Source organism: Povalibacter sp. (assembly GCF_036520495.1).
Taxonomy (GTDB): domain Bacteria; phylum Pseudomonadota; class Gammaproteobacteria; order Steroidobacterales; family Steroidobacteraceae; genus Steroidobacter.
The window spans coordinates 57,672-115,342 of sequence record NZ_DATDJO010000067.1; the positions used below are offsets into that span (position 1 = coordinate 57,672).

Here is a 57,671-nt window from a genome sequence, read left to right on the forward strand (position 1 = left end):
GCTGGCCGGTGGGCCAGCGTGAACGCTGGCAGATGCTGTCGCTGGCAGGCACGGGCTCCATGGCGGTGGAATTCGATGCCCGTCGCCGCGATGGCCGGCATTTTTCAGCGGCCGGTGTGCTGTCGGGTTTCGAGATTGCCGGTCGCAATCACAGCCTGCTGGTCGTGCAGGACGTGAGCGAGCGCAAGTTGCTGGAGCGCGCCATGCTGGAGGCGGTGAATCGGGAGCAGTACCGCATCGGCAACGATCTGCACGATGGTCTGGGTCAGGAATTGACGGGTATCGCGCTGATGTTGCGCGGCCTCGCGGGCCGGCTGGCGACGGAGTACCGGCCGTTGCACCCGGAGATCGAAGGCATCACGCGCCTGGTGAACAACGCCATCGAGAGCACGCGGGCGCTGGCCCGAGGCCTCTCACCGGTCAACCTGGAGCGTGGCGGCTTGCAGGACGCGCTGGAGGGACTCGCGATGCATGCGAGCGAACTTTATGGCGTGCCTGTCGTCTTTACTCAGCGTCTGGGCGGTAACAGGACGCTGAATGTGGAGCTCGCCAATCACCTGTACCGCATCGCCCAGGAAGCGGTGCGCAATGCGGTGCGCCATGGGCAGGCGCGGTCAATACGACTGCATCTGGCATTGGCGCGCGCTAAGGTAAAACTGTCGATTACCGACGACGGGATCGGCATGCCGGCGGACGCGATGGATGCCTCGGGAATGGGGCTGAAGATCATGTGCTATCGCGCGCGCATTCTCGGCGGCGATGTGAGCTTCGAGGCATCGGAGCCGAGCGGCACGCGGGTCGTATGCGAATGCCCGGTCGAAGTCGCCAGTGTCCGCGTCCGTAAAATTCACGGTGCGCGTGTGCGGGACTGAACGATCAGAACTTCGTTAGATTTTGAGTCATCGGATTGTCGTGGTCGCGAAGCAGCTTGCCTGCCGCGCCTTTTGAAGGAGTGATTGCAATGAGTCTCGGGCCTACCCTGTTGAAGAGTGTCCACAAGCCGTTGACCAGCGCGCCAAAGGATCGCAAGCGCCGTGTCCTGATCGTGGACGATCATCCCATCGTGCGCCAGGGACTGCGACGCCTGATCGAGGCCGAGTCGGATCTCGAGGTCTGCGGCGAAAGCGAAACCGCGCGCGAAGCGAAATCGCTGATCCGCGAGCTCGAGCCGGATGCCGTCATCGTCGACGTCTCGCTGAAGCAGGGCGACGGCCTGGAACTCGTCAAGGACGCACGCGCTCACTATCCGTCGCTGCCGCTGCTCGTGCTGTCGATGCATGACGAGGCGATCTATGCGGAACGCATGCTCTCGGCCGGCGCCAATGGCTACATCATGAAGCAGGCTGCGTCGGATCAGTTCCTCGTGGCGCTGCGCCGCGTGCTCGAAGGCGGCATCTACGTCTCCGAAGCGGTCGGCAACAGCATGATCGAGAAGTTCGCCTCGGGTGGCGCCTATATCTCGGCGAATCCCATCGACAGCCTGACGAATCGCGAGCTGCAGGTCCTGCACATGATCGGCAAGGGCCTGTCGACCCGCCAGACTGCCGAGGCGTTGAACCTGAGCGTAAAAACGGTCGAATCGCATCGCCAGCGCATCAAGCGCAAGTTGTCTCTGCGGACCTCGGCCCAGCTTATGCAATACGCCGTGAACTGGTACGCAGGCAGGGAGCCCAGTCCGAAGGCATGATCGACTAAGAATCAGATTTCAGGGATTGCGGTGGATTTCCTGCCAACACTGTCCGAGTTGAATGTCGCAGGGGCCCTCGCAACCGCACTGTTGGTTGCTGCGCCTGCCGCCTGGGCGATCTGGTTCCTGCGGCGTCGGGTGCAGCATCTACGGCAGGATCTGGTCAGAACGGCCACCGCGCAGCGCCGCGACAACGCGATCGTCGAAGCCTCGGGCGAGGGCGTGCTGGAAATCGACAGCGCGGACCGGGTCCGCTACGCCAATCCAGCCGCGGCCCGCATGCTCGGGTACGAAGGCAGCGACGACCTGCTCGGGCTGAATTTCCGCACCCTGATCAGCGATTCGGACGAACGCGGCAGCCGCGTCGTCCGTCGCGGTGCCACCACCGACATCATGACCGGCGTCGGCGCGGTGCTGAAGCGCAAGGACGGCAAGCGTCGCCCGGTCGAATACCGTGTCGTGCCAATCACGCCCAATCGCGGGCCTGGTGGCATGGTGCTGGCCTTCCGCGATGTCAGCGAGCGCGTGCGACTCGATGCATTGCTGAGCGACATGCAGGCCACAGCCCTGGTCGGGGGCTGGGAGATGGACGTCGCCAGCAAGCGCATCTTCTGGACCGACGCGGTCTATGCGATCCACGATCTCGTCGCCGGCACGCCGCTCAATGAAGAGCTGGCCCAGTCGTTCTTCGCCGAACCCTACCGCAGCGAACTGCGCCGCACCCTGGAACACTCGGTGGCGACCGGGCACACGGCGACCCTGCAGCTTCCCATCACCAGCGCGCGCGGCCGCTCCATCTGGGTTCGTCTGATCATCAAGGCCGATCGTCGCGGCGGTGAAACGGTGCGACTGCACGGTGTCATCCAGGACGTTACCGATCGTGTGATCGCCGAACGCCAGGTGATCGAAACCCGCGATTTCTACGAACTGACGCTGAATGCCATTCCCACGCTGGTGATCTACGTCGATCGCAATCAGGTGGTGACCTACGTGAACAAGGCTGTCGAGGAGTTCGTCGGCCTGCCGCGTGCGGAATGCGTCGGACGCGCATTGAGCGCGCTGTATGCACCAGATGAGTTTTCCGTCATTTCCGGCCACGTCGAGGCAGCACTGCGCGGGGTTGCCGGCACGCTCAAGCAAAGCACCACTCGGGACGGCCGGACGCGCGACTGGCAGAATCATTTCGTGCCGGAATTCGAACAGCGTGCCGATGGATCGAACGGCGCGGTGCGCGGATTCTTCGCCATCGGCTATGACCTGACCGAGATCAAGCGCCTCGAAGCGCGCCTGCTGCAGGCGCAGAAGATGGAGGCCATCGGCCAGCTCACCGGCGGTATCGCGCATGACTTCAACAACCTGCTGGGCGTCGTCATCGGCAACCTGCAGTTGCTGGAGCGCGGGGTCGACGACGATCCGAATCTCGCGCGCAAAGTTCACACGGCGATGCGCGCAGCGATGCGTGGAGCCGATCTGACCCGTCGATTGCTGGCGCTGGCCCGTCGCCAGATGCTCGATCCCAACGTGGTCGACCTGAATCGGCAGCTCACGGGCCTTGCCGATCTCATGCAGCGCACCCTGGGTGAATCGATCGAAGTGCGCATGGTGCAGTCGCACGATCTGTGGCACACGCGCGTCGACGCGGGCCAGTTCGAGAATGCGATTCTCAATCTCGCCATCAATGCGCGCGATGCCATGATCGGCGGCGGCCGCCTCACGGTGCGCACGCAGAATGTGCTGCTCGATGCCGATTTCACGCGTGCGCATCCACAGATCGAACCCGGCGAATTCGTGTCGGTCAGCGTGACGGACAATGGCGTCGGCATCGAACCTGAGGTGCTGACCCGGGTCTTCGAGCCCTTCTTCACAACCAAGGAGTCGGGCAAGGGCAGCGGCCTGGGCCTGGCGATGGTGCACGGCTTCGCCGAACAGGCGGGCGGCGTGGCCACCATCAGCAGCGAGATCGGCAGGGGCACGACCGTGCAGATCCTGCTCCCGCGCTGCCGTGAAGAGAATTCCCTGCGTGAAGACACCATCGTCACGCGCTTCGCGCCGCTGGGCAACGAAACCATCCTGGTCGTCGAGGACGATGCGGATCTGCGCGAGACGGTCGTGACCACACTTACGCAGCTTGGCTATAACGCACTGCCTGCGCAGAATGCGGAGCGTGCACTGCAGATTCTCGGTGGTTCGGAGCACATCGACCTGCTGTTCACCGACATCATGATGCCCGGCGGTACGCTGGGCCCGGAGCTGGCGCGCCGCGCGCGCGAGCTGCGGCCTGGTCTCGAAGTACTATTCACAACCGGCTACGCGGACAGCGCGGTGTTGAGCGGCGGTGTCGCCGCAGCCGATGTCCTGCACAAGCCCTATAGAAACGAAGAACTGGCCTTGCGCGTGCGCCATGTGCTGGACCGGGAGGCGCGTGTTGCCTGAGTTAGCAAACAGACTGCTCGTCATCGACGATCAGCCCGACCTGTGTGAATTCATTTCCGAGGCGGCCGCCGCGATGGGTTTCGAAGCCATGGCCGTCACGGAGCCCGAGGCGTTCCGTCGCGCCGTGCAGGAATTCCAGCCGTCCGTCGTCGTGCTCGATCTGCAGATGCCCGGCGCCGATGGCATCGAACTGCTGCGATACCTGGGCGAGCGCGGCAGCAAGGCGCATGTGCTCGTCGCAAGCGGCATGGATCAGCGCGTGCTGGCCACGGCGCAGCAGCTGGGTCGGGCACAGGGGCTGACGATGCTCGGCGCGTTGCAGAAGCCGATCATGCTCGCCGATCTCGAGGCGACCCTGCGGCGTTGCCTGCAAGCGGAGACGCCCGTCACGATAGCAGCGCTGACGGCAGCGCTGGATCAGCGCCAGATCACGGTTCACTACCAGCCCAAGGCGACGCGTGTGGCGCCGGGTCGCTGGATCATCGAGGGCGTCGAGGCGCTGGCCCGCTGGGAGCATCCCACCCTCGGATTCATTTCGCCGGCGCGCTTCATTCCGATGGCCGAGCGCAATGGACTGATCCGCCGACTCACGGAGCAGGTGCTGGAAATATCGCTCGCGCAGAGTCGTGCGTGGGATGACATCGGGCTGCAGTTGTCGGTGGCGGTGAATCTGTCGCCGCAGCTGCTCAACGATCTCGCCTTTCCGGATCACGTGGCGAACATGGCGGCGCGGATCGGCGCCGAGGCGCGCCGGGTCATCTTCGAGGTCACCGAGAGCGCGGCGATGTTCGATCCCGGCACCACGATGGACGTGCTGACGCGCATGCGCGTGAAGAATTTCGGCCTGTCGATCGATGATTTCGGCACCGGCTATTCGTCGCTGAAACAGCTCTACCTCATGCCGTTCAGCGAACTGAAGATCGACACCTCGTTCGTGCGCGACATCTTTGCGCACGAAGACGCCCGCACGATGGTCGAGACCATGATCCTGCTGGCGCACAAGCTGCGCCTGACCGCCTGCGCCGAGGGCGTGGAAACGCCCGAGATCCTGCAGTTCCTCGACTCCGTCGCCTGTGACCGCGCGCAAGGGTATTTCATCGGTCGCCCGATGCCCGGCGCTGACCTGCAGGAGCGGACACGGGTGTGGAACGAAAGCCAGAGCAAAGCCTGAAGAAGGGGCAGCTGGGCTCTGGGCTGCTGGCCAGAGTCGGAGCCTCACCCCTTGTCAAAGATTCCAGCCCTACTTCCTTCGGCCGGACCTTGGGAATTCAGTTGAACCCGCCGCAAAAAACCAGTAGGCGCGGTGTGTACTCGGGTTCTGGCCAGCAGCCCAGAGCCCAGCGCCCAGCAGCCCTCCTTTAAACGTCTTCCCCGTCCCCCGCATCCAATCTCCCGAACGCGATGAATTCCATCGCATCGAGGCAGGGGCGATGAGTGCCAACGGGCGCCCGACGGGTCAATATCTCGCTTGTGAACGCTGATCGCTCCACGGTTTCCGATGCGGCGCTGGTCGAGGCTGCGCGCCGCGGCGACATGCGCGCCTTCGAGCGCCTGTACCGCCTGCATTCCGGCCGGGTGCTGGGATTGTGCCTGCGCATGTCGCGTCGTCAGGACGTGGCGGAGGATTGCGTGCAGCAGACCTTCATTCGTGCCTGGCGCAATCTCGCTGCCTTCGAGGGGCGCAGCGCGTTCGGCACATGGCTGCACCGGATCGCGGTGAACGAGGTGCTGAGCTACGCCCGCAATCACGGCACGCGCACGGAAGTCAGCGATGCCGATGTCGAGGTGGAGGAAATCGCCGCGACAGGCCACGGCGGCAGTGGCGAAGTCGATGCCGGCGAAGTGATGGATGTCGAACGCGCGCTCACCGGACTGCCGGAAGGCGCGCGCCACGTGGTGGTCTTGCAGGCCGTGTACGGTTATAGCCATGAAGAAGTTGCAGACATGCTCGGAATCGCCGTCGGTACCTGCAAGGCGCAGCTGCACCGCGGTCGCCGGCTGCTGCGCGAACGACTGGGTATGCAGGAGCTGGAGTCATGAACGGTCCGCGTGATCCTCTGGATGCCGCGCTCGAGGCGCTGCCGCGCGATGCTCAACCGACTCGCGATCTGTGGACCGGCATTCACGCCGAAATTTCCGGTCAGCCGTCCGTCCACGCGGGATCGTCCGGTGGGACTTCTCCCCCGGGACTTCCGTTTGGCCGCGTTGGTCACCGTTGGTCATCGCCTGCGACAGCGACGTGGATGCGACTCGCGGCTGGATTCGTGCTGATCGTCGCCTCGTCTTTGACGACGTACGTCATCACGCGGCAAGCCGCACAGGAGAACGTGCTGCAGGCACAGCGTGCCGTCGAGATACACCAGCCCGTCGTGCCGGTGATGCCGGCGAATTTCGGCGGGCAGCAAGAACTGAACGCGGAGTATCTGAGCGCGCGCGCGTCGCTCGACGCGGAATTCCAGCGCCAGCTCGCGATGTTGCCGCCGGTGACCCGCGCGAAACTCGAGCGCAATCTCGCGGATCTGCGCCGCGCCGCCAGCGAAATTTCCGCGACGCTTGCCGAGCATCCGAGCCACCCGCTGCTGCAGGAATTGCTGCTGTCGACCTACCAAAGCGAACTGGCGCTGCTGGGCAGTGTCACCAACATGAACGTACCGACCAAGACGACATCCCCGCACGAGACGCGCCTATGAACACATCAACGAGAAGAACCGCGCGCCTGCCGATCGTCATGGCGCTGCTGGGGCTCGCCACGATCGCGCAAGCCGATCCGGTCGAGCGCACAGTGCCTGCGGACGCGCGCGGCGAAGTCGAGATCGTGAATGTGGCGGGCGATGTGCAGGTCCGCGGTTGGGATCGCGCGGAAGTGCAGGTGCATGCCGACTTGGGCGATGGCGTCGAGAAGCTGGATGTCCAGAGCAGCAGGGGACGCACGTCGATCAATGTCATCGCCCGCAACGGTCGCAACAGCAGCTCGGGCTCGGACCTGATCGTCGAAGTGCCGCGCGACAGCACCCTGATCGTCAAGACCGTGAGCGCCGATCAGACGATTGCCGCCGTACGTGGTGCGCAGCGTCTGCAGGCGGTCTCCGGTTCCATCAATACCCAGGTCTGGGGTCAGGAGGTCGCGATCAAGACGATCAGCGGCGAAGTCACGGTCGCCGGTCAGAAGGTGGCAGGTCGGACCGCCGTGAACACGGTCAGCGGCGACGTGAACCTTTCCGATATTGCCGGCGAGCTGACGCTGGAAACGGTGACGGGCGATATGGGCGTGCGAATGCCGACGTTGAGCCGCGCGCGCATCCAGACCACCAATGGCGAACTGCGCCTGCGTGCCGCGCTGACGGCGGACGCCACGCTGGATGCCGAAGCCATCAACGGCGATCTGTCGTTCCTGCTGCAGGCGCCCGTCAACGCCGAGTTCGATGTGGAGACCTTCAATGGTGAAATCGACAACTGCTTCGGGCCGAAGCCGGTTCGCACCCGCGAATTCGCGCCAGGCAATGCGTTGCGTTTCAAGGAAGGCAACGGCGGCGCCCGCGTCCGCGTGAAGACGCTCAACGGCGGCGTGGAGATCTGCAGATAGAGCATCCGGAGTCTCCCCGTGGAGATCTGAGCCTCGCTCGTCGCCATCTCCCGGAGCCGGCAATTGGCCTTTGCTGTCCATGCCAGCTACGATCTGGTCGCATGTCAGAGCCAACAAAGACAACAATTGAGGCTGCGACGTCCGCGGCCATCTGGCGCATTCTGCTCGTGGATGATGAGCCCACGCAGCGGCTGATCGTCGCACGCCTGCTGAAGCGGGCCGGTTACGAAGTCGAAACGGCTGGCAATGGTGTCGAAGCCGTGGCCAAGCTGGAGTCGGGTGATTTCCAGCTCATGATCACGGATTGGGAGATGCCCGAGATGGACGGCATCGCGCTGTGCCGCGCGCTGCGCAAGTCCGAGACTCGAAGTTATACCTACACGATCCTGCTCACGGCGCGCGATTCCATCGAGAACGTGGTGGCCGGACTGCAGGCCGGTGCGGATGACTATCTCACCAAGCCCGTCATCGAGCCCGAGCTGATCGCGCGGCTCAACACGGGCAAGCGCATCGTGACGCTCGAGCGCTCGCTGCGTACCGCCAACGAAGAGAACCGGCGCATCTCCATCACCGATCCGCTGACCGGCGCCTACAACCGTCGCTATCTCATGGAGCAGCTGCCGCGTGAGATCGACCGCTCCGCGCGGTACGGCCGCGAACTGTCGGTCATCATGTGTGACGTCGATCATTTCAAGCGCATCAACGATGCGCATGGGCATCTCGGCGGCGACGAGGCGCTCCGATGGTTCGTTACCCGCCTGCAGAAGCACGTGCGTTCGGCCGACTGGGTGGCGCGCTACGGTGGCGAGGAATTCGTGGTGGTGCTGCCGGAAACCAATATCGTGAATGCCGGCGCGGCCGCGGAGAATCTGCGCAAATACATCGCGGACGGTCGTTGCTCGCTGCCGGGTGCCGACGCCGTCGAGGTCACGGCGAGCTTTGGCGTTGCCGGGTGGCAGGCGTCGGTGCAGCAGGGAGCGACACTCGACACATTGATCGCGCGTTGCGATGCCGGGGTGTATGCCAGCAAGGCGAATGGCCGCAATCGGGTGACGGTGCAGGCGATGGATTGAGGCAGGGCCAACTGGCCGCTGGCCAGAGTCGGAATTGGGAAAGGTCTGATTAATTCCGTTCGTGCTGAGCGAAGCACATCTCGAAAATGGTGCGCCAGTTTCAACGTTGTGGCGTTCACCCTTCGACGGTGCTCAGGGCGAACGGAGAATAAATCAGAGGTTCCTTGGGAGTCGGCCTTGTCGTCGACCTGGCCGGTCAGCCAGCGGCCAGTTGGCCAGTTGGCCGGTTCGCAGGGGCGCCCGCCTGCCCTTGCAGGAACTGCGCCGCCCGCTGAAACTCCAGATCGATGCCCAGCACCAGGTCGCGCAGCCGCGGCTGATCCAGTCCCGGTCCGTTCGTTTCCAGGTCGGCCGCCAACGCCCGCAACGGCTCGGCGTAGATATTGGCGCTGGCGCCTTTGAGCTTGTGAGCGGCGCGCGCGAGCAGTACGCGATCCAGATTCTCGAGCGCCGTATGGATTTCCTTCAGCACCTGTTCGCCGCTCGCCACGAAGGTCACGGCGAGTTCATGAGCAAACTCGGCATCGCCTGCCGTCAGTTCATGCAATCGTCCGAGTTCTACGGGCACGCTGTCGGCGAGGACCGGCGCCGGGCCGGTCGCCGGGGCCGTGTCGGGAAGCCGGCCCAGTCCGTACCGATCCAGCGCTTCGTGCAGGCGTGCGATGTCGAGTGGTTTGGTCAGGAAACCATTCATGCCCGCGTCGAGGCAGCGCTCGAGCTGCCCTGACATCGCGTTCGCTGTGAGCGCCACGATGGGCGTCGTGCGGCCGGGCCGGTCGCGTTCCAGTTCGCGGATGCGTCGCGTCGCTGTCAGTCCGTCCATCACGGGCATCTGCAGATCCATCAGCACGATGTCGAAGCGGCTCTCCTGCCAGGCCTTTACGCCATCCGCGCCGTTGTCGGCCACGCGGACCTTGCAGCCCATGCGCTCGAGGAAACGCACCGCGACCTTCTGATTGACCGCGTTGTCCTCCACCAGCAGCACGCTGCCCTGGAAGCGGCGCGAGCCTTCGTTGCCGGTCAGCGAACCACGTGTGACGATCGGCTGGCTGCGCATGTGCCATTCCCTGGCATTGCGCGCCAGCACCCGGTCGAGACACTCGAACAGCTCGCGCGCACGCACCGGTTTGGTCAGATAGCCGGCGAATCCCAGCGACGCGAATCGTTGCATGTCGCCGTGGCGATCGAGCGAGGTCAGCACGATCACGCGCGCCTGCGACAGCTCCGGGTCCTGGTTGATGCGCTCGCCGAGCGCGGCGCCGTCCATGTCCTGCATGCGGTAGTCGACGATCACGACTTCGAAGGGGTGGCCGTCGCTGAGCGCGATGCGCATGAGGCGCAGCGCTTCATCGCCGCTGCCGGCGAGGCTCGCTTCGTAACCGGTATGCAGCAGCTGGCCGGCGAGGACGCGACGATTGGTTTCCTGATCGTCGACGACCAGGATGCGCCGGCCGAGGCGCGTCAGATCGATCGGCACCGTCAGGGTCTGGCGGCCCACCTCCATCGGCAGCACGAACCAGAACACCGAGCCCTTGCCCGGCTCGCTTGCGACGCCGACTTCGCCGCCCATCATTTCGACCAGCCGACGCACGATCGACAAGCCGAGGCCCGTCCCGCCGAAGTGCCGCGTCGTCGACGAATCGGCCTGCACGAACGGTTGGAACAGCGAGTTGAGCGTCTCGGGTGCGATGCCGATGCCGGTATCGCGCACCTCGAACTGCACCAGCGCCTTGCCATCGCGGTGCCCCGCCAGGCTGACTTCGATGACGATCTCGCCCTGGCGCGTGAATTTGACGGCGTTGCCGACCAGGTTGATGAGGCACTGGCGCAATCGCTGCGGATCGCCCACGACGTGCGCCGGCACCTCGGGATGGACGTGCACCACCAGTTCGAGATTGCGCGCAGCGGCCTGGAACGCCATGACGCCGCCGACGTCCTCGACGTTGCTGCGCAGGTCCATCTCGATGGCTTCGATGTCGAGCTTGCCGGCTTCGATCTTGGAGAAGTCGAGAATGTCGTTGATGACGATCAGCAGCGAATCGGCGCTGCCGCGGATGGTCTCCGCGTAGTCGCGTTGCGTGCGGTCGAGCGTCGTCTCGAGCAGCAGCCCGGTCATGCCGATGATGCCGTTCATCGGCGTGCGGATCTCGTGGCTGACGTTGGCGAGGAATTCGCTCTTGGCGCGGTTCGCCGCTTCGGCGGCCTGCGTCGCGCGCAGCAGTTCTTCGCGGGCTGCGCGGGCCTCGGTGACGTCCTGGAGCGAGCCGGAGAATCGCTGCGCACGACCGTCGGCATCCTTCTCGGCGCTTGCGCGGGCGCGGAACCAGCGATAGGTGCCATCGCGCATGAGCAGACGGATTTCCACGTCGTAGGGCTGGCCGAGATCGAGATGCGCCCGCGTGGCTTCAACCACCCGCTCGACGTCTTCGGGATGCAGGCTGTCGCGCAGGAAATTCCGGTGCTCCGGAAATTCGACCGGGTCGTAGCCCAGCAACTGACACAGACGCGGCGATGACCAGGCCGTGCCGTCGGCGTCGGTCTCCCACAGGCCGTCCTGCGTTCCGGCGATTGCTCGCTGGAAACGCTTCTGCGCCTCGCGCAGGGCATCCTCGGCGAGTTTCTGTTCGTGAATGTCCTGAATCGAGCCCGCCATGGTGGTTATGCGGCCATCGGCATTGCGCTCGATACTGCCGCGGGTGCGTATCCAGCGATATTCCCCGGCGGCGGTGCGCATGCGGTGGTCGACGGCAAAGGGAGCTGCCTCCCGGTTGTGCCGCAGCAGTGCTTCGCGGCTGGCGTTGGCGTCGTCCGGATGCACGATCCGCCGGGTGAATTCGTCCACATCCGTGGGCAGTTCACCGGCGGCGTAGCCGAGCAAGGCGTGATAACTCGACGATGTCCAGATGGTCTTCGTGTCGAGCACCGATTCCCAATGCCCTTCCGAACTCGAGAGGGACGCGTGCTGGATGCGACGTTCCGCATCGCGCAGCTGCTGCGCCTGCTGCTCGAGCTGCTCGGCCGCTTCGACCTCGCGCGTGATGTCCCATGACACTCCGAGCAGACTCGTCAGCGTGCCTGCCTCGTTGACCAGCAGCTTGGCGTAATTCTGGATATGGACGATGCGGCCATCGCGACCGATGCCGCGATAGCGGAACGAGGCGCGGTCGCTGCCGGAGGCGATCGCCCTGGCGATGGCGTCGGCGGCCGTATGCTCGTCCTGCGGCAGAGCGCGATCGGTCAGGCTCGAGAACGAATGATCCGTGAGATCGTCCGGCTTCAGCGCAGCGATCGGGTTCTCGACCCACAGGAATTTGCGGGTGACGACATCCAATTGCCACGAGCTGATGTCCGCGGCCTGGGTCGCGATGCTCAGGCGATCGAGCAGCATGCGCTCATGCGCGGCCTGTGCTTCCACCCGCTCTGCCGCCTCGACTTCGCGTGTGATGTCCCACGACACGCCAAGCAGCCGGTGGACCCGACCCAGCTCGTTGCGGACGAGCCGGGCATTCACCTGGACATGAATGATCCGGTTCTCGCTGGTGAGTGCGCGATAGCGATAGGTCAGGCGCTCCTTGCGCCCGCGGATACCGTCGGCGAGCGCTTCCACGAACAGATCGCGATCGTCAGGATGCAGGAGGCGTGCGAAGGCTTCGAGTGAATCGTCTTCGGGCTCCAGCATTCCCTCGATGTGCTTTTCGATCCAGAGAAAGCGTCGCGCTTCCAGGTCGATTTCCCAGGAGCTGATACCGGCAGCTTGAGTAGCGATGTTGAGTCGGTCGAGCAGCTGGCGTTCCTGTTCGGCCTGCCGCTGCAGGAGTTCCTGGGTCTGGACTTCGTTGGTGACGTCGGTCGTCGATCCGAGCAGACGCGCGGCCCGGCCCTTCTCGTCGCGCACGATGTGGACATGCGTCTGCATGTGACGGACGAGGCCGTCGGGCCGCATCAGTCGGTAGCGATACGAATAGCGCGACTCGTTGCCGGCGAGGGCACGCTCGATGATCCCGGTGAGTTCGTTGCGATCGTCCGGATGCATCATCCGGGTGAGCGCATCGCCATAGTCATCGAGAGACAGCTTGCTGAGGCCGAACGCTTCGATGCGGTTCTCGGCCCAGATGAATTTCCCCGTGGTTGCGTCGATTTCCCACGGGGTGAAACCGCCGGTCTTCAGCACCGCCTGAAAGCGATCGACCATGAGCTGCGTCTGATCGTCCGGGGGGAACTCCTGGTTTGTGCGACGCAACTGCATCGTGCGCAGTGCCCAGGCCAGCGCGAATCCGCCGGCGGCGGCGATGAACATCCAGATTACGGTGCTCACGGGGCTGCGCCGTCCCTGCAGCCGGCCCTGCTAGAATTCACAGTGGCGGTGTGCCGTCGTACTCGATCTGCCCACGCCTGCGAGGAGAATTCATGCGAGTGTTCAAGATTGCCGCCGTTGCCGTCGGCGCAGTGCTGGCGCTGATCGTCGTGGCAGTCACGCTGGTCGTGCTGTTCGTCGATCCCAACGATTACCGCGACGACATCGCGACGCTGGTGGAGAACAAGACCGGCCGCAAGCTGACATTGAGCGGCGACCTGAAACTGTCGGTCTTTCCCTGGATCGCGCTGGAAACCGGCGCCGCCAGCCTGAGCGAGCGGCAGGGATTCGGTGACGAGCCGTTCGTGTCCATCGACGGCGCCCGCCTCAGCGTGCGGCTGTGGCCGCTGTTGCGTGGCCAGCTCGAGATCGGCAACGTCAAACTCCAGGGCGCGCGTATCCGGCTCATCACCGACGAGCAGGGACGCGAGAACTGGGCGGATCTGACCGAGGGCAACAAAGCCGACGAGACGGCGGCGGACAAGCCGGCCTCGCTGCCGACGCTCGCCGGGCTCGAGATCAGGGACTCGTCCATCACGATGGAAGACCGTCAGGCCAGGTCGCGACGGGTCGTGCGTGACTTCAACCTGGAGACCGGGCGCTTCCAGTCCGGCACGGCGTTTCCGCTGAAGACCGACTTCGTACTCGATGAAGGCGCTTCGCTGTCGTTGAACGTACATGTCGGAGCCACAGTTACCGCGGACCTGGAAAGCAACAAACACCAGTTCGCCGATCCGCAGATCGACGTGACAGTGTCGGGACAGGGCTACCCGTCGGACGGCATTCCGGTGCAGGTCCGGGCCCAGTCTCTCTCTCTCGATATCGGACAGGAGTTGTACCAACTTGACGGTCTGCGCCTGACGACGACCTGGAAAGGTGACGGAATACCGCCTGCCGGGGTGCCGGTGGCCCTGCAGGCGCAACAGCTGACGGCCAACCTCGCGACGCAAAAGGCGGATCTGTCGGAATTCAGCGCCGACGTGGCGGGCGCGAGCCTGACCGGCGCGCTGCACGGCGAAGAGATCCTCGACAACCCGCGCCTGAGCGGGCCGTTGCGGCTCGCGCCCATCTCGCTGCGCGAGTGGCTGCCGAAACTGGGTGTCGCCGTGCCGGTCACCGCGGACCCGCAGGTCCTGAAGGCCTTCAGCTTCCTCAGCGACGTGTCGCTGACGAAGGAGGCGGCCGAACTCAAGGGCGTGGACCTGAAGCTGGACGACACGAGCGCCAAGGGCTCGCTCGGTATCGCGAACTTCGCCACGAAAGCGCTGCGCTTCGATCTCGACGTGGATCGCATCGACGCCGATCGCTACCTCGAACCGCCTGCCGATGCGCCGGCAAAGAAAGTGGCGAGCAAGGAGAAGAGCCCGCCGGTCGACATTCCGATCGATGCCCTGCGCGAGCTGAACGCGCGTGGCGAACTGCGCGTCGGCGAGGCCATTTTCTCCCGCATCAAGTTCACGCGATTGCGGCTTGGCGTGAATGCGCGCGACGGCAAGGTGCGATTGAATCCGTCCGAGGCGTCCATCTATGGCGGCACCTATCGCGGCGACATCGGCATCGATGCCAGCGGCGAGTCGGCGCACGTCAGTCTCAACGAGCAGGTCAGCGGCGTGGACTTCGCGCCGCTGTTCAAACAGCTGCTCGACACGGACCGCTTCTCCGGCAAGGGCAACGCCACCATCAAGGCGGTGGGCACGGGGCGCAACAGCGACGAATTGCTGCGGACGCTCGACGGCAACATCGCCTTCAGCGTGGCCGATGGCGCGCTCGAGGGCACCGACCTCTGGTATGAGATCCGTCGCGCCCGTGCGGTGCTGAAGCAGCAGGCAGTTCCCGAGCGCGCGGTGCCGGTTCGCACGACCTTCGAGTCGCTCAAAGGGACGGGTGTGATCGACAACGGCCGGGTGCAAAGCAACGACCTCGACGTGTCGATGCAGTACCTGAAGATCGGCGGCAAGGGCTCGCTCGACCTGCCGACGAGCGCGCTCGACTACCAGCTCCTGGCCACCGTGCTGAAGATTCCGCGCGAAGGTGTCGACGCCTCACAGATGCAGGACCTCGTCGATGCCGAAATTCCGGTGAAAGTCACCGGCACGCTCGACGATCCGAAGGTGCGACCGGACATCGAAGGCTATGCGAAAGGCCGGGTGAAGGAGGAGCTCAAGAAGCAGGAAGAAAAACTGCGCGACAAGCTCGGCGACAAACTGAAGGATCTGTTCAACCGGTAGCAACGAGACGACATCGTGATCGGTAGTCAGGCGATACAGCAAGCGGCCGACAGGTTCTGTCTTCCGGCGTCATCGCCCGAGCGTCGCCTTGGCCCGTGTCTGCTGTTTGCGCTCCTCATCGTTCCATCCGCGCACGCTTTCGAGATCGAGCGCTCCCAGGCCACCTATGCCGACAAGCATTACCAGTACGAACTCGTCGCGATCATCGATGCACCTGCCGATCGGGTGCAGGCCGTGCTGCGCGACTACGAACACTACCCGCAGCTCGATTCGCGCATCCTCGAGGCGCGCGTGATTGAGCGTCCGTCCAGCTATGTGTCCATCCTCCAGACCACGGTGCGTGCCTGCTTCGGCCCGTTCTGTCGCAACGTCAAGCGCATCGAACGGGTCGAGGAATCGCCGCTGGAGCTCACGGCGAAAGCCGATCCGCAGCGCAGCGACGTGAAATTCGGCGAGACCAGTCTGATGCTCTCCGTGACCAACGGCCGTACGCGCGTGAGCTACCGCACCAGCATCGTTCCGGATTTCTGGATCCCACCGATTCCCGGCCGCCGCTGGCTGCTCCATACACTGGAAGACAGTACGACCCATTTGTTTCGCGGCGTCGAGAAACGGGCGCAGGCGTCGGGCGATCACGATGCCGCGCCCATCGACAGCGGCGAGAAGCCATGACCGCACTGACGAGCGCTACTGCGCCGGGCGTGCCTGACCGCGTGCTCACGTGGTTCGATCATTCCGGCCGCAAGCACCTGCCCTGGCAGCAGGATCGTACGCCGTATCGCGTGTGGGTCTCGGAAGTGATGCTGCAGCAGACGCAGGTGGCAACGGTGATCCCGTACTACGAGCGCTTCATGGCGCGCTTCCCGGATGTGCAGGCATTGGCGGCCGCCCCGGTCGACGAAGTGCTGCATCTGTGGACGGGGCTGGGGTACTACGCACGCGGCCGCAACCTGCAACGCGCCGCGCAGGTGATCGTTGCAGAGCACGCAGGCGTGTTTCCCGAGGCGCTGGAAACCGTGCAGTCGTTGCCGGGGATCGGACGCTCGACGGCCGGTGCGATCCTCGCGCTGTCGCGCTCGCAGCGCCATCCGATTCTCGATGGCAACGTGAAGCGCGTGCTCACGCGCCATTTCGGCATCGACGGCTTTCCGGGCGAGACGAAGGTGGAGCGGGAACTGTGGCGACTCGCCGATCTGTGCACGCCTGCGCAACGCGTGGCCGACTACACCCAGGCGATCATGGATCTCGGTGCGACGCTGTGCGTGCGCTCGCGTCCGCTGTGCGATGTGTGTCCGCTCCGTCAGACGTGCATCGCACGCATCGAGCATCGACAGTCATCGTTGCCGACAGCGAAACCGAAGAAGGCACGTCCGCAACGTGTGGCCATTGCAGTCATCGCCGTCAACGAGACGGGTGCCATCCTGCTGGAGCGACGCCCACCCACCGGCCTCTGGGGCGGCCTGTGGACGTTCCCGCAGTTCGAGGATGCCGAATCGGCGGCGACCTGGATCGATCGTGCCGGCCGGCAGACAGTGCAGGGTCGCCAGCTGCCCGAGTATCACCACGCGTTCTCTCACTACGACCTGACGCTGCAGCCCTTGCTGATACGCGTTGCCGCGGGGGCGGGAGTCGCGGAGGAGGGCATCCGATTGTGGTACGACCCGCAGCAACCGGCGCGAGTCGGCCTCGCCAAGCCGGCGGTCGATCTGATCGCCGGGCTGTCCACCGGGAAGACCGATGACCAGGGATGAAATCCTCCGCGTCCAGCCGCCCGTGGCGCAGTTGCTCGGCCGCGAAGTGATCGACATCGATTCCGTGAACGGCGGCGCGACGCTCGGCTTCACGGCGAAGCCGGAATTCGCGAATCGTCACGGCACGGTGCAGGGCGGCCTGATTGCCGCCATGCTCGATGCTGCAACCGCACTTGCGCTGTACGCGGTGCTGCCCGTCGAGCAAACCGCCGTCACCACCAATCTGAATGTCTCGTTCCTGCAGCCCGGCCACATCGGAGCGTTCGTTGCTGTCGGCAAACTCGTCTCACGCGACCGTCGCTATGGCGAAACGTCTGCCGAACTGCGCAATCCCGAAGGTGTCCTCGTGGCGACGGCGGTGGCGAAGTTGCGGATCATCAAGAGAAGGATCAACAAGTAACCGCATAGAACGCAAAGAACGCAAAGAACGCATAGCCAAAAAGGAAGTTGGAACAGTGCATGTTGTGTTCCTCCGACTTTGCGCTCTTTGCGTTCTATGCGGTTAAACTCTTTCTTATGGCCAGAACAGTGAAATGTGTGTTGTTGGGCGTCGAGGCCGAAGGCCTCGACAAGCCGCCGTATCCGGGTGAGCTCGGACAGCGGATCTACGAGAACGTGTCGAAGGAAGCGTGGCAGCGCTGGGTGAAGCATCAGACGATGCTGCTCAACGAATACCGGCTGTCGCCCATCGAGCCGAAGGCGCGCAAGTTCCTGGTCGCGGAGATGGAGAAGTTCTTTTTCGGCGGCGGCTCGGAGAAGCCCGAGGAATTCGTGCCGAAGGAGAGCTGATCAGGGACGGTGGGACCAGTAAATCCGGTTCCAGGGACTGTGGGTCCGGCTTCAGCCGGACGGGAGAGGGCTGCTGGGTACTGGGTTCTGGGCTGCTGGCCAGAGGGAACGGCAGCCGCATCTCGAGTTTCCGCATTCTTGCCAGCAGCCCAGCGCCCGACAGCCCTGGAAGAATGTCCGGCTGAAGCCGGACCCACAAAGAAGCAGCAGGGCCTCAGCCGACCTGCCGCGCGCTCTCGTCCAGCAAGCCGCGCAGCGCTTCCGACACCCGGTTGAATTCCTGATCGATCCGCTCGATCTCCTGGCTCCAAGCACCGCCCGTTCCCGCCTTGGCCCGGGCTTCCAGGTTGCGCGCCAGTTCGGCGAGTTCTTCGACATGCAGGTTGGCGCTGGCGCCCTTGAGTTTGTGTGCGCCGCGCGCCATGCCCTGCAGATCGCCCAAGCGGGCGGCGTTGCGCAGTGCCTGGACCGTTTCCTCGGTGCCGAGCAGGAAGGTCGTGATCAGGTCGTTCGCGAACTCGGCATCGCCATCGGCGACTTCCATGATGCGGGCACGTACCGACTGCGCTGTCGAACCCGCGGCAGCCGGTGTCGTGAGCAGTCGTTCTTCGTTCGGTCCCGGCGCGTGCGTCATGAAGCGATCGAGGACATCCTGCAGCCGATTGATGTCGAGCGGCTTGGTGAGGTAGTCGTCCATGCCCGCGGACAGGCAGCGTTCCAGCTGGCCCATCATGGCATTCGCCGTCAGCGCGATGATCGGTATGCGCGGGCCGTTGCCTTCCTTCTCGCGAATGCGCTGCGTGGCTTCCAGTCCATCCATCACCGGCATCTGCATGTCCATGAGGATGAATGCCCAGCGTTCGCAGTCGTAGGCTTCGACTGCCTGCAGGCCGTTGTCGACGGCGCGGACTTCGCAGCCGAGGCGTTCGAGGAAGCGACGCGCCACGCGTTGATTGATCGCGTTGTCCTCCACGAGCAGCACTCGACCCGAGTAGCGGCGTTTGGCTTCGCCGGCGATCAGCGTATTGCGGGTGATGATGGGTTGACTGCGCAGGTGCCAGTCCTCGGCGTCGTGGGAAAGGGTCTTGTTCAGGGTGTCGAACAGTTCGCGCGAGCGCACGGGCTTGGTGAGATACGCGGCGAAGCCGATATTCGCGAAGCGTTGAATGTCGCCCGAGCGATCGAGCGACGTGAGCAGGATCAGCCGTGCTGGCGGAATCGATCGGTCCTGAACCAGGCGTTCGCCCAGCATCGCGCCGTCCATGTCCGGCATGTGATAGTCGAGCACGACGATATCGAACGGCGCGGCGTGTGCAGCGCGCATGACCGTCAGCGCCTCTTCGCCGGACGCTGCAACTTCAACGTCGTAGCCTGCATGAGTCATCTGCGTCGCCAGCACGCGGCGATTGGTTTCGTTGTCGTCGACGAGCAGCACGCGTCGACCGCGCGGCATCTCGGGCGCGCGTTCCTCCTCGCTGCTTCCTGTCGCCGGTTCCATCGGCACCGTGAACCAGAATGCCGAGCCTTGGCCGACTTCGCTGTGCGCGCCGACCTGGCCGCCCATCAGTTCGACCAGCTTGCGCACGATCGACAATCCCAGTCCGGTGCCGCCGAAACGGCGGGTCGTGGACGAGTCGGCCTGCGTGAATGGCTGAAACAGGTTCGCGAGCGACTCCGGCGGAATACCGATGCCGGTGTCGCGGACTTCGAAATGCACCAGTGCGCGACCGTTCTGTCGTCCCAGCGAACAGACCTCGACCACGACTTCGCCGCTCTGGGTGAACTTGATGGCATTGCCAACCAGGTTGAGCAGACACTGTCGCAGGCGCTGCGGATCGCCGACCACGTGCTGCGGCACTTCGGGACGCACGTTGACCACCAGTTCCAGATTCTTCGCAGCGGCCTGGAACGCCATCATCGAACCCACTTCATCCACATTGGCGGTGAGATCGAGTTCGAGATATTCGACGTCGAGCTTGCCGGCTTCGATCTTCGAGAAATCGAGAATGTCATTGAGGATCGTCAGCAGCGAGTCAGCGCTGGCGCGGATCGTCTCGGCATACTCACGCTGCACGCGGTCCAGTCCCGTATCGAGCAACAATCCGGTCATGCCAATCACACCGTTCATGGGCGTGCGGATCTCGTGGCTCATGGTGGCCAGGAACGTACTCTTGGCGCGGCTTGCGGCTTCCGCGTCTGCGGTGGCGCTGATCAACGCTTCGCGTGCGGCGCGCGCCTCGGTGATGTCATGCATGGACCCCGAGAGCAGCGTGGGCTCACCCGTGGCGTCGCGCTGCGCGGTGGCACGGCTGCGCAGCCATATGTAGTGACCGTTCTTGCGCCGCAGCCGGTACTCGATGTCGAACGGTTCGTGGCGATTGAAGTGATCCTGCGTCATCTGCTGCAATCGGGGCAGGTCGTCCGGATGGACAAGGCCGTGCAGCGCGGCGAGCGTCGACTCGAGTTCACCCTGCAGATAGCCGGTCATGGCGAAGAAACGCGGCGACACCCAGCAATGCGCGGTCCGGGTATCGATCTCGAACAGTACATCCTGAGTGCCCGACACCGCGCGTTGGAAGCGCGCCTGGGCCTCGCGCAGCTGTGCCGCCTGGCGTTCGATCTCACGCAGCGCCTCTTCTTCACGGGTGACTTCCCAGTCGACGCCGAGAATGCCGCTCACCTTGCCGTTACGGCCGCGCAGAATGCGCGCATGCATCTGGATGTGCTGCACGTTGCCATTGACCAGGACCCTATAGCGATGCTGGATGCGATCCTCGCCACCCGCCGCCGATTCCACTGCACGCTGGAAGACGTTCTGGTAGTCGACGAAATCATCGGGATGCACGCAGTCGGTCGCGTACTGCGCACCGAGCAGGCGCGTGACCCCGCCCAGTCGTTTCACGAAGGGGCTGTCGTCGGCGACGGTGACGACGTCATTGCGCACGTCCCAGTGCCACATCGAAATTCCGGCCGCCTGATTCGCCATCGCCAGCCGGTCTGCCGCGATACGCCGATCGTTTTCCGCTGTCTCGGCGCGTTGCAAGGCGAGGCGCAGCTCCTCTGTTTCGTCGCGTGAGCGCGCGGCTTCGGCAAGCGCGACAGCCTCGGCGCGCGACTTGCGCATATGGGCGCTGCCATACAGGCTCGTGACGAGAATCGCGAAGAGCGTCACCGAGTGATGCTCGAGATAGGTCCACCAATGGGTGTCGTACATCGACACGATCGGCGCGATCAGCAGCAGCAGGCTGCTCAATGCCGCCACCGCCATGATGTGCCAGGTGCGGTTGGACGACAGGCACAGGGTCACGGCGAGCAGGTAGCCCATGCCCACGACGGCATCCAGCATGTTCGTGAGATCGAAGGCGAACACGAGCAGGCACAGCGTGAACATCCATGCCAGCAAGTTGTAGCGTCGCGACGCGTCGTTCGCCAGTCCGTCCTCGATGACCTTGCGCCGCTCGTCCTCGGGAAGATTGATCAGGCCACGCAGGTACACGCGCAGGCAGAACATGCCGAATAGAAGCAGCGAGACCAGAATCAGTCCCGCGGCGCTGACGGACAGATAGGACTGCCCGAACAACCGGCCGATGACTGCACGTTCGCGGTCCAGCGGCAGGTCCAGTACCAGCACGCCGCCATTGCGATCGTTGACGGCGTAGCGCAGATGCGGCTGCCCGGCGATGTCTTCGAAATCGATCGTTGGCTGCTGCGGGTTCTCGCGGAGCCTGGCGATGGCCGCCGCGGCGAATTCGCCGGTGGCGGCCGGGATGGCATCGCCGCTGAGCGCATTCGCGAAATGCAGTGCCGTGAACGAGCGTTCGTTGAGGTTCAACGCCCGGTTGCCGTTGGCGAGCATGGCCTCGGAAATGGCGTAGGCCTTCGAGATGGCGACATCCGCACCGATCCGTTGCGCGACCACTTTCTTCTGCAGCAACAGCGGCGTGCCGGCAATGGAGAGGAATAGCACCAGCGCCAGGATCGCCACGATGGACGCCTGCCCTGCCAAAACTTCGAGAACCCCCCTCGATTTCATCCCACGCTCCGCGGACCGCTCATTGGCTGTAGAACGGCGCACCACCTGAAAACTGGATTCGGCACGGACCCCGCTCGTCGGTGTTGTGAAGGGAGCCCGCTCTGCTGCGTATCCAACGCCTGATTGGCGGATCATCCATATCCCGCACAAGGCCTTATGTAAGGGGGGCGTGGGGATCTACGCAACGGCAGCTCCATGGAACCGTGACGCACTTTTGCGGCGCCGACCGATCCTGTGATCCGGGTCACAGCGACCCCGACGCCGCCCCCCTGTCGTCCGCTCCGATGGCGCGCAATCAGGAAGTGTCGTCGCGAGTCAACGAGTCCAGCAGGGACCAGGCGGCTCGCGCGACCTCGGAGACTTTCATTTCAATCTCGAGTCGGGACATGCCAAGGTAGTCGCAGCGGTGCTGGCCGTGTCAGCCGGATACAGGATCAATCCTGGAATGAAGTACGCAGCAAGTGCGGAGGTCGGGCACTCCGGGAGTCGTCTGTCCAGCGTGGATCAGCCGCAGGAGCCAGCCGCAGCGCGACAGGCGGGCCACGCCTTTCGACGGGGCTGCGTAAAGAAACGCCGCATGCGCAGCGTCATTGCCGTGCTGCCGTTGCTGGCGGCAGGCGCGCTGGCAACGCCGTTGGACGATGGCCCGTACGTAGCCCGTCAAGCGGATGGCAGTGGCCTCACCCGATCGATCAGCGGCGAGGCAGTGAAGGAAGGGCGCATCGCCATCGGCCAGGCGTTCACGGTTGGCGCCGTAGGCGCCATGCCAGCCTTCGAGGTTCAACTACGACCCGTCGAGACGCCGGCACGCGATGAGATTCGCCTGAATGCCAACACGCCGATGTTCGTGGTCGCCGATACGCACGGCGAGTATGAAATCCTGGGCGAACTGCTGCGCAAACAGCGCATCGTCGACACGTCGCTGCGCTGGTCGTTCGGCAAGGGCCATGTCGTATTTCTCGGCGATGTGTTCGATCGCGGTCCGCACCAGATCGAGATCCTGTGGCTGATCTATGAACTGCAGCGGCAGGCATCCAGGGCCGGCGGCGGCGTTCATCTGCTCATCGGCAATCACGAAGCGATGGTGATGCGCGGTGACCTGCGTTACCTCAATCCGAAGTATCAGGCGACGGCCAGAACGTTGGGGGCGCCTTCCTATGTCGACCTGGTCGCCGCCGATACGGTGCTTGGTCAATGGCTGCGCTCGCGTCCCGCAGTACTGAAGATTCGTGACCTGCTGTGTCTGCACGGCGGTATCTCGCCGCAACTCGTCGAGCGTGGACTGACCGTGTCGCAGATCAATGCGACAGTGCGCGAGGCATTGTCAGGTGAAGAGTCGCCGCAGATCGATTGGCTGATGGGGCCGTTGGGTCCGCTGTGGTACCGCGGCTATTTCGCGGACGCGCAGGGTGAAGCTTCAGCGACGACGGCGGACATCGATGCGATGCTCCGGCACTTCGGGGTGACGAAGATCATCGTCGGGCATACGCGCGTGCCGACGGTGACGTCGCTATACGACGGCAAGGTCGTGGCCGTGCAGGTGTATCCGCATCGGGATGCGGCGTCGGCTCAGTCGGTGATGGAGGCATTGCGGATCGAGGGTCGCGTGGTGAAGCGGGCGACCATCGCTGGCGCGCTGGAGCCGCTGTGACCGCGGCTCCTCAATCGCGCGCCACGCGGGCGATGCTCAGGCGAGCTGCGTGACGGTGACGACCGGGCGACCTGACGTCAGTGACTCGACGCCCATGGCGCCAAAGGCGAGGCTGCCGCTGACGATGACGACGGCCAGCAGCAGGCAGACGGCGCTCTGAACGAAACCGCGATTCGTGGGCTGAGTGAACATGGCAATTCCCCTTCTCTGTTGGTGCCTCCACCGTGGAGGCTCGCAACAGATATTGCAGGGAGCGTGCCAACCGCCGCATTGCCTGAAAAACCAGCGAATTCCAGCGTCTTTTGCGGTCGTCCTGTACGCCGCGGACAATTTTTCTGTCCGCAAAGTGTCCGCGTACACGCGCGGCAGTGTCCGGTGTCCGGTGGCGAGCAGTCGCAGCCGGAAACGGGCCTGCTGCCTGGATCGCCTGAACATGCCAGACTGCGACGCAAGTCGCCGCCATCGTCACAAGGAGTATCGATGTTCTACGTCCTTGCCTTGTTCGTGGGAATCATCGCGGGCCTGCGTGCGATGACGGCGCCCGCCGCCATTGCCTGGGCAGCGCATCTCGGTGTTCTCGATCTCACCGGTTCCTGGCTCAACTTCTTTGCCCACGCCTGGACGCCGTGGATCTTCACGGTGCTGGCGCTGGGTGAGCTCGTCACAGATCAATTGCCGTCCACACCCAGTCGCACGGTGCCGGTTCAGTTCGGTACGCGCCTGCTGAGCGGCGGCATCTGTGGCGCCGCGATTGGTTTCGCCGGCGGATCGTTGTGGGCCGGCGCCGTCGCCGGTGTCATCGGTGCGGCGATCGGAACCCTCGGCGGCAGAGCCTGTCGCGCGAAGCTCGCAGTCGCATTAGGCAAGGATCGGCCGGCGGCCTTCATCGAAGATGCGGTCGCGATTGCCGGTGCGGCACTCATCGTCGTCGCGATGGTGTAACGGCCATGCAATCCTTCGATGCCATCATCATCGGCGCAGGGCAGGCGGGTCCGTCGCTGGCGGGCCGGTTGACAGACGCAGGCATGACCGTCGCATTCGTCGAGCGAAAATTGTTTGGCGGTACGTGCGTGAACACCGGATGCATGCCGACCAAGACGCTCGTCGCCAGCGCCTATGCGGCGCATCTCGCGCGCCGCGCCAATGATTTCGGGATAGTCATCAACGGTACCGTCACCGTCGACATGCCGCGGGTGCATGCTCGCGCCGCAGCGGTGTCGACCAATGCCAGGACGGGTCTCGAGCGATGGCTGGCGGGCATGCAGGGATGCACCGTGTTCCGCGGCCCGGTGCGATTCGAATCGGCGCGCAACGTACGGGTCGGTGACGAACTGCTGACGGCGCCGAAGATCTTCATCAATGTCGGCGGTCGCGCGGTCGTTCCGGATTTTCCCGGCGTCGATCGCGTGCCTTTTCTGACCAACACGTCGATGGTGGCGCTCGACCGTGTTCCTGAGCATCTCGTCGTGGTCGGCGGCAGCTACGTCGGCCTGGAATTCGCGCAGATGTATCGCCGCTTCGGTGCAAAGGTCACGGTGGTGGAGAAGGGCCCGCGCATCGTGTCTCGTGAGGATGAGGAGGTCTCCACCAGCATTACCGAAATCCTGCAGGCCGAAGGCATTGCAATTCGCACGAGTGCCGAATGCATCCAGCTCGCGCCGCACACAGCGGGCGTGGAAGTGCACGTCAGTTGCACGGCTGGTGATCCGAGTGTCACCGGCTCCCACGTGTTGCTGGCCGTCGGTCGCCAGCCCAACACCGACGACCTGGGCCTGGACAAGGCAGGGGTTGCGATGGATCGTCGCGGCTACATTCAGGTCGATGACTCGCTGGCGACCAACGTCGAAGGCATCTGGGCGCTCGGAGATTGCAATGGGCGCGGGGCTTTCACGCATACCGCGTACAACGATTTCGAGATCGTGGCGGCCAATCTGCTCGACGGTGCGCAACGGCGAGTCAGTCAGCGCATCCCTGCATATGCGCTGTACATCGATCCGCCGCTGGGTCGCGTCGGCATGACCGAGGCTCAGGCTCGCGCCGCGGGCAAGCGCCTGTTGATTGCACGCCGGCCGATGACCAAAGTTGGGCGTGCCATCGAGAAAGGCGAGACCCAGGGATTCATGAAGGCCGTCGTCGATGCCGATACGAAACGCATTCTCGGCGCAGCGATTCTCGGTGTCGGCGGCGACGAGGCGATCCACGGCGTCGTGGACATCATGAATGCCGACGTGCCATATACGGTGCTGCAGAACGCCGTGCCGATCCATCCGACCGTCTCGGAGTTGATTCCTACGCTCCTCGGCGATCTGCGACCTGCGTAGTAGCCGCCGCCATTTGCGGTGCACGAGAGGCCGCATGTTGCACATACTGTTTCTGATCGCCATCACGGCGGAAGCGATGACGGCTGCACTCGCGGCGGGTCGACGCAGCATGGATTGGGTAGGCGTGTGCCTGCTGGGGTGCGTCACCGCGCTGGGCGGCGGATCGGCGCGCGATGTACTGCTGGGTCACTACCCACTGACGTGGGTCGAACATCCCTACTATCTGGCGATCACGGCCGGCGCTGCGCTGGCCACCATTTTTCTTCCGAAGATCATGCGTCACCTGCATCAGTTGTTCCTGCTGCTCGACGCCGTGGGTCTCGTGGTGTTCACGGTCATCGGCTGCAATGTGGCGATGCAGCTCGGGCTGCCAACCGGGGTGGTGATCGTGTCGGGGATGATCACGGGCTGCGTCGGCGGTGTGCTGCGCGATGTGCTGTGCAATGAGATCCCGCTGCTGTTCCGTCGTGAACTGTATGCCAGCGTCTCGGTCATTACCGGCTGTCTGTACATCGCTGGTCTCTATCTCGGCTATCCGCACCTTCTTGTCACGATCGGCGCGATGCTCGTCGGTCTGGCGCTGCGACTGCTCGCGTTGCGTTTCGAATGGAACATGCCGAAGTTCGTCTATGCCGAAGAGAAGACCGCGGACCCGGGCGATCGATGATGGCTGCGCACCGATGAAGATCGTCCGGCGCTAAAGCCGGACCCCCAGTGAGAAACGAAAGGCATGCGCCGAGTCCACGCCGCCGGGCGGACGAAGGAGGCGCAGGACGCAGGGGCTATTGCACCCTGACAGGCTCCAGCAGCTGCACGCTGAATTTCTTTTCCGCGTCCGTCCATACACGCGTTGACGTCAGGCGCGCCGAGGCTGCCAGGCTTTCGAAACCAGCCTGCGTGTACTTGTGGCAGTACTCTGTTCGCAGGTGTTCGCCGCGCGAAAACCGGATGGGAGTTCCCGACACGTCGACCACCTGATCGCGTTTGCTGATCAGGTGCATTTCGATGCGGCCCTGTTCCTCGTTCCATACCGCATCATGTTCGAAGGCAGTGAGATCGAACTTGGTGCCGAGCTCCCGGTTGATGTGACGCAGCGCATTGAGATTGAACTGCGCGGTGACGCCGGCACTGTCGTTGTAAGCAGCGCGGAGCACATCGGGATCCTTCTGCAAGTCGATGCCGATCAGCACGGCGCCCGTATCGCCCACGATCTCGCGCATGCGCTGCAGGACTGCGCGCGCCTGGTCGCGGCTGAAATTGCCGAGCGTGGAGCCCGGGAAATACACGACCCGTCGTTGCGCGTCCTGCAGCTGCTTCGGCAGTTCGAAGGGGGCTGTGAAATCCGCACACACGGGAAAGATGCGCACCGCCGGATAATCGCGCGCAAGCGTATTCGCGGCTTCGATCAGGTGTTCACGCGCGATGTCCACCGGCACATAGGCGGCCGGCGCCACCAGGTGATCGAGCAGCAGTCGCGTCTTGAGGCTCGTGCCGCTGCCGAACTCGATGAGTGCCGCCTGTGGCCCGATGATCTGCGCCATCTCGGCGGCATGCTCCTGCATGATGCCGAGTTCGGTGCGGGTGAGGTAGTACTCGGGCAGCTCACAAATACTGTCGAACAGTGTCGAGCCGTACTCGTCGTAGAACCAGACGGGCGACAGTTCCTTCGGTGTGCGGCGCAGTCCGTCCAGCACCGATGCGGCGAGCTGATCGACGCGTGAAACGGGAATGACAGTGGGACGCTTCGTCATTACAGCTGACTCCTCAACGAATCATCGCGGACCGACTCATGCATCGCGTGCGAGTCGCAGCCCCATGAATTGCCAACGTGCCTGGGGGTAGAAGAAGTTCCGATACGTGGCGCGTACATGATCCGCGGGCGTGGCGCAGGACCCGCCTCGCAACACGAACTGATTGCACATGAACTTGCCGTTGTATTCGCCCAGCGCACCGGCGGCCGGGCGATAGCCGGGATAGGCAACATACGGCGAGGCCGTCCATTCCCACACATCGCCAAACAGCTGGTGCAGTCGATCGCCACCGCTCGCGGCTCGCGGATGCGGAGCCGCCGTCGGCGCATTTGTCAGCAGATTGCCCGCGACGTCGCATCGTGAAGCAGCGAGTTCCCATTCGGCTTCCGTCGGCAATCGCGCACCGCTCCAGCGTGTAAATGCGTCCGCTTCGTAGTAACTCAAGTGGCACACCGGCGCTGCCGGATCGAGCGATTGCAGGCCGGCGAGCGTGAATTCCGTATCCAGCGACTCCGTCCAGTACAGCGGTCGCGCCCAGCCTTCGGCATTCACGGTGCTCCAGCCATCCGACAGCCAGCAATCCGGGCGTCGATAGCCGCCGTCCTGGACGAATTCGAGATACTCGGCATTCGTCACCAGACGATCTGCGAGTGCGTAGTTCTCCGTGAGCACGCGATGGCGCGGCATCTCGTTGTCGAAACAGAAATGTTTGCCAGACGCGCCGATCTCGCCGATCTGGCCTTCGAAGCCGATGAAATGAACGGCTGCGGGCGGCACGTTCGACATGCGACGCATGGACGGAAGATAGGCCGGCAGCAAAGGATTGGAGGACAACAGATGCTTGATGTCGGTCAGCAGCAGTTCCTGGTGCTGCTGCTCATGATTGAGACCCAGCGTCACCAGCTCGACGATGCGATCGTTGTCGGCCTCGCGAAGCAGCAGTTCCCGCAGGTGATCGTCGACATGCGCGCGATAACGCTTCACCTCGGCGACGGTGGGTCGCGTGAGCAAACCCCGCCGCGGCCGTTGGTGCATTGGCCCAAGCGTCTGGTAGTAGGAGTTGAACAGATAGTCGAAGCGCTCATCGAACACCCGGTAGTGTCGCGAATGAGGCTTGAGCAGGAAGGTCTCGAAGAACCATGTCGTGTGCGCCAGGTGCCACTTCGCGGGACTCGCGTCCGGCATGCTCTGCACGACGTAGTCTTCGGTTTGCAGGGGCTGGCACAGGGCGATCGAGAGTGAGCGGACGCGGGAAAATCGATCCGCGAGGGATTCAGCGGAACGGCAGGCAGCGGCGGCGGTTTCGGCGATGGCCATCAAACGCTCCTATATATGTATGTGCGCAGCTGGCGGAGGAATTAATCCAACGCCTGATACACGAGCAAAGTTGCAGCCAATACATCACAGGTCAGCGCCGATGCCTACCCTGCCAAAACAGTCACTTACGACTCAGCCCAGGTCGTCAAGCCTACCCAGAACGCGCGCGGCAGTCTGAGACAATCCGGCTATGTCGTGCCAGGAAGGTTTGCCTTGACGGCTCGCCCCCTCGCCGCTCTAATACGCGCCTCTTTTCGGGCCGGGATCCACACCCGTCCCAAGCCTTCCTGGCCAGGTAGCTCAGTTGGTAGAGCAGCGGACTGAAAATCCGCGTGTCGTTGGTTCGATTCCGACCCTGGCCACCACTTTTCCCTAGAAAACAAGGCTTTTTCACGTTCGTCGCGCGGACTATAGCGTGTCGAACATGACACCTTTGGACCAGTTTCGGACCACGAACCCAGATGTGGACGAACAGCTAAAAGCCGCTCGCTAGACGGGTCTCCATTCACTTCTGGAGACCTGACATGGCATCGATTGATAACCGTCCGAACAAACACTCGAAAAAGACCTGGCGTGCCCGCGTGCGAGCAAAGGGTTTTAGGGATATCACCCGTTCCTTTGACACCAGGCAGAAGCCTGGGCCAAGCGAGTGGAGGCACAGCTTTTTGCTGGAATCGACACGGTCCCTGACCTTTCAGCTGAGCTGACCTTGAGTGAGGCGCTGGACAAGTACAAGGAGGAAGAGAGTCCGAACAAGAAGGGAAGTGTTCAGGAGATGCGGAGGATTGAGGCATGGAAGAAGCATCCTCTCGCAAAATTGAAACTGTCCCTTCTGACGCCTCAACACTTCCTTGCGTACCGCAAGGAACGACTGAAGAAGGTCGCCAAGAATACGGTCCGGCTCGATCTGTCCCTGATCAGCGTGCTGTTCAAAGTAGCTGCTGACGAATGGGGTATGCCGTATTTGAAGAATCCCGTTTCGCTTCGCAAGTTGAGCGTCAGCAAGGGGCGTGATCGTCGCCTTAAGGACGAGGAGGGCACCCGATTCGAACGTGAGCTCCTCAAGTGTCGTAACGTGATGGTGCGGCTGATCGTGGCTTTTGCTGTTCATACGGCCGCGCGACAGGGCGAGATTCTTCGTTTGCAGCGCGCGGACATAAATCTCAAGCGCCGCACCGTTATCTTCCGCGACACGAAGAACGGCGATGATCGCGCGGTTCCCCTGTCACGGGATGCCTTGGTGATCATCGAGGGCTTGCTCAACCATCATGATGGCGAGCAAGTTTTTCCGATTACGCGCGACGCGTTGGTTTCAGCGTGGCGCCGGATTCTGCAGCGGGCAGAGATCAAGAACTTTCGTTTCCACGATCTGCGCCATGAGGGTACGACTCGTCTTTTCGAACGGGGTCTGACGACAATGGAAGTCCAGAAAATTACCGGCCACAAGACGCTCTCGATGTTGCTCCGCTACACACAAATGAACGTGGATCACGTCGTGGATCGCTTGGACGCTACCGAGCCGGCTAAGGGGCTCGATCGGATTGCGGTAGCGGCTTTTGCTATGAAGCCGGCGGCCGAGGCTGCTGCCTGCGCTGAAACTGAAGAGGCACTGCCCAAGACCGTAGTTCCGTTCCGCGCTCGTCGTTAGTTGTGGAGCTGGGCCGCCCCTCGAATGGCGGCGGCCCGATTTCAGATCCGGCCAGGGATCCGGCCATCTACGGATCCTTAGTGCTTCCAATAGCATGATTTTATAGCTATTCTTCCGGCCATTAAACCGGCCACCGAGAGCCCTCTCAGGGGAGCGAGTTGACGCCAAGCGCTGCAGAGCCTTTCATGCCGGCCGAGGGCACGGAAACGCTAGAGAACTTGGCGTTCGATTTGGCGCGAGAAGCAAGCGAGCTCTCCGGCCAACTCCATCCGACAGTTCGCCTGTCCGTGGCCGAGCTGGTTCGTTCGATGAACTGCTACTACTCGAATCTCATCGAGGGCCACAATACGCACCCTCGAGATATCGATCGCGCATTGGCCGCTGACTATTCGGCGGATCCTCATCGTCGAGATCTGCAGCTCGAAGCGCGCGCTCACATTGAGGTGCAGCGAATGATCGACGCGCGCACGGATTTTCCGAAGCCACCGGCTTCGCGAGCATTTATTGAATGGACGCACCGGGAGTTCTGTTCGCGCCTGCCAGAAAGTTTGCTGGTCGTCGAGAATCCGGACACTCGCGAGTGTCTGCCCGTCGTTCCGGGCGAAATGCGGAAGCGCGGTGTGGCCGTAGGTCGTCACGTCCCGCCACAGGCAGAAGATCTACCCGCGTTCCTGGCTCGATTCGAGCAGGCCTACTCCTCTGGCCGACTCACGAAGGCTCGTCAAGCTATCGCTGCGGCTGCTGCTCACCACCGTCTTCTTTGGATCCATCCATTTCTTGATGGCAACGGTCGCGTCACGCGACTCATGTCTCACGCAATGCTGCTTGATCTGGGGGTCGGTTCCGCTCTTTGGTCGATCTCTCGAGGCCTAGCTCGCCGCTCAACGGATTACAAGCGACTGTTGATGGCGGCTGATGAGTCACGCAAAGGCGACTTGGATGGGCGTGGTGCTCTGTCGCAGAGCGCACTGATCGAATTTTGCAGTTTCTTTCTGGAGTGCTGCCTTGACCAGGTTCGATACATGCGAGAGCTTCTCGAGCCCTCTGAGCTTCAGCGCCGAATGGAGTTGTATGTACGCGATGAGGAAGATGCCGAGCGGCTGCCGAAGCGAAGCTTCGCTCTGTTGCGGGAGGCGTTGCTATCGGGAGATTTGGATCGAGGTCGCGTTCCAAGACTTATCGATGTGAGCGAGCGCACCGCCCGTCGTGTGATCTCTGCCCTTGTCGAAAAAAAGTTGCTCGTTTCAGAGTCTCACAAAGCGCCGCTTCGTCTTGGTTTTCCGATCGATGTAGTTGAGCGATGGTTTCCAAGGCTCTATCCGCTCGGATCGTAGGAAATAGCCGAGCACATTCCTGTACTAGGCATTGGGTTTCGAAGCGAACAGAAAATTAGTAATGGATCAAGCCACACACAACAAGATTGTTTCCTTCAGGAAACACCGCCGGCACCTGAATCGCCCATCGAAAGCAAGAAGGCTGAGATTCCCCCGTTGGCCGCACAGGTCACAAAGGTTCGCGAGCACTTGAAGAACAACCCGAAGAACCGTCCGGGCACACTCAAAAAGCTCCGAAGTGTCCTGGAGTCCCTGTTCGCTAAGAAGCTGGATTCAGAAGCCCTGGACCGGCTTGAGAAGGAGCTCATCAAGCAGAAGATCGTGACGGAGGCTGCCGGAAAGCTGACGTACGGCGTGAAGGGATAGAGACTGTACGCCGTGGCCACCGCTTCGCGTTCTCCACTGAAGGCAAAACCGCTTCGCACTCCCGGTCAGTCCATCAGCGACGAGATTCAGAAAGTCCTGGATGACAAGGTGCTGCTAGCTCTATTGGTAGTCGCAGCCTTATGGATGATCGCCCTGATTGAGTGGTTCGGCGTCCTCGCGAAAGCTCCCCGCATGCCGTGGATTTATACGGCGATCGCCATCGCCGCCACCGGATACGCTGCATGTCAGTTCCGGGGAATCAAGCGACGAGTGGCGCAGTAGGACTTCCCTGGACAGGCATCGATCGGACTTCCCACATGCATCCCTGGACAGGCTCGCAGATGTCGACCGTGGGTGAACGGGATCTCGGCAGGCTCGGGGCGGACGAAGAGAGGTAGTCGGGTCTCAGCCGTAGAGCTTGCTCGCGCTGCGAAGCCCGCGTACCCAGGATTGACCGAGCGTATTCGCATGCAAGCGCATGTGGTCGAGCTTGCCCATGGCCCGACCAAACACATTCCCGCGTTTCCGCATTGCGGCCTTCCAGGCCTCGGCCTCAATGTTCAGGCGCTGAGCGATCGCGGGGAGTCGTTCGTCAATGAAACCTCGCTTGTCGTTGCGCACGCAGCGCCCGCTCCAATCGACGAGCTCAAGATAGTCATTCAATGGGTACGGAATGGCGGCTTCATCGTTGATGCCACGGGCGAACGACCGCAGCGGTACAGCGATGCGTTTTGTCTCCTCGTGCCGCGCATCCTTCGCCTTCGAGGCACGAATGCGTTCGTAATGGACGTGTACTCAGACGCCTCCGGGGTGGCTGCGATGCCGGCTCGAATGGGATTGAGGTCGACATAGGCCATTGCGGTCAGCAGTCCGGCTTCATCGAGCAGCGCCTGGGACTTGAAGCGCCCCTCCCAAAACTTGCCCGTGCAGTTGTCTTCTGCGTTCGCTCTTCGAGCTAAATGCTCGTTCAACGATTTCATGAACCAGCTGATGTCATACAACCGTCGGCGCCACAACTCGATCATGGACTCCGCGAGTTCCCGTTCCGCCTCGAGCGCCTCGCCGGCTAAGTAGTGACGAATGCAGGCGGGCGTCCCGAAGATTTGCGTCCATCGCACAGCAACCTCCGCGCGGGACAGTGACTTCGCTTGCCTCTCATCCACGTACAGCACCAGATGGTAGTGATTCGACATCACTGCAAACGCACAAATCTCGATCGAGAAGATCGAAGTGAGCAGACGCAACCGCTCGAGGATCCATTCCTTGCGATGCGAATAGTCGCGTCCGGCGTACTCGTCAAACCCCCATAGCCAGGCGCGGCGCACGCACCGAGCCACCACGTGGTAGTACGGCGTGTCGTTCAGACAGACCAGAGCCTTCCTTGCGTAGCCCATTGCCACCTCCCTGCGCGCGCCGATAGTCGACAGGCTACATATATAGGTGATCGGTCCGATTCGAAGTTTGCGACTAAGTCGGTGGGTCACCGAGAAACGCGAGGAATCAGTGCCTGTCCAAGGTGTTGTGCGAGGAATCAGTGCCTGTCCAAGGTGTTCTGTCAGGTGTTCTGTGCTGTCCAAGGTGTTCTGTGCGGCCGACGCTGGTTGTAGAACTGGAAGTAGCGAGCGAGGCCCGAACGCGCGGCGCTCACCGTGTCGTACGCGTGCAGATAAACCTCTTCGTACTTCACCGACTTCCAAAGCCGCTCGACGAACACGTTGTCGCGCCATCGGCCCTTGCCGTCCATGCTGATCGCGATGCCGTGCTGCTCGAGGACGGAGGTGAACTCCAGGCTCGTGAACTGACAACCCTGATCCGTGTTGAAGATCTCGGGCGTACCGTAGTTCGCCAGCGCCTCCTCGAGCGCTTCGGCGCAGAAGTCCGTCGTGAGTGTATTCGACAATCGCCACGACAAGACTTTGCGCGTGCACCAGTCGATCACGGCCACCAGATACACGAAACCGCGCGCCATCGGGCCGGGAAAACGGGAAAACTTTCCGAGCGACTGAAGACTGATGCAGCGTTATCCCGCTTTCCCGGCCCGGCACCGATAGCGCGGCTTGTACCCAGACTCAAACTTGTTTGCCTTGCAAAAGGAGTGAGTCATCGATCGGTACAAAGCGAGTGGCCGCCCTCTTCAGCGAATGGGCTGTGAGTTGGGCGACGCCGTAGATCTCCACTTCGATCCCATGGCGGTCTCGGAGTCGGTGCACGAGCACATCGAAATCTCCGTCTCCCGAGGCAAGAACGACAACGTCTGCGATGCCGACCGCGTCCAGAACATCGAGTGTGATGCCGACATCCCAGTCGCCTTTCGAAGATCCGTCGGCGCGGCTGATGAAAGGTTTGAGCTTCACGTCGAAGCCGATGCCGCGCAGGATGTTCTGGAACTGTTTCTGTTTCTCATCGCCGCGGTCGATTGCAAAAGCTGTGGCTGTCACGACTTCGCGATCCGCGCTCACCTGACGCCAGAATGCGTTGTAGTCGAAGTGAGCATTGAAGGCCTGCCGCGTCGTGTAATAGATGTTCTGGACGTCGGCAAAAATGGCAACGCGTTTCACTGTGTTCAATCTCCGCTGCCTGCCAAAGTGACCTGCCGCATTTCCTCTCGACGAACGGCTTCCTCACGGACCTCATCGAGGGCAAGCCTGACTTCACCGACATCTGCGACGCTTTCGTCTTTCACGAAGGCACCGGTGAGTTGTGTTTCGGGTTTGAGTTCGCCCAGTTCAAAGAGCGTCCACCTCTGGGCATATTGAGCGGTCAGTAGTTCTGGCGCGAATCGGCCCAGCATTTCAGTGATGTTCTGTACATCGCGCTGAAGCAGCGTGAATGCGTTGTTGTTACTGGCCGCATTCTGCAGGCCCTGGGGAATTATCAATCTTTTCTCACGGTTGACGGTTCGCGGCGGAAAGTTACAGGGTTTCGCGCGATGCTGCTGGGCAGTGATGGCCCAAGAATGGAACAGATCTGCTTTTCGGCAGGGAGCTGGTTGGGCCGCGGATGACCTACGCGTGCAAGGCGCTGATTACGCTGCAGGACACCCAGCTGCTTCTGGTGTCGAAGGCATGGGTGTCCAGCGGACAGTCACCATTTCGCCCGATGCGACTTTGCGTCAGGGCTTCACGTTCCAGACCGTGCTGGGGCGCATGGGTCTCAATCACATGAATGGTCGCGTGCAGGATGCGATATCCGGTACATTTCTGTCGCCGGACCCGACCATTCCAGACCCGATGAACACGCAGGCGTTCAATCGCTACGCATACGTCTACAACAACCCGCTCACGTTGACCGACCCGAGCGGATTTACTCCGGACGGTCCGCCCCCATTTTTCGACCCATGCTCCGTAGGGGTGTGCGATTCTCCGGACGACGACGGCAACGTCTTAGATTGCTTTCGAAACGGCGGATGCCGTGGCGAATACTACTACGAGCCGTACAACGGTCCCAAGATTGCGCCGCAGATGGTGTCGCGGCAGATGGACAGAAGGGCGACTGCGAGGGTTGTGAGCAATGGCAATAGCTCAATGGGTGGGCTCGGTTCCTGGAGCGATACGTTCTTCAGCTTGCTGCGTGGAATCGGTGATAGCTGGCACACGGCTGGTGCACTGTCTCAGTTTGCTGACGCGATGGAGTATGGCGAGTACGAGCAGGCGGTCTACTTACTGGATGTTGCGGACCAACCTTTGTTCGGGTCCATCGATACGCCGCGAGGACATCTGGGATACGACTTGGCGCCTGCGGCACAGATCCTCGCTGGGAGCGCTGGGGCCGGCTTCGTAGGAGTTGTAAGGCACACTATCCCCAAGAGCCGACTCGGGCACATTTTCAGAAACGCGGAAGGTCACCTTTCGAATACTCGTGCCAATCGTCAACTGCTGATCAACGTTGCGAACAATCCGAAGACAATGTTAGGTCCTGACAAATACGGAAATGTTTGGTCGGCACTAACTCGTGCAGATGGAACCCAGGTCTGGGTACAGACGCGGAACGGACGGATCATCAATGGCGGCGTTAATCAGACGCCCCGAATCTATAACCCCGACACAGGCCTGTCGGGCTTGTGAGAGCACGGCTATGAGTACGACGAACGAGCTAACCTCCTCAGAAGCGTTGGACGCGATGATTGAATTCCTGTCTGCCTATTGGGAAAGGGGGAAGTCCGAGGAGATGGCGATGTTGCTTGGCTCGCTAGCGAGGCAACGCGACGGGAAGCCCGCTGATCCAGCAATGTGGCAAGACTGGACGGCTGCTGTGGAGAAAGTGGTTGCACGCCGCTCCTGACAGTCAGCACAGTGGGTGGGACGCAGATACTCGACACGATCACTGCACCGTGGGGCGGCTGGTCGGGGCTGACGAGGAGCGTCACCGGAATCTGGACTGATCAATGGCCCGGTGATGGAAGTTTGGAAGCGAATCTTGCCGCCGTGCCGTTCATCCCGGTTGTTGGGGTGGAGGCCGCCACGGCCAGGCTCGGATCAAAGCTCTACGACATCATTCCTTACTGGCGAACTGCTGCTGCAGGATTTCAGAAGCACCATGGAGTGCTCGACGCGTGGGCTCGAGCAAACATACTTGGCTATAGATCAGGCGCTGCACCGGCAGTTGTTCTCTCAATCGAGCAACACAATGCGACGCGCGCGGTATTCAATACTTGGCGCGCGGAGCAGGGCTGGGCTCGCACACCGATAGACTGGTCGCGTGTTTCTCCACAACAGATGCAGGCCCTGACGTACAGAATGTTCGAGGCAGCTGGCGTACCGAAGGATGTTGTGAGCAACTACTTCCGTGCCTTCGACGAGTTCCTCTATGGCTTCTGAGCACAAACCATCGGGATGGGAAACAATCGGCACCATTTCGATTGGCCGCCGACTTTGCGTCTCGGATACCAGCTACTTTTACGATGAGCCGGTACTGCTCTCAGTGCCAGCCGGCCAGTACTCAGTCACGGTCCGCTACGGATCGAACGAGAGGGGCAAGTACGTCAGCGCCCTGAGAGTGGCTCGCGGCGATGATCTTGTTCGTGGTTCACGACTGGATGATGTGGTCGTGGACTTCGGGCAGATCGGCGTGTGTGACCGAGATGCAGTCGAGAGCGCGTTCGATATCTTGGGTGACACTGGAATGCCGACGTACTACGAACAGCTGCAGACCACAGAGCTGGTCAAGACGGTCACTCTTTCAAACAACGTCGAAATGTTCATTGCACGATCGGGATTTGGCGACGGGCTCTATCCGGTTTACGTGTTGGGTGCTTCCGAGCAGATGCCGGCGGGTGTAGAGATCGACTTCGAGCATTCGATCCCAAAGTGATCGAGCACCGCCGCCGGAGTGCGCACTCCGACCGCCCGTCACGCTGCTTGCTTTGGTTGCGCTTCGGCCCTGCGGCTCACGCCCGCAACGCAAGCAGCGCGCCGGGCTGCGGCCGTGGAGCGCTGAGATCTCGGCAGCTTCGGTGAGGTCAGTGGACTGAGTCGGTCAGCCCCCGCGAAGACGCGCGGGCTGCGGAAGGTGTTTACTGCAAGCACGTCCAGCCAAAGCGCTGCACGTGCTTGCAGACCCCCCATCCCCCTGGAAGGGGGCTTCAGGGCGGGCATGCGAACATAACGCCGAGAAAATATGCGCACCGCACCGCGCGCTTCGCGCGCTACTCGCAGTGTCCGGCTGATCGCCCGCATATTTAGCGTTCATGTTCAATGCCCGCCGCAGCGAGCGAGGACGCTCGCTGTAGAGAGCGGCGAAGCGCCGCAAATATCATCCCCCGCCCACCCGCTGCGCCGTGTTCGTTCGCGCGCAACCGTTGCGCGCTGCCTGTCACACCGCTCGCACCCGCCGCCCCAAGGGGCTCCCTGTTTTAGTCGCTTCGCTTCTGTGTCTGTCGCCGCTCGCGCGCACTGCGCGCCGCTTCAAGAGCAGCGCCCGCGCCAATCGCCGAAGACGGCGCTTCTCACGGCCGCTACCCCGAGCGCCTCAGTGATGCGTGAATGCTCGGAAGTTCTCCTGTGGATGAGGGGCCGGGGCTCTGCGAGCCCCTCATCCACAGGAGAACGAAGATGCAATCCGTCGAGATCACAGTCACCTTCACCGCAGCCCAAGCCTGGCAGTTCGCGCAGTTCCTGAAGCGCGTGAGCTTCCGCGAATATCGCAACAACGCCACCTGCGACGACGAAGCCTATCTCCTGCGCAATGCCAGCGAGATCATCCGCGAGGTGCTGACCGAGCGAAGCTACGCGCTCCGGCGGCCTTGCAAGAGGGTCGGCTGCGCCGGCCCTCTTGCTTCGCGAGCGGCGAAAGGAAGATCAATGTCGCGATCGATATGCGCGGTGAACATACAAACGGTCTTTCACAGTGGGCTTCGTCACCGGGGACGAGAATTGGACGACCCTGGCGGTGCAGAACGCACTCGAGTGGAAGGTGACGCTGGAGCCAATGTTGGAGTCGGTCGAGGACTACAGCGAACGCCGGTATCGCGAAGGCGCTCTGTATGAAGAGATTCGGCTGCTCACTCGCTCGAGCGAGACCGCGAACAAATACGAGCATTACTGTCAGCAAGGCGCTCTCGAAGGAAGTCACGCCCCAAAGAGTTCACGTCATCCGTGCTTCTCCTGGCTGGATCGTAACGGAAACGGCGGTCGCGCTCGCTGAGCGCCTCGCAGCCCAGGCGGGTACCGACTATGAAGGCGGCAAGCAGATCATCATGAAGGGACTCGGCGGCATTCCGCTCGGCCGGCCCTTTAAAATCGGACGAAGTCGCGGATCTCATCGCTTTCCTGGTTTCCGCCGCGTGCGGCTTGGATTACCGGGACGCAGTACGTCATCGACGGCGGCGGTGCCGACCGTCTGGCGTCCCGGTGATCTCGCGAGGCGTCGGGCAGCAGCACAATGTGTGCACATTCACGCTGCTGCCCGCCTTGTAAGGGGCGCGGGCAGCAGATGCTCAAGTTCTCCGCTAGCGAAGGTCTGGTGCTTGAACGAGCAGCCTCAACCGGCTTGCTGCTCGGTAAGCTGGGGTTCAACCGCGCTGGTCGTTGAGTTATCTGGCGGCGTGCCCAGTGTCGCGAGGACGATGGCGCCGAACACCAGGATGGCGGCAACCGCATACAGAATTTCCGTGTAGCCGCCGAAGTGGTCGTAGCTGAGACCCATCAGTAGCGGGCCAGCTGCTGCGCCGAGATAAAACGCCGTCAACTGCGAGCCATAAATCTTGCCGTAGGCCTTCATGCCGAAGTAGCGGCTGACCAGGAAGGCAACCAGATCGACTTCGGCAGCGGCAGCGAATCCGAGCGAAACGACACTCAGCATCAGCACCCAGGTCGGTGCACCGCTGAGTGACATCGCCAGACAGCCGAGCGCCGTCGAACTGAGCATGACGCCAGCGACGAGTCGCGCAGAGAATCGATCCAGCAACAAGCCGACGATGACGCGGCCCAGCATCACGGCAATACCCATCGAGCCGGCGATCTGCGCTGCCTGCAACGGCGACATGCCGCGATCCTGCAACAGCGGCACGATGTTGATGATCAGACCGGCGATCGCGCCGGACACGAGCAGGAAGCCGCCGGCGATTTTCCAGTACGTGCCGGTTCTCACTGCTTCTTGGAAGGTCAATCCGGCGAGGTCGTCTGCGCCGCCGTCGGCTACCGAGGCCTGCCGCGGAGCTGGTCGTTCCTTGAGGAGCAGAGCGACCACCGGAATGGCAACGAAGGCAATGAGCGCGCCGACACCGAGGTAGCCTGCCTGCCAGCCGAAGCGCTCGATCAGTGCCGCGCAAAAGACGGGGCCGAACATGCCGGCAAGCCCAGAGCCTGCCAGGGTCAGTCCGAGTGCGAGCCCGCGACTGCGGTCGAACCAGAGATTGACTGTGCGCGTCCATACGACTGGCGTCGTGCCGCCGCCGATGAGTGCGATCGCCAACCAGGCGGCGTAGAAAACGCCGATCGTGCCGGCGAGTTGTGTCATCGCGGCATAGGCGAGGGCGAGTCCCAGCAAAGACCAGAGCGCGACCTTGCGTGCACCGATGCGATCGATGAGGGTGCCGACGAGCGGTGCAGTGATCGCCGTGCCGAGTGTGAGGAAGCTCGCGGCGCTCGAAATTTCACCCCGGGTCCAGCCGAAGGCGGCCGTCAGAGGGATGACGAAAACTCCGAATGTATAGAAAGCCAAGCCGCTGAGTCCGGCGGCATTGCCGAGGCTTGCGGCTGCAAGAGTGCGCCAGCCCCGCTGGAATTCGCTTTCTTTATTGGTGTTTTTCACAAATTTATTCCCGCTGAGGCGCGTAGCATTAAACAGTAGGTTTGGATCGACAGTCGAAACTATATCGGATATTTGTATACAAATTTAGTGCCAAATCTCTGCCCGGGAGCATGCGGGTCGACGTGATCAATCGCTGCGTCAGCAGGCGCATCGACCGTTGCCTTGTTATTCGTATGCGCCGCCTTCCGCGGCATGGCAGGCGCCACGCCCGCATCAGATAAAGGTTGGCGGTGCTCAGCACATCGACAGGTGCGAGGCGGTTGCCGCGGCAGGTTTGTCGTCAGTCACGGATGTGCGTCGGCCCGCCGCTGCGTATCGAGGTGGCGGCGTGTCCGCGCCGGCCGTTGTCATGCGCATCTTTTTACGCGCAGGGGTTCCTGCCAGTGCTGCATTGCGCGCTCACTGAGAGCCGATCGCTGTGGTGCGCAAGTGGCCGCACAAGCCCATAGCGGACCGGCCATGTCATCTTTGTTGGTACGTAGTCGCCATCTGGTGCGCTAGAGTACCCCGCAGTAAAACGTTAAGAATCATCGGAGAATGGGGTATGGCACGAGCCGCGGAACTGGCTTACGTCACAGTGCGGGATCGCATCATCAAGGGTGTCTATCCGGGTGCGTCGCGCGTCACGGAGCAGGAGATTGCCGACTCCACGGGTGTGAGTCGTACGCCCGTACGCGAGGCGCTGCGTCGCCTTCAGGCAGAGGGCTTCGTGAAGGTCACGGCCAATCACGGCGCCATCGTCACGGAATGGAATGAGCAGGACACTCACAATGTCTTCGACTTGCGCGCCTTGCTCGAGCCCTATGGGGCCGCTCGTGCGGCCCTGCTGATCACTCCGGAAGGCATCGAGGAGCTTCGTCGGCTGGCAGAGGCTCAATATCGGGAGAGCGAGCTACGCGCGCCGGGCTATGTGAATCGCATTCGCGAGCTGAACTACTCGTTTCACCGGGGTGTGCAGGGCTTCTCGGGGAATTCGCGTCTCGAGGCGATGCTGCCGGTGTTGATGGAGGCGCCGCTCGTCCTGAAGACACTCGCGAATTACGACACCAGCGACCTGTTGCGTAGCGCTTCGCATCATCGGGAAATCGTCAACGCCCTGGAAGCGCGCGATCCTGAATGGGCTGCCGCGATCATGCGTTGTCACATTCAAGCGGCGCATTCCACGGCCCGCCATTTCGCTGCTTCGCGAGCGGGTTTACGCGGCGGTGCGGGTCCGGCTCAATCTGCAAAGGTCACGACAGACGCCAGCGCGCAGCGCCGCCCGCGCGGACGGCCGCGGAAGAAAGCCGCCGTCCGCTAGATGGTTCAACGCGATCGGACCGATCCTCAGTCCTTCTTCGGCGGTTGACGCATGATCTGGCCGCGCAATTCGCCGGCTTGGTATTTCTGTGTGCGCAGGTTCACGTACATGCGGCCGGTCAGCAGGTACTCGAGCTGCCCGTCGGTCAGAACTGCCGAGCCCTTCAGCGGGTTCTGAACTCCATTCGGTGACATTTCGACCAATACGCCGGCGTTTCCGCCGGGCGCTTGCGGTCCGTGTATGGCGATACCAATAGGTGCCGACGTCAGCTTGCTGAACGTGACTGTCCACGTCAGTCGCAGCGTGGCGCGCTCGAGGACGAACTCGGCACGGCCAATGCCCGGACTCTCGGTATATGCGCTTTGTTCGTCGGCTGACATCTCGGCCACGAAGCGGATCGGCGGGCCCAGGTCGTCGCTGATCGCTGCTGGCGCGCTCATCAGACTCGCTGCGACAACTGCCGCTGCATACGCGGTCGCACGCCGCCACATCCCGCGCGCCATTCGCGGCACGACCCCGGAAGCGGCGATAGCACTAGCCATGGTCTCGATCCTCATTTGTTGGTATGTCAAAAAAATTGCCCGGTACCCGCATTGCCAGCACCCGCTGGGCGCAACAGTGATCGGGTAGCCGATTCCCGCTGGACGAATTGTATACGATATTGGAATATCGGAAGGAAGTCGGGCTGCAGCTGTGGTTGGTGCGTCAATGGATGGCCGGCAGTAGCACCTTTCCGGCGCTTTGCATGGCCAGGCAAGCGTCACTTTGGCACAGGGCTCCGGAAAAATGCGAGTAGACACCGGTCAATGTTTGTATACACTTTCCGGGTATAATTGTTGACGCTCCAGCACCTTGTAATCACAACAAAAATGGTGGCGCAGTGATCCAGGCAGTGCAGATCGTGACGGTTGACCCGACGGACGTGCGGGAAGGCAAGTTGGCTCGGCGCCAACGACCCGTCGGCGTCGAATTCATCAACCGTTTCCTGCGCCGGCCTGCCTCCATGGATGGTTGGCAGGGGCGAGCGGGGGAACCGGTGAGGACCCTGCTGGTTGAGGCGGGGCCAACTCCGCGCGCCGCTCTGGCAGCGTAGGGCAAGCGTCTGTCGATCCGAGAGAACGTCCGATGAAGCAAATAGAAAGAGGCGAGATGGTGAACAAGGCAGCGTGTCGGATCGTCAAGGTTTCAGCCGCCGCGATCGCGGGTATCGTGCTGGCGGGCTGTTCCCAGAGCGACGAGGCCGGTCGCGCGCCATCGGCGAGCGCCCAGTCGGGTCGGCTCGGATTCGTGGTGCGCCACTGGTTCACGGCGATGCACGAAACCAAGTTCATGGACGAGTGCAACCAGGGCCTGAACATTTCGAATGACGAGATCTGGTGGCGAGGTCTGTCGAAGGTCGACCGTGCAGAGAAGACCCAGAACGGTCTGCTCGAGACGCTGCGTCGCTGGCAGCCAGCCGTGCGCCGTGGCCCGAACGGCGAGGACGTCTGCCTCGATCCGACCGCAGTGACGGATCCGAAGTTCATCACGGTGAACGGCGATGTTTCCTACGGCATCAATCTCGACGGTACGACCGACGGCAGGGCCACACCCAAGACCTGCGCACACAAGAAATTCACCGGCCTGAACGGTGAGCCTGCGATCGACAATCAGATGTACCGCCTGGTCGGTTGCACCTACGGCTGGCGCACCAACGGCATCTTTGAAGTGAATGCCGATGAAATGCGCGGCACCAGCGGCATTGGCATGATTCTCATCGATGTCACCGGTGTGGACGACACCCGCAACGACGATGACGTCACAGTCTCGTTCTATCGCTCGATCGACCAGTTCGCGCAGGATTCCAGCGGCAAGCCGTTGCCCTTCAGTTCCTATCGCATCGATACGAATCCCGACGGCACCGCTCGCTATGGCGATTCGCTCAAGGGGCGCATCGAGAATGGCGTACTGAAAACGCAGTCCGGCGATGTGCGCCTGCCCTTCTATGGCAACTACACCTTCAGCCAGCACATCTTCAAGGACATGCAGCTCGAGCTGAAGATTGCCGATGACGGCAAGACGGCCGACGGCATGGTGTTCGGCTACTACGACGTCGAAGAGTTCATCTATCACGTCACCGGAACGGGCGTCGTCATCTCGACGGCGGGTTTCAGTTGTCCTGCGCTCGCGGCCGCTGCGTGGGAGCTCGCTGACGGCTACCCTGACCCTGAAACCGGCAAGTGCACGATGCTGTCCTCCGCATTTCGAATCGATACCCACGCCGCGTATGTGGTGAAGCCGGAAGGCGTAAAGGCGGCGCTATGAGCTCGAGGAAAGTCCGACACATGATCACTTCGCTGCAAACTTTCGCTCGCCATGCCGGGGCTATCGCGATTGCCGGCGTCCTGCTCTCCGGCTGTGACGATGGTGGTCCGAAGATTCAGGGCGGCACGCCCGACATGCGCCGTCTCACGGAAGAGCAGTACCACCACATCATCGAGGACGTATTCGGGAGCAGCATCCGCGTCGGCGGACGCATCGACCCGCTCATCCGCACGGATGGTTTGCTGGCGCTTGGCGCCCGCAGCGCGCGCATCACCCCGACCGGATTCGAGCAGTACTACGATCTGGCGCACTCGATTGCCGACCAGGTGGTGAACGGAACGAATCGGAAGGAGCTGATACCGTGCGTTCCGGCAGCGCTGAATGCGCCTGATGATGCCTGTGCGCAGAAGTTCTTCGGTGACGTCGGCCGTTTCCTGTATCGCCGCCCTCTGACAGCAGCCGAACTCGACACCGCGGTACTTTCCGCTCACGAGGCCGCTGTGGGTCTCGGCAGTTTCTATGACGGCCTCGGCATGTCGCTGGCCGCCATGCTGACGACGCCACAGTTCCTGTTCGTCAGCGACACGATCGAAGCGGATCCGGATTCCAAGGGCGATGTGCGCCTGACGAGTTACGCGAAGGCATCCCGCTTGAGCTTCTTCCTGTGGAATGCGGCGCCGGACGAAGAGCTGCTTGCCGCCGCTGAATCGGGCGATCTGCACTCGCGCTCGGGCCTGAAGAAGCAGGTCGAACGGATGACGGAATCGTCGCGCCTGCAGGATGGCGTCCGTTCCTTCTTCAAGGACATGCTCGAATTCGAACTGTTCGAGACCCTCGAGAAGGATCCGATGATCTATCCGGCCTACAGCCAGGCGCTGGCCGACGACGCCATGGAGCAGGTGTTGCGTGACATCGTCGACGTGCTGCTGGTGCGCGAAGACGACTACCGCGATCTGTTCACGACGCGCAAAACATCGGTCACGCCGGCGCTCGCGCGCATCTATCAGATTCCTGCCACTCAGCCGGACGGTGGCTGGGCCGAATACGAGTTCCCCGCCGACGATATCCGGGCCGGTATCGTGACCCGCATCGGTTTCACGGCGCTGCATGCACACCCGGGACGCAGCTCACCCACGTTGCGTGGCAAGGCGCTGCGCGAAACGCTGCTGTGCCAGACGGTACCGCCTCCTCCGGGCAACATCGATTTCACGTTGTTCAACGATCCCAACGCACCGGTGAAGACCGCCCGTCAGCGTCTCGGCGCTCACAACACGGTTCCGGCATGCACGGGTTGCCACCTGATGACCGATCCGATTGGTTTCGGACTGGAGAACTTCGACGGTATTGGCGCGTTCCGGACCACCGAGAACGACACCGAACTGGACGTTACCGGAACGATCGACGGCAAGGACTTCACGCGGCCGGACCAGCTCGCGACGGGCATTCGTGACAATCCCGCGCTGGCCTCGTGTGTCGTCAGGCGACTCACGGCATACAGCATGGGCCGCTCGCTGACCCGGGATGACGGCAAGTTCACGCGAGCTGCCCAGCAGGAATTCGTCGACAACAACTACAACTTCAAGAAACTGGTGCGCCAGATCGCATTGAGCGATGCGCTGTACGCAGTCAGGGCACCGGAGCCCGTGCCCGAGCCGTCACAGACGGTCAGGACAGAACCCGCAGCCGACGATCGAATGAGCCACTCTGAGGAGAGCCGATCATGACCTTTACGATTCCACGCAAGCTGACCCGCCGTTCCATGTTGCGCGGCGTACTGGGTGGTGCGGCCGTTTCCATGGGGCTGCCGATCCTGGACTGTCATCTCAATACGTCCGGAACCGCCTTTGCAGGTACGAACGCACCGCTGCCCGTTCGCTTTGGTACATGGTACTGGGGCATGGGTCACACGCCCGGCTATGCGGTCGCAGAGAAGAAGCAGACGGGCCCGGGTATCGGCTTTCTCGAAGAGACGTTGCCGCTCAAGCCGTACGAGCAGTACATCAACTACTTCAGTGGCTTCAACATGCCGCTGGACGGACGCTCGAACTACACGCACTTCACCGGCTGGGTGGTCAACCGTACGGGTTCGGCGCCGTCTTCGTCGAAGGAAGTGCCTGCGCCGACGATCGATCTGCTGGTTGCGGACGTCATTGGCAAGAACTCGCGCTTCCTCACGCTCGATGCGTCGAGCTCCGGCATCAGCCGCGAGAACTACAGCGCGCGCAACACGAACAGCCGCTCGGCCGTCGAAACCTCGCCGCTCGCCGTGTATCAGCGTCTGTTCGGGAGCGGGTTCGTCGATCCGAACAAGAGCGAATTCAAGCCCGATCCGTCCGTGATGGTTCGCCGTAGCGTGCTCACCGCATTCACGGACCAGAGCAAGGACTACATGAAGACGATCGGCGCGTCGGATCGTCAGCGTCTCGACGAGTATTTCACCGCCATCCGTCAGGTCGAGAATCAGATCGAGCTGCAGCTCAAGGCTCCGCCGCCGAATCTGGCCTGTCTGATGCCGTCGGCGCCGCCGGCTGAACTGGCAGAGCAGGATCGCGTCGCGTCGGCACGCGAAATCGACAACGTGCACGAAACGCATGAAATCATGGCGAAGTTGCTGGCGATGGCAGCCACGTGCAACCAGACGCGCGTGCTCAACATGATCTACACGGACAATTTCGCGAACGTGCGCCGTGCGGGTGAAAGCTACACGCACCACCTGCTCACTCACGAAGAAGCGATCGATCCGAAACTCGGTTACCAGCCCCTTACGTTCTGGTTCCAGAAGCGTTCGATGGAAGCGCTGGCGCAGTACATCAAGGTGTTCTCGAGCATTCGCGAAGGCGACGGCACGTTGCTCGACAATATGCTGATCTTCGCGACGACCGAGACCAACCATGCGCGCGTCCACACCATCGATGGCGTGCCGGTCTACATGATCGGCAAGGCCGGTGGCCGCATGAAGACGGGTATGCACGTCGTTGGCGGTGGCGAACCGATCACGCGCGTCGGCCTGACCGCGCAGAAGATCATGGGCGTTCCGGTCGACAAATGGGGCACGAAGTCGCTGCAGACGTCGCGTCCGATCACGGAAATCATGGTCTGAGCGTCCGACCTGGAATCACTATGAAGTTCTCTCGCGCTGCCCGGCGGACAACGATGTTCGCCGGCCTTCTATCTCTCGCCATGACATCCGTTGCCGTCGCCGACGACGCAACGCCTGCGGACATCGTGCTCAAGGAGCGTGGCTTCGGCTGGGTGATGACCGACAGCAAAGGCATGTCGCTGTACACGACGATCAAGGATCAGGTGCCGGGCAAGTCCGCCTGCGAGGGACCTTGCGCGCAGCAATGGCCGCCGGTCATCGCGCCGGCAGACGCAAAGGAAAGCGGCGACTGGTCCCTGGCGACGCGTGCCAATGGTGCGAAGCAATGGGCTTTCCGTGGTCAGCCGTTGTATCGACTCGCGGCCGATCGTGCGCCCGGCGATTCCTATGGTGATGGCGTCGACGGCGAGTGGAGTGAGGCGACGAAATACGTCGCCAGTCCGTCGACAGTTACTGTCGCGCGTACGGCGCTCGGGCATACGTTGGTGGATTCGCGCACGGGTACGGCCCTGTACAAGTACACCAAGGACAAGAAGGGCACGTCGGCCTGTACCGGAATGTGCACCCGCGAGTGGCAGCCGTTCGATGCTCCCGCCGTCGCGTTTGCTCAAGGCGACTGGACAATCATTCAGCGCGACGACGGCCTGCGCCAGTGGGCCTACAAAGGCACGCCTCTGTATCGGTACGCCGGCGATCTGACCATCGGCTCGACGCGCGGTCATGAAGCCGAAGGGAAGAAGTGGCTGGCCTATGTGCTCGAACCTCTGCCACCACTGCCGGAATGGGTCACCGTGCAAGGATCGGACGCGGGTTTGATCCTCGCCGACGCCAAGGGCCGCACGCTGTACGCTCGAACTCAGTCGCGGGTGCGCGGTGGTGGTCCCGCGCGCGATATCCATGCACCAGCGGACATTCATGCGCCAGCGGATATTCACGCTGCAGCGAACCGCCCCGAGGGCACTGGCACCGAATCGCGTAACGTCAATCGGACGACCGATTGCATCGAGTGTTCGCGCAGCTACTGGAAGCCCGTGCTGGCGAGCGCCACGGACAAGCCATCCGGGAACTGGTCGATCACCGAGCGTCCCGACGGCGGGCGTCAATGGGCATTCAAGGGTGAAGCGCTCTTCACGAACGAACGTGACACATGGAGTGGCGCATTGAATGGCGTGCGCAGTGCCGACCGTTCCTGGCATGCGCTGATGCGCTCCGGTCTTGCAATGCAGGGGACCGGTAACTGATCGAGAGCACTTTCGGGTTCCCGGTTGGTGCAAACGGTCGCTCTTGCGGCCGTTTGCACGTCTGACTCCTGCGCTGCGGGCATTCGTCCCGCAGTCGTATTCATGCGGAATAGGTGATTCATGAGAAAAGATGTACTGGGGTGGCGCCGGTTATTCGGCGTGCTCGGACCGTCCACGAATACGGTCGTCCAGCCGGACTTCGATGATTTGCGCGTGCCTGGTGTCACCAATCACTACAGCCGCATCTACACGCCGAACGTCGAGGGAGTGACGAACGACACGTTCGTTTCGGCGACCCAGGTCATTGCGGACAATACGATCGATGCGATCCGCAGCGTCATGACGTGCAATCCGCACTATCTGGTCATGGGCATGTCGGCCGTGACGTTCTACGACGGCAAGGCCGGCGCACAGGCGTTCCACGACAAGATCGTGAATGAAGCGAAGATTGGCGCCTCGATTGGTTCTCACGCATGCAGCGCCGCGTTGCGCGCCTACGGCAACATCAAGCGCATTGCCTTCCTGTCGCCCTACTACCCGGCCGCGAACGAGCAGGTGCAGCGCTATTTCGAGGAGGACGGATTCACCGTCGTCAACGAGCGCTCGTTGCGTACGTACAGCTTCACGGCGATCTCCGAGTTCACCGAGGATCAGCTGATCGATGCGCTGCACTCGATCAATGGCCCGGACGTCGATGCGATCGTGCAGGTAGGTACGAATCTCAGCATGATCCGGCTCGCTGCCGAGGCCGAGAAATGGTTCCGCAAGCCGGTGATCGCGATCAATACCGCGACCTATTGGCACGCGCTGCGCGCCAATGGCATCACCGACAAGCTGTACGGATACGGGCGCCTGCTGAGCGATTTCTAGCAGAGGCTGTTGCCGGCAAATGAAAAGGGCCGTGATGCTCAGCATCACGGCCCTTTTTTTTCACAGGCCCTGCTGTGTTCAGCGGTGAGCTGCGACGTCCTTCGCGCTCACGGCGCCGCCTTCATTGCCCCAGGCAGAGCGCAGGTAGCTCGCGAGCGCGGCGATTTCCTCATCGGTCATCTTCTCGCCGAATGCCTCCATCGTCATCCACTGCGTCTCGAGAGCCGGTTCCGGCAGCTCGGGTCCGAACATGAGCGTGTTGAGCAGGGAGGCGGGGCTCGGCGCTTGAATGACTGCGCTGCCCACCAGTGGCGGTCCCGAATTCGGATCACCCAATCCCGTGGGCAGGTGGCATGAGCCGCAGTACACCGTATAGAGCATTTCGCCGTGCGCCAGCACCTTGTCCGACGCCTTCGATCCCTTGTGTTCGATCGGCGGCAGGCTCTTGATGTAGACGCTCATGGCGCGCACATCGGCTTCACTCAGATGCCGGGTGCTGTTCATGATCACTTCGTTCATCGGGCCATAGGTCGCGATAAACGAGTTCTTGCCGGTTTTGAGATACGACGTCAGGTCGTCCACCGTCCACTTCGCCAGTCCTGACTTTGCCGACGTGAGGTTCACCGCCGACCAGGGCATCAGATCGCCATCCGGGATTTTGTCGGTGTAGAGGCCACCGCTGAGCGCCTGGCTGCTCTTCTCCGCTCCCAGCATGTTGCGTGGCGTATGGCAGGCGCCGCAGTGAGCAAGACCTTCGACCAGGTAGGCCCCCCGATTCCATTCGTCCGACTGCTTCGGGTCCGGAGTGAACGCGCCTTCCTTGAAGAAGAGCGCCTTCCATGCCCCCATCAGCGCGCGCTGGTTGAACGGGAACGGCATGTCGTTCTCGGGAGGCGTCCAGTCAGCGGGCGGTACTGTCTGGAAATACGCATACAGCGCGTCGATGTCGTCGTCGGACACCTTGGTGAACGACGTGTACGGGAAGGCTGGATACAGATGCTCGCCGTTCGGCCGCACGCCGCTGCGCATCGAAGTGCGGAACTGCTCCCGGGTCCAGCTGCCGATGCCCTTTTCCGGGTGCGAGGTGATGTTCGTCGAGTAGAGCGTGCCGAAAGGAGTCGCAAAGGAGACTCCGCCTGCCATGTATTCACCCTGCCCCGTGGTGTGACAGCTGCTGCAATTGCCAGCGATCGCGAGGTATTTGCCACGCTCGACTGCCGAGTCGGAGGCGGGCGCATCGGCCGCAGCGTGTTGCATGGTGCCCGCGGCCATGAGCAGCACGCTGGCCAGTACGTGCGGCCAGGAATTCAAGGAATGCGCAGTGCTCACGATACGCAGCTCCATGCCTTGTCGATCGATGCAGTCAGCCAGTTCAGGCGGGCGTGCGAACGAGTACGACTCCCGGATGCTGCGCGCAGCTGTATCTGCGACAACGGTGGGAGAGGCGATCCCTTTTTATTGCTCTGTGAATCCAGCATTTCGGCTCCGAAGTAATCACTCCCGCGAGACTCTAACATTGTATACGAACAGTCATATATGGCCTTCGAGAGAGAAATGAGCGCATAGCAGGCAGGTTGTGGCTGGAAAGCCACGCGCCGCATTCGTGTCAGGGGATGCCGTTGACTGCCGACCGCATCACGATGGCGCTGCATGCCACCGGTGGCACCAAATAAGGGCGATTGCGCGGCTGGGTAACTACCCTCGACTTCGTTGAGAAATCCTGTGGGCGCAGGCAAACCCGAACAGCCAGGGTCTCCAACCGATGCGATTTCAACAACAAAATAAAAAACGTCATCGGCATGTATTGATCTTTGATTATCATTGTATACACTTCGCCACAACAAAATTCCCGCGATGGAAAGCGACACACGGCCGCAGCGCTACGGGGCTGCGAAGTTCGGGATATCAGGTGAGGGCGGCATGAAGGTTCCGAATATCTACGTCGACGAGCACGGTCACTCCTATTTCGGCGAAGCGGAATTTCCGCAATCCGGCGATCCCAAACGCCGCGTCCAGGCCGCCAACCAGGATCTCGAGTACTGGCAGATCCGCGAGATCAAGCCCGGACACTTCATCGATTTCAAACGCAGCGTCGCGCCGCAGTTCGTGGCCATCCTGAGTGGCACGCTGTCGTTGACGGTCAGCAACGGCGACACCCGCTACTTCACACGGGGCGACATGGTGTTGCTGCAGGACGTGACAGGGCAGGGACACATCACGCGCACTCAGGGCCACGAGCCTTGCCGCTCGCTGGTGATCACATTGAAGGGCGCCGGCAATCTGAAGTGAGCGGCGTGCGCTCAATCAAAAAATACGTATTGCAGCGGCAGGATGGGGGATGGGAGGGCGAACAGGCGTTGCGCGATGCGCACATCTGCTCGCGGGAATTGCAGAAGAACACATGGGAAATAAATCAATGCGCGTTCAGTCTATGTCGAAGGTGACCTCGTCACTGTTTCTGGCCTCGTTGTGTGCCGCAACGCCGGTCACGATCGTACACGCTCAGGAATCTTCGGCTGGGCCGCAGCTCGAAGAGATCACCGTTACGGCAAGACGCCGTGAAGAAAATCTCATGCAGGTGCCGCTCGCGATCAGCGCACTGGGCTCTGCCGACATCGAGAACATCGGACTCAAGGACATCATCGAGTTGTCCGCCTTCACGCCCGGCCTGTACGCGAGCGTCGGCGGCAATGGTCGCGCCGATCGCAGCACGACGCGATTGACGTTCCGCGGCCTCTCCGTCGCCTCCGGTTTGTCCTTCATCGATGGCGCGCCGTATGCCGGCTCGCGCACTCCAGACATCACTGACGTCGAACGTGTCGAGGTCCTGAAGGGACCGCAGAGCGCCTATTTCGGCCGCTCCACGTTCGCTGGCGCCGTCAACTTCGTGTCGAAAGCACCCGCGGATACGTTCCAGGGGCGCGTCAAGGCTGAGGCGACGAGCTATGACGGCTCGGATATCCAGTTGTCGCTCGAAGGTCCGTTGCTGGGCGATGCGCTGGGCGTACGAGTGACTGCCCGTCAGTACAGCTTCGGCGGCTACTACGAAAACGGCGGCGACCCCAGTTCGCGCATGGGTGCGGAGAGCACCAAGTCGATTACCGCGGCGTTCCTGTCGGAGCCGACGGACAAGCTGACGATTCGTTCGCTGCTCGGTTTCACCGTCGACAATGACGGAATCGCCAACACGGCAGCTTTGAAGGCCGGCAGCGAACTTACCTGCAACCTCGGTGGCACCGGCGGTGCGTACTGGTGTGGTGAGTTGCCGGGCGTTCGCGACCTCGATCAGCGTACGGTGTTGTCCGTGAACGATCGTATGGATCCGTTCACCTACAACGAACTCATCGACAATGCCAAGGGATATCCGGTCACCTTCGATCCGCGTTTCAATGACAAGTATGGATTCAAGCGCGAGACATCGATTGCGCACCTGAAGGCCGACTATGAATTCGAATCGGGCCTGTCGCTGAGTTCGACCTCCGCCTGGCACTCCACGAAGTTCCAGTCGATCAACGATCAGCTCTATCGCGATGGTCGCGAAACGCCGAATCCGCTGTTTGGCGTGCGTCCCTTCGTTCAGGATTTCCGTCAGTTCACCCTGCTGATCCAGAACGAAGTCGAGGATTTCAGTCAGGAACTGCGTCTCACGACCTCGGAATCGATGCCCTTGCGCGGCACGATCGGCGTCAACTACTTCCGTCAATGGGGCCCCAAGAACACCAACTCCGGCGTATCGCCCACCGGACGCCACACCGGCAGCCAGACGAAGAACAAGGTCGAAACGCCGGCCGTCTTCGGCGGTGTGTACTGGGATCCGATCGATGTCGTGACGCTCGGCTTCGAGGCGCGCTACCAGTGGGACAAGATCGAGCAGCAAGCGGTGTATCCGAACGTCGGGCCACTGCTGTCCGACACGTTCACGAGCTTCGCACCGCGTTTCACGATCGACTACAAGTTCGCGCCTAATTCGCTGGCCTATGCATTGTTCTCGCGCGGCTATCAGCCGGGCGGCTTCAACACGGCGCTGGTCGGTCAGCCGCAGTCGATCGTCGATCAGATCGCACAGGTTGGCTCGAACATCACGTACCGGCAGGAGCAGCTGGAGAACTACGAAATCGGCTACAAGACCACCTGGTTCGACAACCGGTTGCGCACGATTCTCGCGCTGTACTACTCGGACTGGCTCGACGGCCAGGTGTCGAACGAAATCTTCGTGACGCGCCCTGACAACACGCTGTTGTCCACGTCGATCACGCAGAACATCGGTGAAGTGAACCTGCGCGGCATCGAGCTCGAAGCCGAGTTCGCCGTTTCTGACGGCTTCACGCTTTCAGGCACGTTCAACTACGCGAAGAACGAGATCAAGTCGTACCTGTACGTCCCCGGCGGCGTGAAGATCCAGAACAAAGCGGATGTCAGCGGCAACCGTCTGCATGGCACCCCCGAGCTGTCCTGGACGCTCTCCCCGACCTACACGCATGCATTGAATGACAGCTACGACTGGTTCGCACGTCTCGACTATCGCGGCCGCAGCAAGATCTATGTCGATCCGACGAATCACGCGTGGATCGCCCCGGTCAACCTGCTGAACGTGCGCGCCGGCATCAGCAACGACAACCTGAGGCTCGAGGCGTACATCGACAACCTCACGAACGACGACAACATCAGTGAAGGTGTCCGCGCCAACGACGTTTTCTTCAGCAACTCGGTGCTGAACGAGATCCGTCTCGGTCTGCCCGACAAGCGCACGATCGGCCTGTCGCTCTCGTATGACTTCTGACCGGTACCAGGATCGCAATATGAAAAAGCAGCAGGGCCTGATGAAGAACCTCCGCATTGCGCTGTTGGGTGCCGTAACGCTCTCCAGCTACGCGGTCGCGCAGGTGGCGCCCCTCGAGTCGGCGAAGCCGCTGGCGCACATTGCGCAGGATGCGATCTTCATTCCCGGCAAGTCCGTGACGCCGGTGCCGATGGCCGAATGGGACATCGTCCAGAAGGTCGTCGGCGAGCAGACGGGCTCGCGCGTGCTCATCGGCGAAGGTGCTGCCGGTGTCGCTCGTGCGCCTGCCGGCGCGTCGAAGTACGAAGCAAAGGCCTACAAGTTCCCTACGGGCGCGATGCGCGTGCTCACCTTCCGCAAGAGCGACGGTCCGGTGATCCATCAGATCACCTTTGAAACCGAGCTCTTCATGCTGCAGGGTTCGGCGGAAGTCACCGTGCTGGGCAAGAAAGTCGTGCTCAATGCCGGGGATGCCGTGTCCCTGCCGAGCGGTGAACTGCGCAACATGAAGCCGAAGGAGGACACGATCGTTCTGCAGGCATTCGTCGGTTCGACCGCCGAGAAGCCGGTTGCGAAGGTCGTGCGCGGCAAGGATCTGCCGACGACGACGATTGCCCAGTGGCAAAGCGACGGCAAGTGGACGACCGTCCGTACGGCCGACGAGGTGCGCAAGGCACCGAAGGAAGCGGCAACCTACTCTGTCAAGCGCTATCCGTTCGACGGCAATTCGATTCGCCATGCGCGTCTGAAGAAGGGCGGCGTGACTGCGCCGACCGGCTATGAAGTCGACGTGCTCATCTACATCGCGAAAGGCCGGATGATCCGCTACGAAGGCGATCAGGTTTTCGAAGTCGTCGCGGGCGACGTGCTGCGCGAAATGAAAGGCGAAACCGGCTACTGGGAATTGCTCGAGGATTCGGAGTTCATCGCGACCGATGCGCCGTTCGATCCTCGCAAAGTTCGCCCGAGCCCTTAACTCTACGACTCAATCTGCGGAGCACACATGTTCAAGCTTTGCGCGATGGCGATGGACGAGAATGGTCGGTCCTATACCAAGGATGTGGAGATCAAGCTGCATCCGGTCGACAAAATGGAGTCGATCAGTGAGAAGCAGTCGGCGGTGTACTGGGGGCTGGCGTTCAACCAGAACAGCGAGCTCAGCAACGAATACGAGATGCACCTGACGAATCAGGCACGCATCGTTGGTGTGATGTCCGGCGGTGCAGAGATCACTCAGCAGGACGGCAGCGTGTGCCGCATGGGTCCTGGTGATTTCATCGCAGTGCATGGACTCGCATTGCATCACTCCAACATGCGATCGGTGGTGCCGACGCAAACCCTCAATGTCACGTTCAGTGATCCTGAAGATTTCAATTTCAAGTAGCGCCTCGGCCACAGCATCCCCCAAGTCGTCCGTATCGCCTGGCCATTGGTCGGGCGGCTGGATGTCTGTGCGTCCCTGGTTCGATAGTTCAACAACACTGTGGTCGAGAGACAATAAGAATGCGTCATCGTTTCAATAAATCGGCCTTGCTGGCCGCCGCAGCCGTTGCCAGTACAACGCCGATGTCGGCGGCGTATGCCCAGGACGGCATCTCGGCTCAACTGGAAGAGATCACGGTCACGGCGCGGCGCCGTGACGAAAACCTGATGCAGGTGCCGGTGGCGATCAGCGCGGTTGGCGCTGCCGAGATCGAGAGCAGCGGTGTCAAGAGCATGATTGAACTGGCGGAGTTCACGCCGGGTCTGCATGCCAGCGTCGGCGGCGCGGCGCGCGGCGACCGCTCCTCGATGCGCCTGACGTTCCGTGGCCTGTCGGTTGCAGCGGGCCTGTCGTTCATCGACGGTGCTCCCTATGCCGGCTCGCGCGCACCTGACGTCCTCGACTTCGAGCGTGTCGAAGTACTCAAGGGACCGCAGAGCGCCTACTTCGGTCGCTCCACGTTTGCGGGTGCCGTCAACTTCGTCACCAAGAGTCCTTCGGATACATTCCAGGGCCGGGTCCGTTCGGAACTCACCAACTTCGACGGCTCTGACACATCGTTGACCCTCGAAGGTCCGCTCAGCGACACGCTCGGCGTACGCGTCAATGCGCGTCACTATTCGTTCGGCGGCTACTACGAGAATGGCGGTGATCCGGGTTCGATGACGGGCGGTCGCAGCACCGAGTCGATTGCGGCGACCTTCCTGTGGGAGCCGAGCGAGAAGTTCACTGCGCGGTCGCTGCTCAGCTTCACCGTCGATGACGACGGCTCGCCGACAATTGCGGCACTCAAGTCGGGCTCCGAGCTGTTCTGCAACCTCGGCGGTACTTCGGGTGGCGGGCTCTATCATTGCGGCGCGCTGCCGCGTGTTTCGCAGCTGGATCCGAAGATCATTTCCATCAATGACTACATGGATCCCTACACCTACGGGATGCTGTTCGAGGGTGGATTCAACTATCCGCTCACGTTCAATCCGACGTTCAACGATCGCTACGGCATGAAGCGTGAAGTGTCGGTAGCCCACCTGAAGATGGACTACGAATTCGACAACGGCTTCGCCTTGAGCTCCAATTCTGCATTGCACTCGACCAAGTTCGGCCTGATGCAGGAACAGCTCTATCGCGACGGACGCAGCTACCCGAACCCGAACTGGGGCACCAACCCCAATGCCAGCGCGCCGTACCAGCACATGGCCGTGTTGAACCAGAGCCTGCTGCACGACTTCAGTCAGGAGCTGCGCCTCACGACGCCACAGTCGTGGAGCCTGCGCGGCACGTTCGGCGCGAACTACTACAAGGAGTGGGGTCCTCCGGGCAGCAACCCTGGCGTGTCCTACTCCGGCCTGATCCGCGGCTCGAAGCAGGATAGGGACGTCGATACGCCAGCGGTCTTCGGTGGTCTGTACTACGACGTCACCGACACGGTCACGGTGGGTGCCGAAGGTCGCTACCAGTGGGACAAGATCACACAGCACATCGTGTATCCGAATCAGGCGCCGCCGCTCAGCGAGACGTTCACGAGCTTCTCGCCGCGTGTCACGGTCGACTGGAAGTTCGCGCCGAACTCCCTGGTGTACGCGTTGTTCTCCCGTGGCTATCAGCCGGGCGGCTTCAACGCGCAGCTCGTCGGCCAGCCGCAGTACATCCTCGATCAGGTGGCAACGGCAGGCTCCAATATCTCCTTCGAGCAGGAGCAGCTCGACAACTACGAGATCGGCTTCAAGCACACCTGGCTCGACAACACGCTGCGAACGGTCGTCGCGCTGTACTACTCGGACTGGATGAACGGCCAGGTGACCAACTCGGTGTTCGCAATACGCACGGACAACACGTTGCAGCCGGTCGGCGTCACGCAGAACATCGGCAAGGTGAACCTGCAGGGCATCGAGCTCGATGCGGAGTACGTGTTCAACCACAACTTCAGCGTGAGCGCCAACTGGAACTACGCGGACAACGAGATCAAGTCCTACGTCTACACCCCCGGCGGCCTGCGCATCCGCGGCAGCTCGAACGTCACCGGCAAT

The 57,671-nt window shown here is 62.1% G+C and carries 48 protein-coding genes, 1 tRNA gene and 2 pseudogenes (2 of these 51 cut by a window edge); 38 read left to right on the plus strand and 13 right to left on the minus strand.

The window, feature by feature from the left end; all coding sequences use genetic code 11:
* From VIZ63_RS22880 to VIZ63_RS22915, 8 genes are all read left to right on the plus strand, one after another.
* Positions 1–872: the 3' portion of a PAS domain S-box protein gene (locus VIZ63_RS22880; protein ID WP_331612135.1), read on the plus strand. It extends 574 nt beyond the left edge of the window; only the last 872 of its 1,446 coding nucleotides appear in the window; its start codon lies off the left edge, out of view; its stop codon occupies positions 870–872.
* A gap of 89 nt (positions 873–961) precedes the next feature.
* Positions 962–1,687: a response regulator transcription factor gene (locus VIZ63_RS22885; RefSeq protein ID WP_331612136.1), complete on the plus strand. Its 726-nt coding sequence runs from the start codon at positions 962–964 to the stop codon at positions 1,685–1,687.
* 30 nt (positions 1,688–1,717) lie between these two features.
* Positions 1,718–4,120, plus strand: a complete 2,403-nt coding sequence (locus VIZ63_RS22890; protein ID WP_331612137.1) for a PAS domain S-box protein — start codon at positions 1,718–1,720, stop codon at positions 4,118–4,120.
* Entirely contained in the window at positions 4,113–5,291 is a 1,179-nt protein-coding gene (locus VIZ63_RS22895; protein ID WP_331612138.1) for an EAL domain-containing response regulator, read from the plus strand. Before VIZ63_RS22890 ends, VIZ63_RS22895 begins: the two co-directional genes overlap by 8 nt.
* A gap of 299 nt (positions 5,292–5,590) precedes the next feature.
* Entirely contained in the window at positions 5,591–6,160 is a 570-nt protein-coding gene (locus VIZ63_RS22900; RefSeq protein WP_331612139.1) for an RNA polymerase sigma factor, read from the plus strand.
* A complete protein-coding gene (locus VIZ63_RS22905; protein ID WP_331612140.1) occupies positions 6,157–6,810 on the plus strand; it encodes a hypothetical protein in 654 nt (217 codons plus the stop codon). The genes VIZ63_RS22900 and VIZ63_RS22905 overlap by 4 nt, the downstream gene beginning before the upstream one ends.
* Positions 6,807–7,703, plus strand: a complete 897-nt coding sequence (locus VIZ63_RS22910) for a DUF4097 family beta strand repeat-containing protein (RefSeq protein WP_331612141.1) — start codon at positions 6,807–6,809, stop codon at positions 7,701–7,703. Before VIZ63_RS22905 ends, VIZ63_RS22910 begins: the two co-directional genes overlap by 4 nt.
* 101 nt (positions 7,704–7,804) lie before the next feature.
* The gene (locus VIZ63_RS22915; protein WP_331612142.1) at positions 7,805–8,776 is read left to right on the plus strand and encodes a diguanylate cyclase; all 972 of its coding nucleotides are present in this window, start codon (positions 7,805–7,807) and stop codon (positions 8,774–8,776) included.
* A 196-nt stretch (positions 8,777–8,972) separates the two neighbouring features.
* Here the strand turns inward: VIZ63_RS22915 and VIZ63_RS22920 are convergent, their stop codons facing one another.
* Positions 8,973–13,091: a PAS domain-containing protein gene (locus tag VIZ63_RS22920; protein WP_331612143.1), complete on the minus strand. Its 4,119-nt coding sequence runs from the start codon at positions 13,089–13,091 to the stop codon at positions 8,973–8,975.
* A gap of 92 nt (positions 13,092–13,183) precedes the next feature.
* Between VIZ63_RS22920 and VIZ63_RS22925 the strand changes: the two genes are divergently transcribed.
* The 5 genes from VIZ63_RS22925 to VIZ63_RS22945 all read left to right on the plus strand — a co-directional run bounded on the left by VIZ63_RS22925 (position 13,184) and on the right by VIZ63_RS22945 (position 17,898).
* Complete coding sequence (locus tag VIZ63_RS22925; RefSeq protein WP_331612144.1) at positions 13,184–15,358, plus strand: AsmA family protein; 2,175 nt, start codon at positions 13,184–13,186, stop codon at positions 15,356–15,358.
* Positions 15,359–15,373: 15 nt separating this feature from the next.
* A complete protein-coding gene (locus tag VIZ63_RS22930) occupies positions 15,374–16,030 on the plus strand; it encodes a hypothetical protein (RefSeq protein ID WP_331612145.1) in 657 nt (218 codons plus the stop codon).
* On the plus strand, positions 16,027–17,109 hold the full coding sequence (gene mutY, locus VIZ63_RS22935) for an A/G-specific adenine glycosylase (RefSeq protein WP_331612146.1): 1,083 nt from the start codon (positions 16,027–16,029) through the stop codon (positions 17,107–17,109). Before VIZ63_RS22930 ends, mutY begins: the two co-directional genes overlap by 4 nt.
* Positions 17,096–17,509: a PaaI family thioesterase gene (locus VIZ63_RS22940; protein WP_331612147.1), complete on the plus strand. Its 414-nt coding sequence runs from the start codon at positions 17,096–17,098 to the stop codon at positions 17,507–17,509. Before mutY ends, VIZ63_RS22940 begins: the two co-directional genes overlap by 14 nt.
* 116 nt (positions 17,510–17,625) lie before the next feature.
* Complete coding sequence (locus VIZ63_RS22945; RefSeq protein ID WP_331612148.1) at positions 17,626–17,898, plus strand: oxidative damage protection protein; 273 nt, start codon at positions 17,626–17,628, stop codon at positions 17,896–17,898.
* A 214-nt stretch (positions 17,899–18,112) separates the two neighbouring features.
* Here VIZ63_RS22945 and VIZ63_RS22950 read toward each other — a convergent pair whose 3' ends face one another.
* Positions 18,113–21,931 (minus strand): response regulator, encoded by a 3,819-nt coding sequence (locus VIZ63_RS22950; protein ID WP_331612149.1) that lies wholly within the window; start codon positions 21,929–21,931, stop codon positions 18,113–18,115.
* 577 nt (positions 21,932–22,508) lie between these two features.
* On the opposite strand from VIZ63_RS22950, the gene VIZ63_RS22955 reads away from it, so the two are divergent.
* Positions 22,509–23,582: a metallophosphoesterase gene (locus VIZ63_RS22955; protein WP_331612150.1), complete on the plus strand. Its 1,074-nt coding sequence runs from the start codon at positions 22,509–22,511 to the stop codon at positions 23,580–23,582.
* Between the two features lie 36 nt (positions 23,583–23,618).
* Here VIZ63_RS22955 and VIZ63_RS22960 read toward each other — a convergent pair whose 3' ends face one another.
* The gene (locus VIZ63_RS22960; RefSeq protein ID WP_331612151.1) at positions 23,619–23,774 is read right to left on the minus strand and encodes a hypothetical protein; all 156 of its coding nucleotides are present in this window, start codon (positions 23,772–23,774) and stop codon (positions 23,619–23,621) included.
* 288 nt (positions 23,775–24,062) lie between these two features.
* On the opposite strand from VIZ63_RS22960, the gene VIZ63_RS22965 reads away from it, so the two are divergent.
* The 3 genes from VIZ63_RS22965 to VIZ63_RS22975 are packed head-to-tail and all read left to right on the plus strand — an operon-like array spanning position 24,063 to position 26,570.
* Positions 24,063–24,524 carry a hypothetical protein gene (locus tag VIZ63_RS22965; protein WP_331612152.1) on the plus strand — a complete coding sequence of 154 codons (462 nt, stop codon included), beginning with the start codon at positions 24,063–24,065 and terminating at the stop codon, positions 24,522–24,524.
* Between the two features lie 5 nt (positions 24,525–24,529).
* Positions 24,530–25,903, plus strand: a complete 1,374-nt coding sequence (locus tag VIZ63_RS22970) for an FAD-containing oxidoreductase (protein WP_331612153.1) — start codon at positions 24,530–24,532, stop codon at positions 25,901–25,903.
* Positions 25,904–25,937: 34 nt separating this feature from the next.
* Complete coding sequence (locus tag VIZ63_RS22975; RefSeq protein ID WP_331612154.1) at positions 25,938–26,570, plus strand: trimeric intracellular cation channel family protein; 633 nt, start codon at positions 25,938–25,940, stop codon at positions 26,568–26,570.
* Between the two features lie 115 nt (positions 26,571–26,685).
* On the opposite strand, the gene egtD is transcribed toward VIZ63_RS22975, so the two are convergent.
* Both egtD and egtB read right to left on the minus strand, forming a co-directional pair.
* A complete protein-coding gene (gene egtD / locus VIZ63_RS22980) occupies positions 26,686–27,654 on the minus strand; it encodes an L-histidine N(alpha)-methyltransferase (protein ID WP_331612155.1) in 969 nt (322 codons plus the stop codon).
* Between the two features lie 36 nt (positions 27,655–27,690).
* Positions 27,691–28,971 (minus strand): ergothioneine biosynthesis protein EgtB, encoded by a 1,281-nt coding sequence (gene egtB / locus VIZ63_RS22985; RefSeq protein WP_331612156.1) that lies wholly within the window; start codon positions 28,969–28,971, stop codon positions 27,691–27,693.
* A 289-nt stretch (positions 28,972–29,260) separates the two neighbouring features.
* Here egtB and VIZ63_RS22990 point away from each other — a divergent pair.
* The 5 genes from VIZ63_RS22990 to VIZ63_RS23010 all read left to right on the plus strand — a co-directional run bounded on the left by VIZ63_RS22990 (position 29,261) and on the right by VIZ63_RS23010 (position 32,601).
* A tRNA-Phe gene (locus VIZ63_RS22990) sits at positions 29,261–29,336 on the plus strand.
* 284 nt (positions 29,337–29,620) lie between these two features.
* Entirely contained in the window at positions 29,621–30,619 is a 999-nt protein-coding gene (locus tag VIZ63_RS22995) for a site-specific integrase (protein WP_331612157.1), read from the plus strand.
* Positions 30,620–30,804: 185 nt separating this feature from the next.
* Complete coding sequence (locus VIZ63_RS23000; protein ID WP_331612158.1) at positions 30,805–31,953, plus strand: Fic family protein; 1,149 nt, start codon at positions 30,805–30,807, stop codon at positions 31,951–31,953.
* Positions 31,954–32,109: 156 nt separating this feature from the next.
* A complete protein-coding gene (locus tag VIZ63_RS23005; protein ID WP_331612159.1) occupies positions 32,110–32,319 on the plus strand; it encodes a hypothetical protein in 210 nt (69 codons plus the stop codon).
* A 12-nt stretch (positions 32,320–32,331) separates the two neighbouring features.
* Positions 32,332–32,601, plus strand: a complete 270-nt coding sequence (locus VIZ63_RS23010; RefSeq protein WP_331612160.1) for a hypothetical protein — start codon at positions 32,332–32,334, stop codon at positions 32,599–32,601.
* Between the two features lie 123 nt (positions 32,602–32,724).
* On the opposite strand, the gene VIZ63_RS25725 is transcribed toward VIZ63_RS23010, so the two are convergent.
* From VIZ63_RS25725 to VIZ63_RS23035, 5 genes and pseudogenes are all read right to left on the minus strand, one after another.
* Positions 32,725–32,940 carry a hypothetical protein gene (locus VIZ63_RS25725; RefSeq protein ID WP_331612161.1) on the minus strand — a complete coding sequence of 72 codons (216 nt, stop codon included), beginning with the start codon at positions 32,938–32,940 and terminating at the stop codon, positions 32,725–32,727.
* Between the two features lie 38 nt (positions 32,941–32,978).
* Positions 32,979–33,896, minus strand: a complete 918-nt coding sequence (locus tag VIZ63_RS23020) for a hypothetical protein (protein WP_331612162.1) — start codon at positions 33,894–33,896, stop codon at positions 32,979–32,981.
* Positions 33,875–34,291, minus strand: a pseudogene (locus VIZ63_RS23025) (transposase); the annotation flags it as partial. The pseudogene VIZ63_RS23025 and the gene VIZ63_RS23020, both read right to left, overlap by 22 nt.
* Positions 34,292–34,388: 97 nt before the next feature.
* Complete coding sequence (locus VIZ63_RS23030) at positions 34,389–34,877, minus strand: NYN domain-containing protein (protein ID WP_331612163.1); 489 nt, start codon at positions 34,875–34,877, stop codon at positions 34,389–34,391.
* Between the two features lie 5 nt (positions 34,878–34,882).
* Positions 34,883–35,110, minus strand: a complete 228-nt coding sequence (locus VIZ63_RS23035) for a hypothetical protein (RefSeq protein WP_331612164.1) — start codon at positions 35,108–35,110, stop codon at positions 34,883–34,885.
* 220 nt (positions 35,111–35,330) lie between these two features.
* Here VIZ63_RS23035 and VIZ63_RS23040 point away from each other — a divergent pair, with 220 nt between their 5' ends.
* The 5 genes and pseudogenes from VIZ63_RS23040 to VIZ63_RS25520 form a co-directional block, all read left to right on the plus strand.
* Positions 35,331–36,383: an RHS repeat-associated core domain-containing protein gene (locus tag VIZ63_RS23040; RefSeq protein WP_331612165.1), complete on the plus strand. Its 1,053-nt coding sequence runs from the start codon at positions 35,331–35,333 to the stop codon at positions 36,381–36,383.
* 228 nt (positions 36,384–36,611) lie between these two features.
* Positions 36,612–37,136: a hypothetical protein gene (locus VIZ63_RS23045; protein ID WP_331612166.1), complete on the plus strand. Its 525-nt coding sequence runs from the start codon at positions 36,612–36,614 to the stop codon at positions 37,134–37,136.
* Positions 37,126–37,629 carry a hypothetical protein gene (locus VIZ63_RS23050; RefSeq protein ID WP_331612167.1) on the plus strand — a complete coding sequence of 168 codons (504 nt, stop codon included), beginning with the start codon at positions 37,126–37,128 and terminating at the stop codon, positions 37,627–37,629. The genes VIZ63_RS23045 and VIZ63_RS23050 overlap by 11 nt, the downstream gene beginning before the upstream one ends.
* A gap of 740 nt (positions 37,630–38,369) precedes the next feature.
* A complete protein-coding gene (locus VIZ63_RS25760; protein WP_422662209.1) occupies positions 38,370–38,804 on the plus strand; it encodes a DUF7706 family protein in 435 nt (144 codons plus the stop codon).
* A 53-nt stretch (positions 38,805–38,857) separates the two neighbouring features.
* Positions 38,858–39,157 (plus strand): annotated as a pseudogene (locus VIZ63_RS25520) (SDR family oxidoreductase); the annotation flags it as partial.
* 140 nt (positions 39,158–39,297) lie between these two features.
* Here the strand turns inward: VIZ63_RS25520 and VIZ63_RS23055 are convergent.
* Positions 39,298–40,569: an MFS transporter gene (locus VIZ63_RS23055; protein ID WP_331612168.1), complete on the minus strand. Its 1,272-nt coding sequence runs from the start codon at positions 40,567–40,569 to the stop codon at positions 39,298–39,300.
* Positions 40,570–41,113: 544 nt separating this feature from the next.
* Here VIZ63_RS23055 and VIZ63_RS23060 point away from each other — a divergent pair.
* On the plus strand, positions 41,114–41,869 hold the full coding sequence (locus VIZ63_RS23060) for a GntR family transcriptional regulator (protein ID WP_331612169.1): 756 nt from the start codon (positions 41,114–41,116) through the stop codon (positions 41,867–41,869).
* Between the two features lie 26 nt (positions 41,870–41,895).
* Here VIZ63_RS23060 and VIZ63_RS23065 read toward each other — a convergent pair whose 3' ends face one another.
* A complete protein-coding gene (locus tag VIZ63_RS23065; protein WP_331612170.1) occupies positions 41,896–42,411 on the minus strand; it encodes a CHRD domain-containing protein in 516 nt (171 codons plus the stop codon).
* A 583-nt stretch (positions 42,412–42,994) separates the two neighbouring features.
* Here VIZ63_RS23065 and VIZ63_RS23070 point away from each other — a divergent pair.
* From VIZ63_RS23070 to VIZ63_RS23090, 5 genes are all read left to right on the plus strand, one after another.
* A complete protein-coding gene (locus VIZ63_RS23070) occupies positions 42,995–44,173 on the plus strand; it encodes a hypothetical protein (protein ID WP_331612171.1) in 1,179 nt (392 codons plus the stop codon).
* 20 nt (positions 44,174–44,193) lie between these two features.
* Positions 44,194–45,897 carry a DUF1592 domain-containing protein gene (locus VIZ63_RS23075; RefSeq protein WP_331612172.1) on the plus strand — a complete coding sequence of 568 codons (1,704 nt, stop codon included), beginning with the start codon at positions 44,194–44,196 and terminating at the stop codon, positions 45,895–45,897.
* Positions 45,894–47,273, plus strand: coding sequence for a DUF1552 domain-containing protein (locus VIZ63_RS23080; protein WP_331612173.1), 1,380 nt, complete (start codon positions 45,894–45,896; stop codon positions 47,271–47,273). The genes VIZ63_RS23075 and VIZ63_RS23080 overlap by 4 nt, the downstream gene beginning before the upstream one ends.
* An 80-nt stretch (positions 47,274–47,353) precedes the next feature.
* Entirely contained in the window at positions 47,354–48,514 is a 1,161-nt protein-coding gene (locus VIZ63_RS23085; protein WP_331612174.1) for a hypothetical protein, read from the plus strand.
* Between the two features lie 120 nt (positions 48,515–48,634).
* Positions 48,635–49,384: a hypothetical protein gene (locus tag VIZ63_RS23090; protein ID WP_331612175.1), complete on the plus strand. Its 750-nt coding sequence runs from the start codon at positions 48,635–48,637 to the stop codon at positions 49,382–49,384.
* 78 nt (positions 49,385–49,462) lie between these two features.
* Here the strand turns inward: VIZ63_RS23090 and VIZ63_RS23095 are convergent, their stop codons facing one another.
* Complete coding sequence (locus tag VIZ63_RS23095) at positions 49,463–50,713, minus strand: cytochrome c (protein ID WP_331612176.1); 1,251 nt, start codon at positions 50,711–50,713, stop codon at positions 49,463–49,465.
* Between the two features lie 591 nt (positions 50,714–51,304).
* Between VIZ63_RS23095 and VIZ63_RS23100 the strand changes: the two genes are divergently transcribed.
* The 5 genes from VIZ63_RS23100 to VIZ63_RS23120 all read left to right on the plus strand — a co-directional run.
* Positions 51,305–51,673, plus strand: a complete 369-nt coding sequence (locus tag VIZ63_RS23100; protein ID WP_331612177.1) for a hypothetical protein — start codon at positions 51,305–51,307, stop codon at positions 51,671–51,673.
* Between the two features lie 127 nt (positions 51,674–51,800).
* A complete protein-coding gene (locus VIZ63_RS23105; protein ID WP_331612178.1) occupies positions 51,801–54,164 on the plus strand; it encodes a TonB-dependent receptor in 2,364 nt (787 codons plus the stop codon).
* A 19-nt stretch (positions 54,165–54,183) separates the two neighbouring features.
* Positions 54,184–55,140 carry a hypothetical protein gene (locus tag VIZ63_RS23110; RefSeq protein WP_331612179.1) on the plus strand — a complete coding sequence of 319 codons (957 nt, stop codon included), beginning with the start codon at positions 54,184–54,186 and terminating at the stop codon, positions 55,138–55,140.
* 27 nt (positions 55,141–55,167) lie between these two features.
* A complete protein-coding gene (locus tag VIZ63_RS23115; RefSeq protein ID WP_331612180.1) occupies positions 55,168–55,548 on the plus strand; it encodes a hypothetical protein in 381 nt (126 codons plus the stop codon).
* A 119-nt stretch (positions 55,549–55,667) separates the two neighbouring features.
* Positions 55,668–57,671 carry the 5' portion of a TonB-dependent receptor gene (locus tag VIZ63_RS23120; RefSeq protein ID WP_331612181.1) on the plus strand. The gene runs 354 nt beyond the window's last position, so 2,004 of the gene's 2,358 nt are visible here — the first part of the coding sequence; it begins with the start codon at positions 55,668–55,670; its stop codon lies off the right edge, out of view.

Excerpts from the sequence above, each read along its gene's own strand:
- VIZ63_RS23060 (WP_331612169.1), top strand. The coding sequence starts at position 41,114 with ATGGCACGAGCCGCGGAACTGGCTTACGTCACAGTGCGGGATCGCATC.
- VIZ63_RS22885 (WP_331612136.1), top strand. The coding sequence starts at position 962 with ATGAGTCTCGGGCCTACCCTGTTGAAGAGTGTCCACAAGCCGTTGACC.
- VIZ63_RS22950 (WP_331612149.1), bottom strand. The coding sequence starts at position 21,931 with ATGAAATCGAGGGGGGTTCTCGAAGTTTTGGCAGGGCAGGCGTCCATC.
- VIZ63_RS23035 (WP_331612164.1), bottom strand. The coding sequence starts at position 35,110 with ATGCTGGGCCGATTCGCGCCAGAACTACTGACCGCTCAATATGCCCAG.
- VIZ63_RS23105 (WP_331612178.1), top strand. The coding sequence starts at position 51,801 with ATGCGCGTTCAGTCTATGTCGAAGGTGACCTCGTCACTGTTTCTGGCC.
- VIZ63_RS23050 (WP_331612167.1), top strand. The coding sequence starts at position 37,126 with ATGGCTTCTGAGCACAAACCATCGGGATGGGAAACAATCGGCACCATT.
- VIZ63_RS22975 (WP_331612154.1), top strand. The coding sequence starts at position 25,938 with ATGTTGCACATACTGTTTCTGATCGCCATCACGGCGGAAGCGATGACG.
- VIZ63_RS23080 (WP_331612173.1), top strand. The coding sequence starts at position 45,894 with ATGACCTTTACGATTCCACGCAAGCTGACCCGCCGTTCCATGTTGCGC.
- VIZ63_RS22910 (WP_331612141.1), top strand. The coding sequence starts at position 6,807 with ATGAACACATCAACGAGAAGAACCGCGCGCCTGCCGATCGTCATGGCG.
- VIZ63_RS22905 (WP_331612140.1), top strand. The coding sequence starts at position 6,157 with ATGAACGGTCCGCGTGATCCTCTGGATGCCGCGCTCGAGGCGCTGCCG.
- VIZ63_RS25760 (WP_422662209.1), top strand. The coding sequence starts at position 38,370 with ATGCAATCCGTCGAGATCACAGTCACCTTCACCGCAGCCCAAGCCTGG.
- VIZ63_RS22955 (WP_331612150.1), top strand. The coding sequence starts at position 22,509 with ATGCGCAGCGTCATTGCCGTGCTGCCGTTGCTGGCGGCAGGCGCGCTG.
- VIZ63_RS23070 (WP_331612171.1), top strand. The coding sequence starts at position 42,995 with ATGAAGCAAATAGAAAGAGGCGAGATGGTGAACAAGGCAGCGTGTCGG.
- VIZ63_RS23100 (WP_331612177.1), top strand. The coding sequence starts at position 51,305 with ATGAAGGTTCCGAATATCTACGTCGACGAGCACGGTCACTCCTATTTC.
- VIZ63_RS23065 (WP_331612170.1), bottom strand. The coding sequence starts at position 42,411 with ATGGCTAGTGCTATCGCCGCTTCCGGGGTCGTGCCGCGAATGGCGCGC.
- VIZ63_RS23075 (WP_331612172.1), top strand. The coding sequence starts at position 44,194 with ATGATCACTTCGCTGCAAACTTTCGCTCGCCATGCCGGGGCTATCGCG.
- VIZ63_RS22970 (WP_331612153.1), top strand. The coding sequence starts at position 24,530 with ATGCAATCCTTCGATGCCATCATCATCGGCGCAGGGCAGGCGGGTCCG.
- VIZ63_RS23000 (WP_331612158.1), top strand. The coding sequence starts at position 30,805 with ATGCCGGCCGAGGGCACGGAAACGCTAGAGAACTTGGCGTTCGATTTG.
- VIZ63_RS23085 (WP_331612174.1), top strand. The coding sequence starts at position 47,354 with ATGACATCCGTTGCCGTCGCCGACGACGCAACGCCTGCGGACATCGTG.
- egtB (WP_331612156.1), bottom strand. The coding sequence starts at position 28,971 with ATGGCCATCGCCGAAACCGCCGCCGCTGCCTGCCGTTCCGCTGAATCC.
- VIZ63_RS22960 (WP_331612151.1), bottom strand. The coding sequence starts at position 23,774 with ATGTTCACTCAGCCCACGAATCGCGGTTTCGTTCAGAGCGCCGTCTGC.
- egtD (WP_331612155.1), bottom strand. The coding sequence starts at position 27,654 with ATGACGAAGCGTCCCACTGTCATTCCCGTTTCACGCGTCGATCAGCTC.
- VIZ63_RS23090 (WP_331612175.1), top strand. The coding sequence starts at position 48,635 with ATGAGAAAAGATGTACTGGGGTGGCGCCGGTTATTCGGCGTGCTCGGA.
- VIZ63_RS22925 (WP_331612144.1), top strand. The coding sequence starts at position 13,184 with ATGCGAGTGTTCAAGATTGCCGCCGTTGCCGTCGGCGCAGTGCTGGCG.
- VIZ63_RS22965 (WP_331612152.1), top strand. The coding sequence starts at position 24,063 with ATGTTCTACGTCCTTGCCTTGTTCGTGGGAATCATCGCGGGCCTGCGT.
- VIZ63_RS22945 (WP_331612148.1), top strand. The coding sequence starts at position 17,626 with ATGGCCAGAACAGTGAAATGTGTGTTGTTGGGCGTCGAGGCCGAAGGC.
- VIZ63_RS23115 (WP_331612180.1), top strand. The coding sequence starts at position 55,168 with ATGTTCAAGCTTTGCGCGATGGCGATGGACGAGAATGGTCGGTCCTAT.
- VIZ63_RS23110 (WP_331612179.1), top strand. The coding sequence starts at position 54,184 with ATGAAAAAGCAGCAGGGCCTGATGAAGAACCTCCGCATTGCGCTGTTG.
- mutY (WP_331612146.1), top strand. The coding sequence starts at position 16,027 with ATGACCGCACTGACGAGCGCTACTGCGCCGGGCGTGCCTGACCGCGTG.
- VIZ63_RS22915 (WP_331612142.1), top strand. The coding sequence starts at position 7,805 with ATGTCAGAGCCAACAAAGACAACAATTGAGGCTGCGACGTCCGCGGCC.
- VIZ63_RS22940 (WP_331612147.1), top strand. The coding sequence starts at position 17,096 with ATGACCAGGGATGAAATCCTCCGCGTCCAGCCGCCCGTGGCGCAGTTG.